At 59.4% G+C, this 56,690-nt stretch carries 53 protein-coding genes (2 of these 53 cut by a window edge); 38 read left to right on the top strand and 15 right to left on the bottom strand.

The window, feature by feature from the left end; all coding sequences use genetic code 11:
- The 6 genes from araG to BK670_RS23035 form a co-directional block, all read left to right on the top strand.
- Positions 1-669, top strand: the 3' portion of a protein-coding gene (araG, locus tag BK670_RS23065) for an L-arabinose ABC transporter ATP-binding protein AraG (protein WP_123453222.1). It extends 876 nt beyond the left edge of the window; only the last 669 of its 1,545 coding nucleotides appear in the window; its start codon lies beyond the left edge, outside the window; it ends in the stop codon at positions 667-669.
- A gap of 12 nt (positions 670-681) precedes the next feature.
- Entirely contained in the window at positions 682-1,650 is a 969-nt protein-coding gene (gene araH, locus BK670_RS23060) for an L-arabinose ABC transporter permease AraH (RefSeq protein ID WP_026000669.1), read from the top strand.
- 189 nt (positions 1,651-1,839) lie between these two features.
- Complete coding sequence (locus tag BK670_RS23050) at positions 1,840-2,553, top strand: GntR family transcriptional regulator (protein ID WP_123453220.1); 714 nt, start codon at positions 1,840-1,842, stop codon at positions 2,551-2,553.
- On the top strand, positions 2,550-3,548 hold the full coding sequence (locus BK670_RS23045; RefSeq protein WP_123453218.1) for an ADP-ribosylglycohydrolase family protein: 999 nt from the start codon (positions 2,550-2,552) through the stop codon (positions 3,546-3,548). Before BK670_RS23050 ends, BK670_RS23045 begins: the two co-directional genes overlap by 4 nt.
- A gap of 203 nt (positions 3,549-3,751) precedes the next feature.
- Positions 3,752-5,218: a purine-cytosine permease family protein gene (locus tag BK670_RS23040; RefSeq protein WP_123453216.1), complete on the top strand. Its 1,467-nt coding sequence runs from the start codon at positions 3,752-3,754 to the stop codon at positions 5,216-5,218.
- Positions 5,211-6,140 (top strand): PfkB family carbohydrate kinase, encoded by a 930-nt coding sequence (locus BK670_RS23035; RefSeq protein ID WP_123453213.1) that lies wholly within the window; start codon positions 5,211-5,213, stop codon positions 6,138-6,140. The genes BK670_RS23040 and BK670_RS23035 overlap by 8 nt, the downstream gene beginning before the upstream one ends.
- Positions 6,141-6,297: 157 nt before the next feature.
- Here BK670_RS23035 and BK670_RS23030 read toward each other — a convergent pair whose 3' ends face one another.
- The 4 genes from BK670_RS23030 to BK670_RS23015 form a co-directional block, all read right to left on the bottom strand.
- Positions 6,298-6,552, bottom strand: coding sequence for a hypothetical protein (locus tag BK670_RS23030; RefSeq protein ID WP_123453211.1), 255 nt, complete (start codon positions 6,550-6,552; stop codon positions 6,298-6,300).
- Positions 6,553-6,596: 44 nt separating this feature from the next.
- Positions 6,597-6,932, bottom strand: coding sequence for a hypothetical protein (locus BK670_RS23025; RefSeq protein ID WP_123453209.1), 336 nt, complete (start codon positions 6,930-6,932; stop codon positions 6,597-6,599).
- An 82-nt stretch (positions 6,933-7,014) separates the two neighbouring features.
- Complete coding sequence (locus BK670_RS23020) at positions 7,015-8,211, bottom strand: MFS transporter (protein ID WP_123453207.1); 1,197 nt, start codon at positions 8,209-8,211, stop codon at positions 7,015-7,017.
- A 112-nt stretch (positions 8,212-8,323) separates the two neighbouring features.
- A complete protein-coding gene (locus tag BK670_RS23015) occupies positions 8,324-8,977 on the bottom strand; it encodes an HD domain-containing protein (protein ID WP_123453204.1) in 654 nt (217 codons plus the stop codon).
- Positions 8,978-9,087: 110 nt separating this feature from the next.
- Here BK670_RS23015 and BK670_RS23010 point away from each other — a divergent pair, with 110 nt between their 5' ends.
- From BK670_RS23010 to BK670_RS22960, 11 genes are all read left to right on the top strand, one after another.
- Positions 9,088-9,567 (top strand): GNAT family N-acetyltransferase, encoded by a 480-nt coding sequence (locus BK670_RS23010; protein WP_123453942.1) that lies wholly within the window; start codon positions 9,088-9,090, stop codon positions 9,565-9,567.
- Between the two features lie 159 nt (positions 9,568-9,726).
- Positions 9,727-10,389: a hypothetical protein gene (locus BK670_RS23005; protein WP_123453202.1), complete on the top strand. Its 663-nt coding sequence runs from the start codon at positions 9,727-9,729 to the stop codon at positions 10,387-10,389.
- Positions 10,386-10,880: a PAAR domain-containing protein gene (locus tag BK670_RS23000; RefSeq protein ID WP_123453200.1), complete on the top strand. Its 495-nt coding sequence runs from the start codon at positions 10,386-10,388 to the stop codon at positions 10,878-10,880. The genes BK670_RS23005 and BK670_RS23000 overlap by 4 nt, the downstream gene beginning before the upstream one ends.
- Positions 10,881-10,885: 5 nt before the next feature.
- Complete coding sequence (locus BK670_RS22995; protein WP_123453198.1) at positions 10,886-11,620, top strand: alpha/beta hydrolase family protein; 735 nt, start codon at positions 10,886-10,888, stop codon at positions 11,618-11,620.
- Positions 11,617-12,144 (top strand): hypothetical protein, encoded by a 528-nt coding sequence (locus tag BK670_RS22990; RefSeq protein ID WP_123453196.1) that lies wholly within the window; start codon positions 11,617-11,619, stop codon positions 12,142-12,144. Before BK670_RS22995 ends, BK670_RS22990 begins: the two co-directional genes overlap by 4 nt.
- The gene (locus tag BK670_RS22985; RefSeq protein WP_123453194.1) at positions 12,144-13,082 is read left to right on the top strand and encodes a hypothetical protein; all 939 of its coding nucleotides are present in this window, start codon (positions 12,144-12,146) and stop codon (positions 13,080-13,082) included. Before BK670_RS22990 ends, BK670_RS22985 begins: the two co-directional genes overlap by 1 nt.
- Before the next feature lie 77 nt (positions 13,083-13,159).
- Positions 13,160-14,149: a 2-dehydro-3-deoxygalactonokinase gene (locus tag BK670_RS22980; RefSeq protein WP_123453192.1), complete on the top strand. Its 990-nt coding sequence runs from the start codon at positions 13,160-13,162 to the stop codon at positions 14,147-14,149.
- Between the two features lie 19 nt (positions 14,150-14,168).
- Positions 14,169-14,789, top strand: a complete 621-nt coding sequence (locus tag BK670_RS22975) for a 2-dehydro-3-deoxy-6-phosphogalactonate aldolase (protein WP_123453190.1) — start codon at positions 14,169-14,171, stop codon at positions 14,787-14,789.
- Positions 14,790-14,836: 47 nt separating this feature from the next.
- Positions 14,837-15,985 carry a galactonate dehydratase gene (gene dgoD / locus BK670_RS22970; protein ID WP_007908327.1) on the top strand — a complete coding sequence of 383 codons (1,149 nt, stop codon included), beginning with the start codon at positions 14,837-14,839 and terminating at the stop codon, positions 15,983-15,985.
- 171 nt (positions 15,986-16,156) lie between these two features.
- The gene (locus tag BK670_RS22965; RefSeq protein WP_123453187.1) at positions 16,157-17,467 is read left to right on the top strand and encodes an MFS transporter; all 1,311 of its coding nucleotides are present in this window, start codon (positions 16,157-16,159) and stop codon (positions 17,465-17,467) included.
- A 60-nt stretch (positions 17,468-17,527) separates the two neighbouring features.
- A complete protein-coding gene (locus BK670_RS22960) occupies positions 17,528-18,331 on the top strand; it encodes an IclR family transcriptional regulator (RefSeq protein WP_123453185.1) in 804 nt (267 codons plus the stop codon).
- Here BK670_RS22960 and BK670_RS22955 read toward each other — a convergent pair.
- Complete coding sequence (locus BK670_RS22955) at positions 18,328-19,380, bottom strand: NAD(P)-dependent alcohol dehydrogenase (RefSeq protein WP_123453183.1); 1,053 nt, start codon at positions 19,378-19,380, stop codon at positions 18,328-18,330. The genes BK670_RS22960 and BK670_RS22955 overlap by 4 nt on opposite strands.
- A gap of 192 nt (positions 19,381-19,572) precedes the next feature.
- Between BK670_RS22955 and BK670_RS22950 the strand changes: the two genes are divergently transcribed.
- Positions 19,573-20,463 (top strand): AraC family transcriptional regulator, encoded by an 891-nt coding sequence (locus tag BK670_RS22950; RefSeq protein WP_123453181.1) that lies wholly within the window; start codon positions 19,573-19,575, stop codon positions 20,461-20,463.
- Between the two features lie 183 nt (positions 20,464-20,646).
- Here BK670_RS22950 and BK670_RS22945 read toward each other — a convergent pair whose 3' ends face one another.
- Positions 20,647-22,311 carry an electron transfer flavoprotein-ubiquinone oxidoreductase gene (locus BK670_RS22945; protein WP_123453179.1) on the bottom strand — a complete coding sequence of 555 codons (1,665 nt, stop codon included), beginning with the start codon at positions 22,309-22,311 and terminating at the stop codon, positions 20,647-20,649.
- A gap of 548 nt (positions 22,312-22,859) precedes the next feature.
- Here BK670_RS22945 and BK670_RS22940 point away from each other — a divergent pair.
- The 10 genes from BK670_RS22940 (at position 22,860) to BK670_RS22895 (ending at position 32,284) form a co-directional block, all read left to right on the top strand.
- Positions 22,860-23,609 carry an electron transfer flavoprotein subunit beta/FixA family protein gene (locus tag BK670_RS22940; protein ID WP_007908338.1) on the top strand — a complete coding sequence of 250 codons (750 nt, stop codon included), beginning with the start codon at positions 22,860-22,862 and terminating at the stop codon, positions 23,607-23,609.
- A 2-nt stretch (positions 23,610-23,611) separates the two neighbouring features.
- On the top strand, positions 23,612-24,541 hold the full coding sequence (locus tag BK670_RS22935) for an electron transfer flavoprotein subunit alpha/FixB family protein (protein ID WP_123453177.1): 930 nt from the start codon (positions 23,612-23,614) through the stop codon (positions 24,539-24,541).
- Between the two features lie 80 nt (positions 24,542-24,621).
- Positions 24,622-25,443, top strand: a complete 822-nt coding sequence (locus tag BK670_RS22930) for a substrate-binding periplasmic protein (protein WP_123453175.1) — start codon at positions 24,622-24,624, stop codon at positions 25,441-25,443.
- Positions 25,444-25,452: 9 nt separating this feature from the next.
- A complete protein-coding gene (locus BK670_RS22925; protein ID WP_123453173.1) occupies positions 25,453-25,809 on the top strand; it encodes a DUF4398 domain-containing protein in 357 nt (118 codons plus the stop codon).
- Positions 25,806-26,618, top strand: coding sequence for an OmpA family protein (locus BK670_RS22920; RefSeq protein WP_123453171.1), 813 nt, complete (start codon positions 25,806-25,808; stop codon positions 26,616-26,618). Before BK670_RS22925 ends, BK670_RS22920 begins: the two co-directional genes overlap by 4 nt.
- Positions 26,619-26,820: 202 nt before the next feature.
- Positions 26,821-28,260, top strand: coding sequence for an aminotransferase-like domain-containing protein (locus BK670_RS22915; protein ID WP_007908347.1), 1,440 nt, complete (start codon positions 26,821-26,823; stop codon positions 28,258-28,260).
- Positions 28,261-28,338: 78 nt separating this feature from the next.
- The gene (locus BK670_RS22910; protein WP_123453169.1) at positions 28,339-28,809 is read left to right on the top strand and encodes a translation initiation factor 2; all 471 of its coding nucleotides are present in this window, start codon (positions 28,339-28,341) and stop codon (positions 28,807-28,809) included.
- Between the two features lie 165 nt (positions 28,810-28,974).
- Entirely contained in the window at positions 28,975-29,229 is a 255-nt protein-coding gene (locus BK670_RS22905) for a YkgJ family cysteine cluster protein (RefSeq protein WP_007908349.1), read from the top strand.
- A gap of 41 nt (positions 29,230-29,270) precedes the next feature.
- Positions 29,271-29,876, top strand: coding sequence for an START domain-containing protein (locus tag BK670_RS22900; protein ID WP_123453167.1), 606 nt, complete (start codon positions 29,271-29,273; stop codon positions 29,874-29,876).
- A 314-nt stretch (positions 29,877-30,190) separates the two neighbouring features.
- Positions 30,191-32,284 (top strand): LTA synthase family protein, encoded by a 2,094-nt coding sequence (locus BK670_RS22895; RefSeq protein ID WP_123453165.1) that lies wholly within the window; start codon positions 30,191-30,193, stop codon positions 32,282-32,284.
- A 74-nt stretch (positions 32,285-32,358) separates the two neighbouring features.
- On the opposite strand, the gene BK670_RS22890 is transcribed toward BK670_RS22895, so the two are convergent.
- On the bottom strand, positions 32,359-32,517 hold the full coding sequence (locus BK670_RS22890; protein ID WP_169432680.1) for a DUF3309 family protein: 159 nt from the start codon (positions 32,515-32,517) through the stop codon (positions 32,359-32,361).
- 323 nt (positions 32,518-32,840) lie between these two features.
- Between BK670_RS22890 and BK670_RS22885 the strand changes: the two genes are divergently transcribed.
- The 3 genes from BK670_RS22885 to csrA all read left to right on the top strand — a co-directional run bounded on the left by BK670_RS22885 (position 32,841) and on the right by csrA (position 34,372).
- On the top strand, positions 32,841-33,656 hold the full coding sequence (locus tag BK670_RS22885) for an SDR family oxidoreductase (RefSeq protein WP_095120542.1): 816 nt from the start codon (positions 32,841-32,843) through the stop codon (positions 33,654-33,656).
- A gap of 63 nt (positions 33,657-33,719) precedes the next feature.
- Complete coding sequence (locus BK670_RS22880) at positions 33,720-34,052, top strand: YnfA family protein (protein ID WP_123453163.1); 333 nt, start codon at positions 33,720-33,722, stop codon at positions 34,050-34,052.
- Positions 34,053-34,186: 134 nt separating this feature from the next.
- Positions 34,187-34,372, top strand: coding sequence for a carbon storage regulator CsrA (gene csrA / locus BK670_RS22875; RefSeq protein ID WP_123453161.1), 186 nt, complete (start codon positions 34,187-34,189; stop codon positions 34,370-34,372).
- Positions 34,373-34,377: 5 nt separating this feature from the next.
- Here csrA and BK670_RS22870 read toward each other — a convergent pair whose 3' ends face one another.
- The 5 genes from BK670_RS22870 to BK670_RS22850 form a co-directional block, all read right to left on the bottom strand.
- Entirely contained in the window at positions 34,378-34,605 is a 228-nt protein-coding gene (locus BK670_RS22870) for a YheU family protein (protein ID WP_003192759.1), read from the bottom strand.
- Between the two features lie 185 nt (positions 34,606-34,790).
- The gene (locus BK670_RS22865) at positions 34,791-35,981 is read right to left on the bottom strand and encodes an osmoprotectant NAGGN system M42 family peptidase (protein WP_077574040.1); all 1,191 of its coding nucleotides are present in this window, start codon (positions 35,979-35,981) and stop codon (positions 34,791-34,793) included.
- A gap of 174 nt (positions 35,982-36,155) precedes the next feature.
- Complete coding sequence (ngg, locus tag BK670_RS22860) at positions 36,156-37,904, bottom strand: N-acetylglutaminylglutamine synthetase (protein ID WP_123453159.1); 1,749 nt, start codon at positions 37,902-37,904, stop codon at positions 36,156-36,158.
- A 3-nt stretch (positions 37,905-37,907) separates the two neighbouring features.
- Positions 37,908-39,680, bottom strand: a complete 1,773-nt coding sequence (locus tag BK670_RS22855) for an N-acetylglutaminylglutamine amidotransferase (RefSeq protein ID WP_123453156.1) — start codon at positions 39,678-39,680, stop codon at positions 37,908-37,910.
- Positions 39,681-39,790: 110 nt separating this feature from the next.
- Positions 39,791-41,335, bottom strand: coding sequence for a dermonecrotic toxin domain-containing protein (locus BK670_RS22850; RefSeq protein ID WP_185036817.1), 1,545 nt, complete (start codon positions 41,333-41,335; stop codon positions 39,791-39,793).
- A 340-nt stretch (positions 41,336-41,675) separates the two neighbouring features.
- Between BK670_RS22850 and BK670_RS22845 the strand changes: the two genes are divergently transcribed.
- Positions 41,676-46,559, top strand: coding sequence for an NEL-type E3 ubiquitin ligase domain-containing protein (locus tag BK670_RS22845; RefSeq protein ID WP_123453155.1), 4,884 nt, complete (start codon positions 41,676-41,678; stop codon positions 46,557-46,559).
- A 4-nt stretch (positions 46,560-46,563) separates the two neighbouring features.
- On the opposite strand, the gene mnmC is transcribed toward BK670_RS22845, so the two are convergent.
- Positions 46,564-48,543: a bifunctional tRNA (5-methylaminomethyl-2-thiouridine)(34)-methyltransferase MnmC2/FAD-dependent 5-carboxymethylaminomethyl-2-thiouridine(34) oxidoreductase MnmC1 gene (gene mnmC, locus BK670_RS22840; RefSeq protein WP_123453153.1), complete on the bottom strand. Its 1,980-nt coding sequence runs from the start codon at positions 48,541-48,543 to the stop codon at positions 46,564-46,566.
- Positions 48,544-48,897: 354 nt separating this feature from the next.
- Here mnmC and pap point away from each other — a divergent pair, with 354 nt between their 5' ends.
- Positions 48,898-50,412 (top strand): polyphosphate:AMP phosphotransferase, encoded by a 1,515-nt coding sequence (gene pap / locus BK670_RS22835; protein WP_123453151.1) that lies wholly within the window; start codon positions 48,898-48,900, stop codon positions 50,410-50,412.
- 102 nt (positions 50,413-50,514) lie between these two features.
- A complete protein-coding gene (locus BK670_RS22830) occupies positions 50,515-51,699 on the top strand; it encodes a thiolase family protein (protein WP_123453149.1) in 1,185 nt (394 codons plus the stop codon).
- Positions 51,700-51,836: 137 nt separating this feature from the next.
- Here the strand turns inward: BK670_RS22830 and BK670_RS22825 are convergent, their stop codons facing one another.
- Positions 51,837-52,031 (bottom strand): DUF6316 family protein, encoded by a 195-nt coding sequence (locus tag BK670_RS22825; protein WP_123453147.1) that lies wholly within the window; start codon positions 52,029-52,031, stop codon positions 51,837-51,839.
- A gap of 208 nt (positions 52,032-52,239) precedes the next feature.
- Between BK670_RS22825 and BK670_RS22820 the strand changes: the two genes are divergently transcribed.
- Complete coding sequence (locus BK670_RS22820) at positions 52,240-53,199, top strand: DMT family transporter (RefSeq protein WP_123453145.1); 960 nt, start codon at positions 52,240-52,242, stop codon at positions 53,197-53,199.
- Between the two features lie 123 nt (positions 53,200-53,322).
- On the opposite strand, the gene BK670_RS22815 is transcribed toward BK670_RS22820, so the two are convergent.
- Positions 53,323-54,717 (bottom strand): class II fumarate hydratase, encoded by a 1,395-nt coding sequence (locus BK670_RS22815; protein ID WP_007908383.1) that lies wholly within the window; start codon positions 54,715-54,717, stop codon positions 53,323-53,325.
- Positions 54,718-54,910: 193 nt separating this feature from the next.
- On the opposite strand from BK670_RS22815, the gene BK670_RS22810 reads away from it, so the two are divergent.
- The 3 genes from BK670_RS22810 to trhO all read left to right on the top strand — a co-directional run.
- The gene (locus tag BK670_RS22810) at positions 54,911-55,432 is read left to right on the top strand and encodes a DUF2059 domain-containing protein (RefSeq protein WP_123453143.1); all 522 of its coding nucleotides are present in this window, start codon (positions 54,911-54,913) and stop codon (positions 55,430-55,432) included.
- 12 nt (positions 55,433-55,444) lie between these two features.
- The gene (locus tag BK670_RS22805; protein WP_007908388.1) at positions 55,445-55,744 is read left to right on the top strand and encodes a BolA family protein; all 300 of its coding nucleotides are present in this window, start codon (positions 55,445-55,447) and stop codon (positions 55,742-55,744) included.
- 239 nt (positions 55,745-55,983) lie between these two features.
- Positions 55,984-56,690, top strand: the 5' portion of a protein-coding gene (gene trhO / locus BK670_RS22800) for an oxygen-dependent tRNA uridine(34) hydroxylase TrhO (protein ID WP_123453140.1). The gene runs 235 nt beyond the window's last position; 707 of the gene's 942 nt are visible here — the first part of the coding sequence; its start codon is at positions 55,984-55,986; the stop codon falls past the right edge of the window.

Here is a 56,690-nt window from a genome sequence, read left to right as displayed (position 1 = left end):
CTCGGACTGTTCGGATTGGTCGGGGCAGGGCGCACCGAGCTGTTTCGCCTGCTTAGCGGCTTGGAGCGCAACACTGCCGGACGCCTTGAACTGCGTGGCCATGAACTGAAATTGCGCTCACCGCGCGACGCGATTGCGGCGGGCATTCTGCTCTGCCCGGAGGATCGCAAGAAGGAAGGCATCATCCCGCTGGCCAGCGTTGCCGAGAACATCAACATCAGTGCGCGCGGCGCTCATTCGGGTCTCGGCTGCCTGATTCGCGGTCTGTGGGAAAAGGGCAACGCTGACAAACAGATCAAAGCGTTGAAAGTGAAAACCCCGCACGCCGGCCAGCAGATCAAATTCCTCTCCGGCGGCAATCAGCAGAAGGCCATTCTCGGCCGCTGGCTGTCGATGCCGATGAAGGTCTTGCTGCTCGACGAACCGACGCGCGGCATCGACATCGGCGCCAAGGCGGAGATCTACCAGATCATTCATAACCTCGCCGCCGAGGGCATTTCGGTGATCGTGGTGTCCAGCGATCTGATGGAAGTGATGGGCATTTCCGACCGCATTCTGGTGCTTTGCGAAGGCGCCCTGCGCGGCGAAATCAGCCGCGACCAGGCCAATGAATCCAACCTGCTGCAACTGGCTTTGCCGCGCCACCGCGCTGACGGCGTGGCGAACTGAGAGGTGACTATGATGACAACCCAAAACGAAACCCTGCCCAAAGAGCGCAAACCGCTGGACATGCGCCGCTTCCTCGACGACTGGGTCATGCTGCTGGCGGCGGTGGGCATTTTTGTCGCCTGCACCTTGCTGATCGACAACTTCCTTTCGCCGCTGAACATGCGCGGATTGGGCCTGGCGATTTCCACCACCGGGATTGCCGCGTGCACGATGTTGTATTGCCTGGCGTCGGGGCATTTCGACTTGTCGGTGGGCTCGGTGATTGCCTGCGCTGGCGTGGTCGCGGCGGTGGTGATGCGTGACACCAACAGCGTGTTTCTCGGTGTCAGTGCGGCGTTGGTCATGGGCCTGATTGTCGGGTTGATCAACGGGATTGTGATTGCCAAGTTGCGCGTCAATGCGTTGATCACCACGTTGGCGACGATGCAGATCGTTCGCGGTCTGGCTTACATCTTTGCCAACGGCAAGGCGGTGGGCGTGTCGCAGGAATCGTTCTTCGTGTTTGGTAACGGCCAATTGTTTGGTGTGCCGGTGCCGATTCTGATCACCATTGTTTGCTTCCTGTTTTTTGGTTGGCTGTTGAATTACACCACCTACGGGCGCAACACCATGGCCATCGGTGGCAACCAGGAAGCGGCACTGCTGGCGGGCGTGAACGTTGATCGGACCAAGATCATCATCTTTGCCGTGCATGGGGTGATTGGTGCGCTGGCCGGGGTGATTCTGGCGTCGCGGATGACCTCCGGGCAGCCGATGATTGGCCAGGGTTTTGAGCTGACGGTGATTTCGGCTTGTGTGCTCGGCGGGGTGTCGCTGAGCGGCGGGATCGGCATGATTCGGCATGTGATTGCCGGGGTGCTGATTTTGGCGATCATCGAGAATGCGATGAACTTGAAGAACATCGACACGTTTTATCAGTATGTGATTCGGGGTTCGATCCTGTTGCTGGCCGTAGTGATTGACCGCCTCAAACAACGCTGACACCCCCTCATCCCTGTGGGAGCGAGCCTGCTCGCGAAAGCGGTGTATCAGTCGCCGAAATTGTTGACTGACACGACCTCTTCGCGAGCAGGCTCGCTCCCACAGGAGACAGCATCAGCTTCCCGCCTTCTGTCACCTTCGCTAAATTTTCCTTGCCCGTTCGCACCGGTTTCGGTTATCAATTTGTACATGATTAGACAGGTACGATTTGACAAGAAACAACGGGTGGTCGACGAACTCGTCCGGCGCATCGAAAGCGGCCTCATGGAGGATGGCTTTCTGTTGCCCGGCGAGCATCAGTTGGCTCAAGAATTCAACGTCAGCCGTGGCACGTTGCGTGAAGCGCTGGCCGAACTGAAACGACGCAACTACATCGCCACGCAAAGCGGCGTCGGTTCGATCGTCACCTTTGACGGTGTCGCGCTTGACCAGCGCAGCGGCTGGGCGCAGGCGCTGGCCGACAGCGGGGCGCTGGTCAACACCGAAGTGCTGCGTCTGGAAGCCGTGACCCGGCCCGATCTGCTCTCGCGGTTCGGCACTGACCAATTCATAACCCTCGACCGCCGTCGGCGCTCCAACGACGGCACGCTGGTGTCCCTCGAACGCTCCTTGATGCCGGCCACCGGCGGCCTGGAAAGCCTGCCGCGCGTCGGTCTGATCGACAACTCCCTGACCATCACCCTGGCCGCCTACGGCTACATCGGCGAGCGCGGTGATCAGTGGATCGGCGCCGAACCGCTGAATGCCGAAGACGCCGCACTGCTCGGGCGCCCGGTCGGCACCGTTTTCCTCAAGGCGTTGCGCACCACCTACGATCGCCAGAACCGTTTCATGGAGCTGGTCGAAAGCCTGCTTGACCCGGTGCATTTCCGTCTGCACCTGCAATTTGGAGAAGTGAAATGACCGCGCTCAACCGTGCTCTCGGCGCTTTCTACGGCCTGGCCCTCGGTGATGCGCTGGGCATGCCGACCCAATCGCTGAACCGCGAAACCATCAAGACCCGCTTCGGCACAATCACCGATTTGCAGGATGCCGGGCCGCTGCAACCGATCGCCGCGAACATGCCCAAAGGTTCGATCACCGACGATACCGAACAGGCGATTCTGCTGGGCGAGCTGCTGGTCGAAGGCAAGGGCCGCATCGAGCCGGCGATCCTTGCGCAACGCTTGATCGAGTGGGAAGCCGCGATGCAGGCCAAGGGCTCGCAGGACTTGCTCGGGCCGTCGACCAAGCGCGCCATCGAAATGATTCTCGCCGGCCATTCGCCGGAAGAAGCCGGGCGCTACGGCACCACCAACGGCGCGGCCATGCGCATTACGCCGGTGGGGATTGCGGCGGATGTTGCCGATCCCGAGCGGTTTATCGCAGCGGTGGTGCAGGCCTGCCAAGTGACGCACAACACCACGTTGGGGATTTCCAGCGCGGCGGCGGTGGCGGCGGTGGTGTCTGCCGGCATCAATGGCATGGACCTGGGCGAGGCGTTGAACCTCGGTCAGCACATCGCTCAGCAAGCCGAGACGCACGGGCACTGGGTAGCGGGCGGGCGCATTGCCTCGCGCATCAGTTGGGCGCGCAGCATCAGCGTCGACAGTGACAAGGCACTGCTGGCGGATTTGCTCTACGACGTGATCGGTACTTCGGTGGCGTCGCAGGAGTCGGTGGTGGTCTCGTTCGCGCTGGCGCAACAAGTGGCCGTCGGCGAGATGAGCGCGTTTGATGCGCTGTGCATGGCCGCCAGTCTTGGGGGTGACACTGACACCATCGCGGCGATTCTCGGTGCCATGCTCGGGGCCTGCCTGGGTCTTGAGAGCTGGCCGGTGCCGATGATCGCCACGGTCAAAGCGGTCAATCACTTGGAGCTTGAGCCGTTAGTGCAGGGGCTGTTGGCCTTGCGCTGATTCATATCTCTGTGGCGAGGGAGCTTGCTCCCGCCGGGCTGCAAAGCGGCCCCAAATCCTGCAGACGCGGTGCGTCAGGCACACCGTATTCACTGGGTTTACGACTGCTGCGCAGCCGAGCGGGAGCAAGCTCCCTCGCCACAGATGTCTTGTCGTTTTGCATCATTGCCACAACCACAAAAAAGGCAAACAGGAGCACCTTCATGAGTTCATCAAACGCCGGGCAAAGCGCCGGGCAACTGGAAACCCGCGGCATCGAACCGGTGCCGGAAGCCGAGTGCAACGGCCATCCGCTGCAACTGTTCTGGGTCTGGTTCGCCGCCAACATTTCCATTCTCGGTCTGCCGCTGGGTGCCACGCTTGTGGCATTTCGCGGCTTGGCCATCTGGCAGGCAATTATCGTCGCGATCATTGGTGCTGCGGGTTCGTTCGCAGTGGTCGGGATCATCTCGATCGCCGGTCGACGCGGCCGCGCACCGAGCCTGACCTTGTCGCGGGCGATCTTCGGCGTGCGCGGCAATATCGGTCCGACGCTGGTCTCGCTGATGTCGCGTCTGGGTTGGGAAACGGTCAACACCACCACCGCTGCATTCGTGCTGTTGTCGCTGTGCTCGATCCTGTTCGGCTCGCCAGTGGAAGCGAAAAGCGCGCCGATACTAACGCTGATCTTCATCGCGATTTTCGTCCTGCTGACCCTGTCGGTGTCAGGCCTTGGCCACGCGACCTTGCTGGTGATCCAGAAGTGGGCGACCTACGTGTTCGGCGCGCTGAACATTCTCGTCGGTGGTTTCCTGTGCGCGACCATCGACTGGAACGCGGTGTTCAACGCTACGCCAGCGCCGCTGAGCGCGATGATCATCGGTATCGGCACCATGGCCGCCGGTACCGGGATTGGCTGGGCGAATGCTGGCGCCGACATGTCGCGCTATCAGCATCGCAGCGTCAAGGCTGTGCGTCTGGTCGCGTCCGCCGCGTTCGGCGCGGGCATTCCGCTGGTGCTGCTGATCACCCTCGGCGGCTTGCTGTCGGTGGGCAACAACGACCTCGCTTCGGCGACTGACCCGATTGTGGCGATCCGCGACATGCTGCCGACGTGGATGGCCGTGCCGTACCTGATCACTGCGTTCGGTGGCTTGCTGCTGTCGAACAACCTGTCGGTGTACTCCGCCGGTCTGACCACGCTGACCCTCGGCCTCAAGGTCAAACGCGTCTACGCGGTGGTGGTCGATATCGTCGCGATTTTCGCCGGCTCGATTTACTTCATGCTAATTGCCGACAGCTTCTACGGCCCGTTCATCACCTTCATTTCCCTGCTGGCGGTGCCGATCACCGCATGGGTCGGGATCTTCGTCGTCGACCTGATTCACCGTCATTACTACAGCCCGAAAGACCTGCTCGACGTCAGCCCGAGCAGTGCCTACTGGTATCACGGCGGTATCGAATGGCGCGCGTTCGGCGCATGGGCGATTGCCATCGTCCTCGGCTTCAGTTTCACCACCATCGGCACCACCGCTGAAAACGTCTGGTTCAAAGGCTTCCTGTCCGACTCATGGCTGGGCCATAACGGCCTCGGCTGGATCGTGACGTTCGTGGTGGCCGGTGGCATTTACTTTGTCCTCGGCGGGGCGAAAGACCGCCGCGCCGCGCAAACCGAGAATGCTCATGCCTAAGATGTTGCACACCGGCCAGGTCATCATCGACCTGGTCATGGCCGTGGATAAACTGCCGCAGGTTGGCGGCGACGTGCTCGCCCAGTCAGCCAGCTTCGAAGCGGGCGGCGGTTTCAACGTGATGGCGGCGGCTGTGCGTAATGGCCTGCCGGTGGTGTACCTCGGCCGGCACGGCAGCGGACGTTTCGGCGATCTGGCGCGTCAGGCGATGAATGACGAAGGCATTCACATCGGCATTCGCCAGCCTGCGCAGCGTGACACGGGGTTGTGCGTGGCGCTGACCGATGCGTCGGCGGAGCGCAGTTTCATTTCCTACATCGGTGCTGAAGGCGAGGTGACTGAAGAGGATCTGAACAGCGTCGCCGCCGAGTCGGGCGATTACGTTTATCTCAGTGGCTACAGCCTGTTGCACGAAGGCAAAGCGCAGGCGTTGCTCGACTGGACGCTGGCGTTGCCGGCCACGATCAACGTGGTGTTCGATCCGGGGCCGCTGGTGGAGTCGCCGGATTCACCGTTGATGCAGGCATTGCTCCCGTGCATCGATGTGTGGACCAGCAACAGTGTCGAGGCGCTGCGCTTTACCGGGGCTGAAAATATTGGCGCGGCGCTGGATCGTCTTGCCGAACATTTACCGAAGGATGTGCTGATGGTCGTCCGCGATGGGCCGCAAGGCTGCTGGATTCATCAGCGTGGCGAGCGTCGGCATGTGCCTGGGTTTACCGTCAAAGCGGTGGACAGCAATGGTGCCGGTGATGCCCATGCAGGAGTGTTTGTCGCCGGGTTGGCGCAGGGATTGACCGCGCATGAAGCAGCGCGGCGGGCGAATGCCGCTGCGGCATTGGCGGTGATGCGGTGGGGGCCGGCCACGTCACCGGGGAGTGCTGAGGTTGATGCGTTGATCAGCGAGACTTTCGGCGACTGAACCGCCGCTTTCGCTGGCAAGCCAGCTCCCACATTGGCGCTGCGCCAAGCACGAACGCGTTTAGGATCTGCCGAAGTCTGCGATCTTTTGATCTTGCTTTCAAAAGTCAAAATCAAAAGATCGCAGCCTTCGGCATCTCCTACAGGCTCAAACGGTGTCAGCTATCGAGCTTGCGCGCCGCTTCAACGCCCGCGGCACTGAGCTTGATCGGCAGGTGCAACGAATGTTCGCCGGCTTCGTTGCAGGTCACATGACCGTGGTGAATCAGTCCGCGCTCCTGCAGAGCAGCGAGGGCGCTGGCCACGACTTTCTCGCCCCGGTAATTGTCCAGCACCTCCTTGCCCAGTCCACTTGGATGGGCGTGCAGCAGGCGGGTGAGGACTTCTTTTTCCAGGTTTTTATCGACGTTCATGGTTACCTCTTCATTGGATTGAATAGGACGCTCGCGTCGGCGAACTACTGACCGGCACCTTCGGAGCCGGAGCCACCGGTGGTGGTTTTCGAGCCAACGCCGGGGCCGGCGTTGTCGGGTGTGGCAGGGGAGTCTGGCGTGTTCATGCCGCCCTGGCGACCGGGATCACTGCCTTGAGTGCGTGGATCGGTGCCAGTGGCTGGCGGCTGGTTGATCAATGGCACGCCAGAGCCATCGGTGTTCATGCCCGGGGCACTGTTGATGGCGGGGGCGCGCGGAGGGGTTGGATCGGTAGGGCCGGTGCCTGCCGCGGTTGCAGCGAAGGCTGCGGGGCAGAGCAGGACGGTGAAGACAAGAGCGGTCAACCTTGACGGAATCATAGGGCTTCTCCAGTGATTGGAATCCTTACCTTTTGTTGGTCTGCCCTGGTTTTGGATTGGTGCCTGATGATCGACGAACGGTCTACATAGCCTGCGCGGTTTTGACATTGATCCGGCGCCAGAGTAATCGGCCGAGGGTGATCACCCAGTTCAGCAGCGCGACCGCCAACACCGTGAGTAGCAGCGTCGCCATGCCGTGTTCAACGATGATTTTCCCGGCCAATAATGGAAAGCCGAAAACGCCGATGAAATAGGAAAGACTGAACAGCAGCAACGCCTGCGAAGTCGTGCCATTCGGTGCTTCGTTGGCGGCCAGTCCGTTGATCACCGAATAAGTAAGTCCGTAACCGACACCCAGCATCACGGCCGCCAGCAGATAAGCGAAACTGCTGTGTACGCCGAACGCAAACAGCACAATCGAGCCGAGCATCAGCCCCGACAGCAGACACGACGCGCGCAGTGGATCACGCTTGACCACGAAGCCTGCGATCAGCATCCGGCTGCTGATCGCCGCGCTCATAAAGCCGAGAAAGAACAGCGAATAATCCAGCGAGCGGGTAGCGGCATAAGTGGTCTGGAAGCTCGACAGGCCACCGAACACGCAACCGCCGAGACCGACCATGATGATCGGGAACAGCGCGCGGGAACCGATCACTTGAGTGGTCGCTCGCCAAGTGATTCTGGCGGAGGAAATGATTTGGGGGCTTTGCAGGCGAGTACCGAGCCGCCAGAACAACAACACGCCGATCAGGCTCGCCAGTGCCGCCAGATAGAACGCCGACGTCACCGGCAAGCCCAGCGCATTGGCCCCCCTTCCGAGCAACGGCCCGCTGCCGATTCCGGTCATCATGCTTCCCGACAGCAAGGCAAAATATTTCGCCCGCTGCGCCGGGGTCACCAGACTGGCGACGATGATCGGCCCCAAGGTGTAAAACACCCCCCAGCCCAGCCCCAGCAACAAACCGAAAAACAGCAACAGATGACCGAACCCCGGCGTCATCGCAAAGCCCAGACTGGCCGCCACCAGCAGCACACCGAACAACGCAATCGAACGCGCCGCGCCGAGCAGATCCGACAGGTGCCCGGACACCAGCACTGCCGCAAACGTGCTGAACATCGCCGCAGAAATCACGCTGCCGGCATCGTGTTCATTGCCGCCGCGCGAGCCGATCAACAGCGACAACAGAAACGTCGAACCGTAGGACAGCGACAGCAAGTAACTGGCGAGGCAGAACAAGCCGAACAGCTTGCCCGACACCTTGGGTGTGGCTTGAGACATTGACGCGGTTCCTTGATCGCAAGCATTGAGCGTTCTCTATCTAACACGCCCGACGCCAAATTTAGGTCTGAGCTTGGTGAAGTCAGGATCGTTGCGAGCCGGAGTAATGCGTTCAGGCGATCCCACTCTCTTCCTTGAACTGCTCCATGAAACTCTTCAGGCGTTGATGACGGATCTGCGCCAGACGCTGGCCGGCGGCGGTCTGGAACCCGTCGGCGAGGTGCAGCAGTTTGGTCTGGAAGTGATCGAGGCAGAACTGTGTGTCGTTGTAATCGCGATGTTTTGCTTCTGGATCCTGTGGGTCATACAAAGCCGAGCCCATGCGCCCGGCAACGTAGAAGGTGCGGGCGACGCCAAGCATGCCAAGGGAATCGAGACGGTCGGCATCCTGGACAATTTTTGCTTCGAGGGTGACTGGCGTGATGTTGGCGGAAAAGCTGTGGGCTTCGATGGCGTGGGCGACGGTGTTGATTTTGTCTTCTGGCCACTTCAAGTCGGTCAGCACTGTCGAAGCTTTTTTCGCTGCCAGACGCGAGGCCTGCGAGCGCAACGGCGAGTTCTTTTCGACGGCGACGCAATCGTGCAGCAGCACCGCCGCCAGCAGGACTTCAAGATCTCCGCCTTCCTCGGCCTGCAACGTGCGCACGTTGTGCCAAACCCGTTGCAGGTGCGCGAGGTCGTGAGCACCGTCGTCTGAGGGTTCGAGGGCGTGGAGCAGGAGATCTTCCGCAAGAGTCATCAGTGGAGTAAAGGCGCTGGCAGACATAAACACTCTTTCAGTTGAGGTGGGTGTTTGTGGCGATGGAGCAAGCGCTCTCGCCACAAAAGCAATGGCGCCTTAGTATGGCGCTTTCCATTTTCCAACAAGGCCCGTCCATGTCGATCGAGATCCGCCCGGCGACTCCCAGCGATGCACCGCAAATCCTCGCGTTCATCACCGAACTGGCAGATTTCGAAAAGGCCCGCCACGAAGTCATCGCCAGCGTTGCCGACATCGAACGCAGCCTCTTCGGCGAAGGCGCCACCGCCCATGGCCTGATTTGCCTGCGCGATGGTCTGCCGATCGGTTTCGCCGTGTTCTTCTTCAGTTATTCGACCTGGCTGGGCAGCAACTGCCTGTACCTCGAAGACCTCTACATCACCCCGGAGCAACGTGGCGGCGGCGCCGGCAAAACCTTGTTGCGGCACTTGGCGAAAATCGCCTGCGACAATGATTGCGGTCGTTTCGAATGGAGCGTGCTGGAGTGGAATACGCCGGCCATCGACTTCTACAAATCCCTCGGCGCGCAACCCCAGGAAGAGTGGGTGCGTTACCGCATGGACGGCCAGGTCCTGCGCGAGTTTGCCGAAGGCTGATCGCAATGATGGCCATCCAATGCTAATTCGATTGTCGCCAACGCTCTAGTCCGGCATTCTACGCGCCATTTTTGCGCGCTCACGGACGACACCTGCAATGCCTTCGGCACTATTTCTCCACGCCCGTGGAGTCTTCGCTGCGTCAACGAGTGACCAGCGATGAGCGGGCTACGGGCGTCAATGCGTCTATACGGCCTGGTGAAAAACTCAGGCTCCACCGACAACCCCCAGCGTCAACCGGTCGACATTCTGTGCATGACAAATCGCACGGGCGGCAGCGCCATTCGTGCGTTCGTGTCACGCCTTGATGCCGAGTTAATGACGCGCAGTGCCGGGCTCGCCGATTACCGCGTGGTACCGCTGCGCACCTTCGATCCGACGGCGTTTATCGACGCTCATCAAGGCTGGCTGATGCTGCACATCTGTTGCGGTTTCGTCGCCCCTGTCGGGCATTCGCTGCTCAAGGATGGCGCGTTGATGCCGATGGGCTGGTACGTCTATTCCGAGATCGGTCAGTGGACAGCCCGGCATCATCTCGACCTCGGTACGCAAATGGCCGAACTGCTGCAATCGACTTACGAGCGTAATCACCTGCGCAACTACAACGCCTGGCTCAACGAACTCGACGACGCCTCGCCGGCCGAACTGGCCTGGCAAACCGACGAAGCCTGGCGACACCTGCAAACCGCCGCATCACCCGACAGCCGTGAGCATTGCCACGCATTGTTCGACCCCGTCGACAACCGCTGGCGCTTCGCCGCGACCGACATCGATATCCATCAGCCGCATCCGGAATCTCTGAAGCAAGGAGCTTTGAATTGAGTGGTAAACCCGCCGCCCGCGTCACCGACCCGACCGCCTGCCCACTGCCGGGCCATGGCACTAACCCGATTGTTTCCGGCTCGCCGAACGTCTTCTTCGACGGCCTCGCCGCCGCGCGCATGACTGATAAATCTGCGTGTGGCAGTCCGATCACCGGCGCTGTCTCCGGCACTGTGTTCATCAACGGCCTGAACGCCGCCACCCTTGATAGCACCGGCGGGCACGGCAATGTCGTGGTTGGTGGTTCGGGGACGGTGATTATCGGCCAGAGTGGCGGCGGGGCGGCGTTTAGTGGGCTGTTGCCGATGCCGGTGCATTTCAATGATCGGATGCAAGTGATAAACGAAGCCACGGGGGAACCTATTCCCGACCACCCTTATGCGATTCAGCGAGGCGATGGGCGTGTTGAGCATGGCATCACCGATGAACAGGGCTTTACCCATATGGTCAGTTCGCATTTGGCCGAAACTATTAAACTGTTTGTAGAGTGATCGAAATGGAAGTCGAAAATCCCGCACTCAACGATTGTAAAACTGAAGTGGCTGGTCATGAGTTGACCTGCAAGACTGATCAGACCGTCAAGCAGGCTGCGGTTAAAGTTAAAAAAGTTGCAGTGTTCTTTATTGGCGGTGCTGGGGATAAGGAAGAATACTATCAAAATGAACCGCCGCATCATAACGTGATGAATGCATGGAAGCAGTTAGAGAAGCGTCTTACTAACGAGCAGAAAATTGAGGTTAATCTGCCGTACATAAGTTATAAAGACGTTCGCGGTGAAAAAGATATTAAAAAGTACGCCGAGCGTCCTTTGAAAGGTGATAAATCGGTCTACATCGTCGTTGTAGGTCATAGTTTGGGTGGTTGGAATGGTGCACATCTGACTTCGATTTTGAAAGAACGCGGTTACACCGTAAAGGTATTAGTAACACTTGATCCTGTTGGCGGTGGTACAGGTGTCTGGATGGTGTCAGATATATACTTTACGACACCTAAGCCCTCGGCAGATTATTGGGTCAATGTATTGGCTTCTCCTACGGTGACGGATTCATCTGATAACGTTGCCAGCATGGGCGAACGTTGGGTTATGACATCTGGGCCAGCTATCAACGAAGCGGTAAACGCCAATCATCGTCAGGCGGGTGTCATGTTTGGCGCTACGCTACAGGGTGGTAAATCGGCATGCGATATTGTGTATGAACGTTTGAGTCAATATTTGGAATCTTCGAAATGAAGTCGTTGTTTGTTTTTCTGACGCTGCTGCTGTGCTGTTCTTGCACTAAGCAACCGGTTCTTCCGGTCATTGATGTTGATTTGATTTCTGTCAGTGGTGGAGATGATCACTCATCTTTAAGTGTTAAGTTTGGTTCGAAAACTGATCTGTTGAATTTTTTTCAGAATGCGACCGGAGAAAGTCAGTTGGGCGAGTCTTTATTCTGCTCTCTGGATAAGGATGTCGAGTTTAAAGATTTTGATAAGTTGGCTCGGTATTTGGTGGGGGATTTTGTTGAGCTTGATAGATCTGGATCTAAAGCGGGGCATGTTTATGTGGCCAGGTTGTCCTCGTTTAAAAAGGAGGATGAGGGTGTATCAAATATTTTTATGCCTGCCAGTGAATTATTACTGGTGTTAAGTCAGCGTAATGTCATCTCTTGTAAGGTGTTCACTTCTGCGTATTCATTCGGTGGGTATTATTCGAATTCAATGCTCATTCCAGCAGCTGACATCGTGCGTGCGATTCAGGGGAAGCGCGATTGATGAAGCTGAGAGGGTTCCGGCTACTACTGATCGCTGGTTTTTTAACGTGTTCATCCTGCCTCCACCTGAACGTTCCACCGGCCAGGCTTGAGTTCGTTTCGCTCGATCACGAAGTTTCCAATTTTTACGACCTGCGCTTCACGTCTGACCGAAACCTCATTGACTTGTACCGGAACCATGGCCGGCAAGGCCAGATTGGCACTTGGATCCATTGCTCTTTGAACGGTGATCCAGACTTTTCCATCGAACATGAAATCGTCCTGGAAGCCTCGGGAATCGTCAGTGGCATGCGCTTGATCGAGGGCGATCGACGCTATGAGATGTTCGCGAATATCCGTGTCGAGAATCACGCCGTCAATGACGGTCGTAACCACATCCGACCGGTTGAGTTGGTGCAGATCCTCAAGCCGCAGGCATACATTCCGTGCAAGGTGGTGATCACCGCGTTCCCGTTCGTGGCGTACTACTCGAAAGTCATGTACATGCCCACATCGCGGTTCATTGCCGCAATAGAAAATCCGCACGTGGCCCCCGCGCGCATTTCGCTCAAACAGTCCGATCAACCGAGGTCGTTGTTGCCTTCTGCCTCAGTCTGCATCGTGCGCTGGCGCTATGACCTGGCGCTGGGATATGACCAGATCGATAGCCTCGGACTTTGTAGCGACGTGCCCTATGTCGGCATGTTGGCCTCATTTGCACCGAACAACACAAAGCTGAAGGTTGTTTCGGGATCAGAGGAAAACCCGGCCCCCTTCGCGGCGTACACCATTATTCGCGGTGACGGACGCCAAGAGCCCGGAATAACGGACGCCAAAGGCCACACGCATGAGGTGGGGGCCAGCGAGTACGAATCGCTGAGGATCCTGATTAACAACGATCTGGACGTTGTTCAGCGTTGGACAAAATGGACTGATTCCGTCCCGGAATATGGGATGTAAAATTACATATTGAGATTTGCCGTCTGAGAGGTCTATAGTCCGTCGCACTCACTGCCAAAAACAAAACAGGTGAAGCGATGCTGGCGCAATTGATCGCGCTCGACTGGGGGACGACCTCATTACGTGCTTACAAACTCGCTGCGGGCGGCGTGGTGCTGGAACAGCGCGCGCTGTCGTCCGGGATCATGCAACCGCCGAAGACCTCGCGAGTCATCAACGGTCGCGAATGCGCCGACGGTTTTGAACTGGCGTTCGACGAGGCGTGTGGCGACTGGCTTGATGCGCAGCCAAATCTGCCGGTGATCGCTTGCGGCATGGTCGGCAGTGCGCAGGGCTGGCGTGAAGCGGCCTACTGCGAAACACCGGCGAACGTCGCCAATCTCGGAAACTCCCTACAAACAGTTATCAGTCTTCGCGGCACGCGAGTGCATATCGTGCCGGGCGTGATTCAGCGTTCGCGTCTTCCGAACGTGATGCGCGGCGAAGAAACCCAAGTGCTCGGCGTGCTGCAGAATCTGCCGGTCGAGGCGGGCAATGATGTGCTGATCGGGCTGCCCGGCAGCCATTCGAAGTGGGTAGAGGTGGTCGATGGCTGCATCACCCATTTCGACACCTTCATGACCGGCGAAGTGTTCGCCGTGCTCAGCGAACACAGCATTCTCGGTCGCACCCAACAGCAAAGTGCAACGTTCGATGGCCAGGCGTTTGACCGGGGCGTGCAGATTGCCCAGTCGGCGGATGGCGAACTTGGCGTGCTCTCGACGCTGTTCAGCGCGCGTACCTTGGGCCTGACCGGCGAACTCAGCCCCACGGCGCAGGCCGATTATCTGTCCGGCCTGATGATTGGGCATGAACTGGCGGCGCTTGCCACGGTTCAGCGACGTCGCCGCAACAACCCGAATCTCCCTTCGATCATCCTCATCGGCAACGCGCAACTCTGTGCGCGCTACCGCCGCGCCCTCGACGCCTGTGGTTTCGCCGACGTGACGCTGGCCGAACAGGCCACCGAGCGTGGCCTGTGGCAACTGGCGCTGGCCGCCGGACTGATCGACACCTCATCCCGTTAACCCTGACTGGAGGCCTGACATGCTCAAGCAAGCATTGGCGCAAAACGGTCTGATCGCGATCCTGCGGGGCCTGCATCCGCAGGAAGCCGCCGCTGTCGGAGAAGTCCTGTATGCGGCCGGATTTCGCGTCATCGAAGTACCGCTCAATTCCCCTTCGCCGTACGAAAGTATCCGCATCTTGCGCAAGACCTTGCCCGCCGATTGCCTGATCGGTGCCGGTACGGTGTTGACGCCGGAACAGGTCGAGCTGGTGAAAGAAGCCGGCGGCCAAGTGATCGTCATGCCGCACAGCGACGCCAAGGTCTTGCGTGCGGCGAAAGCGGCGGGGCTGTTTCTGTCGCCGGGTGTTGCGACGCCGACCGAAGCCTTCGCGGCGCTGGAGGAGGGCGCGGACATTCTCAAGCTGTTTCCGGCCGAGCAGATGGGCCCGGCGGTCGTCAAAGCCTGGCTCGCGGTGTTGCCGTCCGGGACGGTGCTGGCGCCGGTCGGCGGCATCACACCGGACAACATGCAGGCGTTTATCGATGCCGGCGTGAAAGGTTTCGGTCTCGGTTCCGGGTTGTTCAAACCGGGCATGACGCCGGAGCAAGTGGCGCTGAACGCCAAGGCCTACGTGGCCGCCTGGAAAGCGCTTCGCTAAGACTTTTTGGCGCTGCGTGCGCTGCATCTGATAAGAGAGATAAAAAGATGAAAATCACCAAACTCACCACCTTCATCGTCCCGCCGCGCTGGTGCTTCCTCAAGGTCGAAACCGACGAAGGCGTGACCGGTTGGGGCGAACCCGTGGTTGAAGGACGCGCGCACACCGTCGCGGCTGCCGTTGAAGAATTGTCCGACTACCTGATCGGCAAAGACCCACGCAATATCGAAGACATCTGGACCGTGCTCTATCGCGGCGGTTTCTACCGTGGCGGCGCGATTCACATGAGCGCACTGGCCGGTATCGACCAGGCGCTGTGGGACATCAAGGGCAAGGCCCTCGGCGTGTCGGTCAGCGATCTGCTCGGTGGCCAGGTGCGCGACAAAATTCGCGTGTATTCGTGGATCGGCGGCGACCGTCCGGCCGACACCGCGCGTGCGGCGAAAGAGGCGGTGAGCCGTGGTTTTACCGCAGTGAAAATGAACGGCACCGAAGAGCTGCAGTTCCTCGATACCTTCGAGAAAGTTGATCTGGCGCTGGCCAACGTTGCTGCGGTGCGTGATGCGGTCGGGCCGAACGTCGGCATCGGCGTCGACTTCCATGGCCGTGTGCACAAGCCGATGGCCAAGGTGCTGATGAAGGAACTCGATCCCTACAAACTGATGTTTATCGAAGAGCCGGTGCTCAGCGAAAACTATGAAGCGTTGAAAGAGCTGGCGCCGCTGACCAGTACGCCGATTGCTCTCGGTGAGCGGCTGTTCTCGCGTTGGGACTTTAAACGCGTGTTGAGCGAAGGCTACGTCGACATCATCCAGCCGGATGCCTCCCACGCGGGCGGTATCACCGAAACCCGCAAGATCGCCAACATGGCCGAAGCCTACGACGTCGCGCTGGCGCTGCACTGCCCGCTGGGGCCGATTGCGCTGGCCGCGTGTTTGCAATTGGACGCGGCTTGTTACAACGCGTTTATCCAGGAGCAAAGCCTGGGCATCCATTACAACGAGAGCAATGACTTGCTCGACTATGTGAAGGATCCGCGGGTCTTCGATTATGACAAAGGCTTCGTGAAGATCCCCAACGGGCCTGGCCTGGGCATTGAGATCAATGAGGAATACGTGATCGAGCGCGCGGCCGTCGGGCACCGCTGGCGCAACCCGATCTGGCGCCACGCCGATGGCAGCTTTGCCGAGTGGTGAGTACTGCCGGATTCAACACAGTTCAAATGTAGGAGTGAGCCTGCTCGCGATTCGGTGTGTCATCCAGCATTGATGGGACAGACAAGACGCTATCGCGAGCAGGCTCACTCCTACAGGGATTTGTGCAAGGCCTCAGGCCGACCTCAATAAACATAAAAAGAGGCTCTCCCCATGCAACCGCAAACCCTCACCGGGCAGGCGTCTTTAGTCACGCCCAGCCGCAAGCGGTTTTTCATCATGGTGTTGCTGTTTATCACCGTGGTCATCAACTACCTCGACCGCAGCAACCTGTCGATTGCCGCGCCGGCGCTGACCAGCGAGTTGGGCATCGACCCGATTCACGTCGGCCTGATCTTCTCCGCCTTCGGCTGGACCTACGCCGCCATGCAGATCCCCGGCGGCTGGCTGGTCGATCGCGTGCCGCCGCGTATTCTTTACAGCGTCGCGTTGCTGCTGTGGTCGCTGGCCACGGTGATGCTGGGTTTCGCGGCCAGCTTCATTGCGCTGTTCGTACTGCGCATGGCGGTCGGTGCGCTGGAAGCACCGGCTTATCCAATCAACAGCCGTGTGGTGACGACCTGGTTCCCCGAGCGTGAACGCGCTACCGCGATCGGTTTCTACACCTCCGGGCAGTTCGTCGGCCTGGCATTCCTGACCCCGGTGCTGGCCTGGCTACAACACGAATTTGGCTGGCACATGGTGTTCGTCGCCACTGGCGCGGTGGGCATCATCTGGGCAGCAATCTGGTACGCGGTGTATCGCGAGCCGCGGGATTTCAAAGGCGCCAACGATGCGGAAATCGACCTGATCCGCGAGGGCGGTGGTCTGGTCGATATTCAGCAGGAAACGGCCAAGGTCAAAGCCAAATTCAGCTGGACCGATTTGGGCATCGTTCTGACCAAGCGTAAGTTGTGGGGCATCTACCTCGGTCAGTTCTGTCTGAACTCGACGCTGTGGTTTTTCCTCACCTGGTTCCCGACTTATCTGGTGAAGTATCGCGGCATGGACTTCATCAAGTCCGGCCTGCTGGCTTCGCTGCCGTTTCTCGCCGCGTTTATTGGCGTGCTGTGTTCAGGGTTCTTTTCCGATTTCCTGATCCGTCGCGGCTGCACCGTGGGTTTTGCACGCAAGTTGCCGATCATTGGCGGTTTGCTGATTTCCACCTCGATCATCGGTGCCAACTTCGTTGAGTCGACGCCGCTGGTGATCGCCTTTCTGGCGCTGGCATTTTTCGGTAACGGTCTGGCCTCGATCACCTGGTCGCTGGTGTCGACGCTAGCGCCGGCGCGGTTGCTTGGGCTGACCGGCGGGGTGTTCAACTTCATCGGCAACCTGTCGGCGATTGCCACGCCGATCGTGATCGGTTTCCTTGCCAGCGGCGATTCGTTCGCCCCGGCGATCACCTACATCGCGGTTCTCGCCTTGATCGGTGCGTTGTCCTACGTGCTGCTGGTCGGCAAGGTCGAGCGTATCGAGTTGTAGTGGTCTGCGTCGGGCGACCATAATGCCGCCCGTTCCCTCGCTCAACGGTAAAGGCTGGATATGCAGGAAGACGCCCCGGAAAAAACCAAGGACGCCGCGCCCACCGGCACGCAAACGCTGTTGCGCGGTTTGGGTGTGGTGCAAGCTGTCGCCAGTGGCGCTCGCGATCTCAAGGAGATCGCCCGGCTGATCGGCACCACGCGCAGCACCACCCATCGCCTGGCCAGTTGCCTGGTCGACGAGCGCTACCTGCGCGTGGTGCCGCAAATCGGTTACCTGCTCGGGCCGAAGCTGATCGAACTGGGTTTTCAGGCGCGCGAAGAGTTGCCGCTGGTGACCTTGGCCGCGCCCTATCTGGACGAGTTGTCGGCACTGACCGGCGACACTGTGCACTTAGGGATTCGTGAAGGCGATGAAGTGTTGTATCTGCTGAAGAATCCGGGGCGCAATGGCCCGGAAATGCGTTCGCGGGTCGGCCATCGCATGCCGCTGGCCCGCACCGGGATCGGCAAGGCGTTGATGCTCGATGACTCGCCGAAAGATTGGCAACGTCTGTACGACATCAGCCTGCCGGCGGGTGGCAAAAGTCAGTTCTGGCCGCAACATCCCCAGCAGTCGTGGGAACAGCTTGAGCAGCGCATGACCGAGTACGTCGCCGGTGGCTACGCCTTCGATCTGGAGGACAACGAGCCGTCGATCCGCTGCGTGGCGGCGCCGATTCGGGATGCGAGCAAGGGCATCGTGGCGGCGATCAGTATCGCCAGCACCGTGCCGTACATGCCGCTGGAAAAAATGGCCGAGCTGATTCCCCTGATCAAAGGGGTCACAGCCCGGCTCTCGGCGGAACTCGGTCTAAAGATTTAAACCTTGAGCGTCGCCATGTCGATCACGAAACGGTACTTCACGTCACCAGCGATCATGCGCGCGTAAGCCTCGTTGATCTGGCGGATGTCGAGCATTTCGATGTCGCAGGTGATGTTGTGTTCGGCGCAGAAATCCAGCACTTCCTGGGTTTCAGCGATGCCACCGATCAACGAGCCGGCCAGCACGCGACGGCTCATCACCAGTTTGCCGGCGTGTACCGGTGGATCAATCGGCTCGATCAGACCGACCAGAATGTGCACGCCGTCGAACCGCAGGGTGTCCAGGTACGGATTCAGATCGTGCTGCACCGGAATGGTGTCGAGCAGGAAGTCGAAGTAACCGGCAGCGGCTTTCATTTGCTCGGCGTCGGTGGAGACGATCACATGATCGGCGCCCTGACGACGACCTTCTTCCGCTTTACTCGCCGAGCGCGTGAACAATGTCACTTCGGCGCCCATGGCCTTGGCGAACTTGATGCCCATGTGGCCCAAACCGCCCATGCCGAGAATCCCGACCTTGTCGCCGGCCTTGACCCCGTAGTGCTTGAGCGGCGAGTAGGTGGTGATGCCGGCGCAGAGGATTGGCGCAGCGCTTGCCAAGGCCAGTTTCTCCGGGATGCGCACAACGAAGTGTTCGCTGACGACGATGCTGTCCGAATAACCGCCCATGGTGTTGCTGCCGTCGACCCGGTCCGGGGTGGCATAGGTCATGGTCGGACCTTCGAGGCAATATTGCTCAAGGTTCGACTGGCAGGCTTCACAGGTGCGGCACGAGTCGACCATGCAGCCGACGCCGACCAGATCGCCTACTTTGTGTCGGGTGACATTCGCACCGATCGCGGTGACTTTTCCGACAATCTCGTGGCCCGGCATCAATGGGTAAACGGCGATACCCCATTCGTTGCGCGCCTGGTGGATGTCGGAGTGGCAGACGCCGCAATACAGGATCTCGATCGCTACGTCGTCGGCGCGAGGGCTGCGGCGTTCGAATTTCATCGGGGCGAGGGGGGTGGTGGCCGATTGGGCGGCATAACCGATGGCGGTGTACATGTGAAACCTCGCAAAAGCAGGAACAAGTGAGGCGGCGCATTCTGGGCGCCGACTGTCGGTCCGGCCATGACGATTCCTCCGGGTCTCATGCCTAATCCTCCGGCATACGGGTTTGATCGGTCGCATTGGCAAAAGGATCTGCGATGATGCTTTCATCCCTTATTTTCGTGTTTTTTTGTGAAGAGCAATTCGATGCAGTTGACCCGTCATCTTGATGCCAATGCCCGGCTGGTTTCGCTGATCGAACCGCTGGCGCTGCGTGATGGTTATAGCCAGACCGGGTTGCCGGGTGTGCAGGTGTTGCGCGCCAGTTGCGACGTTGCCCGTGGCCCGCACATTTATGAGCCGAGCCTGATGATCATCGCCCAGGGCAGCAAACTGGCGTTTCTCGGGCCGCGCACCATGGAATACGGTGCCGGGCACTATCTGATCCAGGCGCTGCCGGTGCCGTTCGAATGCGAGACGTTTGCCTTGCCGGATGCGCCGTTGCTGGGCGTGTCGGTGGCGATCGATCGGGTCTTGCTCGGTGAGCTGGTGTTGGCCATGGGGCTGGCGCCGGGGCGGCATATCCCGGCGCAGACGCCGGAGTCGATGACCTCGGTGGTGCTCGATGATGCAATGCGCGGCTGTGTCGAGCGCTTGCTCAGTTGCCTGCATGATCCGCTGGAATGTCAGATTCTGGGGCCGGCGCGGGTGCGCGAGTTGTTGTTCGTCGCCTTGCGCGGGCCGCAAGCGGATGTATTGCGCGCGTTGGTGGAGCAGCAAGGACAATTCGCGCGGGTGGCGGCGTCGATCAGTCATCTGCATGCGCATTACACCGAGCCGTTGAATGTCGAGACCCTGGCGAGTTGCGCGAACATGAGCGTGTCGACCTTTCATGAGCATTTCAAACGCAGCACGTTGTTGTCGCCGGTGCAGTATCTGAAGCGTTTACGGTTGTTGAAAGCGCAGACGTTGTTGGTGGCTGAAGGGTTGGGGGTGGCGCAGGTGGCGCATCGGGTGGGGTATCAGAGTACGTCGCAGTTCAGCCGTGAATATAAGCGCTACTTCGAGCGTAGCCCTGGCGAGGAGCGTGCTGCCTGATTCGACGATAATCCCCTGTGGGAGCGAGCCTGCTCGCGAAGGCGGTGTATCAGTCGACATCATTGTTAATGACACACCGCTTTCGCGAGCAGGCTCGCTCCCACAGTTGTTTTGTGGTGTCAGAGGAATTGTGGGCAACAAAAAGGCCCCCGATTCGGGAGCCTTGATGTTCAGCGTTTCGACTTACATATTCGGATAAGTCGGGCCGCCAGCGCCTTCCGGCGTCACCCAGGTGATGTTCTGCGAAGGGTCCTTGATGTCACAGGTCTTGCAGTGCACGCAGTTCTGGGCGTTGATCTGGAAGCGTTTTTCGCCGTCTTCCTTGGTGATCACTTCATACACGCCGGCCGGGCAGTAGCGCTGCGCCGGTTCGTCGTACAGCGGCAGGTTCTTGCTGATCGGGATGCTCGGGTCGGTCAGCTTCAGGTGGCACGGCTGCTCTTCTTCGTGGTTGGTACCGGAGATGAACACCGAGCTGAGTTTGTCGAAGCTGAGTTTGCCGTCCGGCTTTGGATAGTTGATCTTCTTGCAGTCGGCCGCGAGCTTGAGGCAAGCGTAGTCCGGCTTGGTGTCGTGCAGGGTGAACGGCAGTTTGCCGCCGAAGATGTTCTGGTCCAGCCAGTTGAAACCGCCGCCGACGATGGCGCCGAACTTGTGGATCGCCGGGCCGAAGTTGCGGCTGGCGAACAGTTCGTCGTAGAGCCAGCTCTTCTTGAACGCGTCCACATAGGTGGTCAGCTCTTCAGTGCCGTCCTTTTCCGCGAACAGCGCATCAGCCACCGATTCCGCGGCGAGCATGCCGGACTTCATTGCGGTGTGGCTGCCCTTGATCTTGGCGAAGTTCAGGGTGCCGAGGTCGCAACCGATCAGCGCGCCACCCTTGAAGACCATTTTCGGCAGCGAGTTCAGGCCACCTTTGCAGATAGCGCGAGCGCCGTAGCTGACACGCTTGCCGCCTTCCAGATACTGGGCCAGCACCGGGTGATGCTTGAGGCGCTGGAACTCGTCAAACGGCGACAGGTAGGTGTTGCTGTAGGACAGGTCAACGATCAGACCAACCACCACCTGGTTGTTTTCCAGGTGATAAAGGAACGAGCCACCGGTGTTTTCGGTGCCCATGATGTCCAGCGGCCAGCCGGCGGTGTGCACCACCAGGCCCGGTTGATGTTTGGCAGGGTCGATTTCCCAGATTTCTTTCAGGCCGATGCCGTAGTGCTGGGCGTCGGCATCGCTGTCGAGGTTGTAGCGCTTGATCAGTTGCTTGCCGATGTGGCCCCGGCAGCCTTCGGCGAATAGCGTGTATTTGCCACGCAATTCCATGCCCGGGGTGTACAGGCCTTCTTTCGGGTTGCCTTCGCGGTCGACGCCCAGATCACCGGTGATGATCCCGCGCACTACGCCTTGCTCGTCGATCAGTGCTTCCTGAGCGGCGAAGCCCGGATAGATTTCTACGCCGAGGTTCTCGGCCTGCTGAGCGAGCCAGCGGCACAGGTTGCCGAGGGAAATAATGTAGTTGCCTTCGTTGTGCATGGTCTTGGGCACAAAGAAGTCAGGAATTTTCTGCGCGCTGTCGGCGTTTTTCAGCACGAAAATATCGTCGCGGGTGACCGGCGTGTTCAGCGGGGCGCCGAGTTCTTTCCAGTCCGGGAACAGTTCGTTCAGAGCGCGTGGTTCGAACACGGCACCGGAAAGGATGTGTGCGCCGACTTCGGAGCCTTTTTCGACCACGCAGACGCTGATTTCCTTACCGGCTTCGGCGGCCTTCTGCTTCAGACGGCAGGCGGCGGACAGGCCAGCGGGGCCGGCACCGACGATGACCACGTCGAATTCCATGTATTCGCGTTCCACAGGCTATCTCCTACTCAAGGCTCAACAGTTTTTTTTCTAATTTGGAGGTTTGATGTCGCATCCGCTCTTCCTTTACGTTAACGTCAAGGGGAGTATCGGAGTCCGACCTTTCTCTCTAGGCGGCGCATTATATCTACACCACTCCGAGCGTCCAATACAAACGTTTGTTTGAATCGGCTCCAGCCCAGAGAAATCAAAGAAGCGCGGCTTATGAATGGTCATTTTGCTGTATTGACCGGAATAGGCGTTCCGGTCAAGATACGGGCGGTTTTGCGCTCGTCGTAGGCAGACTGGCGGTTTCAAGAGCACCTCTAAAGACAGGGCACAGGCAGTAGAGGGTGATGCGCAGCGCAGGTCCGGCGCGCAGTTTACACCGCGTGAAGATCCATGACTGGTCGGTCACCACTGACGAACGGTCGCAGGCTTTCACACCGTGCAACACCTGACACCCGAGTCGGCGTTTTTAGAGGTGCCCTTTAGCCTGATGAGCATCAACCGCCAGGTTCGCCTAGGCGACTTTCTTTTCACCGGAGAGTAACGAGGAATCCATGAAGGTTCTTGTAGCTGTCAAACGCGTTGTGGATTACAACGTCAAGGTTCGCGTCAAGGCGGACAATTCCGGCGTAGACCTCGCCAACGTCAAGATGTCGATGAACCCGTTCTGCGAAATCGCAGTGGAAGAAGCCGTACGCCTTAAAGAGAAAGGTGTTGCGACTGAAATCGTCGTCGTCTCCATCGGTCCGACCACCGCTCAGGAGCAACTGCGTACCGCACTGGCTCTGGGTGCCGACCGTGCCATCCTCGTCGAATCCGCTGAAGATCTGACCTCGCTCGCCGTGGCCAAGCTGCTCAAGGCTGTGGTCGACAAGGAACAGCCGCAGCTGGTGATCCTTGGCAAACAAGCCATCGACAGCGACAACAACCAGACCGGCCAGATGCTCGCAGCACTGAGCGGCTACGGTCAGGGCACCTTCGCGTCGAAAGTCGAAGTGTCCGGCGACAGCGTTGCCGTGACTCGCGAAATCGACGGCGGCGCGCAGACTGTTTCCCTGAAACTGCCGGCGATCGTCACCACCGACCTGCGTTTGAACGAGCCGCGCTACGCGTCTCTGCCAAACATCATGAAAGCCAAGAAGAAGCCTCTCGAAGTGCTGACTCCGGACGCTTTGGGCGTTTCCACTGCCTCCACCAACAAGACCCTGAAAGTCGAAGCGCCGGCTGCACGCAGCGCAGGTATCAAGGTCAAGTCGGTGGCTGAACTGGTCGAGAAACTGAAAAACGAAGCGAAGGTAATCTAATCATGACTATCTTGGTAATCGCTGAACACGACAACAAAGTGCTGGCCCCGGCCACACTGAACACCGTGGCTGCTGCTGCCAAAATCGGCGGCGACATCCACGTGCTGGTTGCAGGCCAAGGCGCTGGCGCCGTGGCTGAAGCCGCTGCGAAAATCGCTGGCGTGAGCAAAGTCCTGAACGCTGACAACGCCGCTTACGCGCATCAGCTGCCGGAAAACGTTGCGCCATTGGTTGCAGAGCTGGGCGCCGGTTACAGCCACATCCTGGCTGCCGCTACCTCCAACGGTAAAAACATCCTGCCGCGCGTTGCCGCGCAGCTGGACGTTGACCAGATATCCGAGATCATCTCGGTCGAAAGCGCTGACACATTCAAGCGTCCGATCTACGCCGGTAACGCCATCGCTACCGTACAGTCGACCGCTGCGATCAAAGTGATCACCGTGCGTGCCACCGGTTTCGACCCGGTTGCTGCGCAAGGTGGTTCGGCTGCTGTTGAAGCCGTTGCTGCTGCGCACAACGCCGGCACTTCGAGCTTCGTCAGCGAAGAACTGGCCAAGTCCGATCGTCCGGAACTGACCGCTGCCAAGATCGTCGTTTCCGGCGGCCGCGGCATGCAGAACGGCGACAACTTCAAGCACCTGTACGCCCTGGCCGACAAGCTCGGCGCTGCCGTCGGTGCTTCGCGCGCCGCGGTCGACGCAGGTTTCGTACCGAACGACATGCAGGTCGGTCAGACCGGCAAGATCGTTGCGCCACAGCTGTACATCGCCGTCGGTATCTCCGGCGCGATCCAGCACCTGGCCGGTATGAAAGACTCCAAAGTGATCGTTGCGATCAACAAGGACGAAGAAGCGCCGATCTTCCAGGTGGCCGATTACGGTCTCGTGGCGGATCTGTTCGAAGCCGTCCCTGAGCTGGAGAAGCTGGTCTAATCCAGCGGCTTCACTTATAAAGAGCCCGGCCTGATGGTCGGGCTTTTTTTTGTCTCGGATTTGAGTGGGAGCGTGTTGCCATGGATCTGCGCTGCGGATGGTTGTTGGGATTGGTCCTGTTGCCGGGGCTGGCGCTGGCCGCCGGCAAATGCGAGCGCCTCGTCGTCACCGGCAGCCCGGATGCGCCGCCGTACCTGTGGCAAGACCCACAAAACCCCAAGCGACTGATCGGCGCCAGTGCCGATTTGTTGCAACAAGTCGCTAACGATCTCGGTATCAAAGTCGAATTGCTCTACGCCGGCAAACGCTCGCAAGCCCTCGATGAAGTGCGCAGCGGACGCATGGACATGCTCGCCGACGCGCCGCTGACCCTCAATGAGCTGGAAAATCTCGACTACATCCACCCGCCGTTGCTGGAAAACGACTATCTGGTGTGGACGCGCAAAGGCTCGACACTGGTCTACAGCGAGGCCAAAGACCTGCACGGCCACGCCGGGGCGTTGTCGGAAAAGTCTCGTATGACCCAGGCATTCGGCACGTTCGCCGAGCAGAATCTGACCCTGATCCGGACAGCCAGCCTCACCCAGGCGCTACAGAAATTGCTCCTCGGCGAAGTGGAATATGTACTCGCAGGCCGCTATTCGGGCATGGCCGCCGCGCAGGCGTTGGGCATGGCCAATGACCTGCAGGTGTTCGAACAACCGGTCGATCGACCGGGCCTGTTCCTCGCGGTTTCGCATAACTCGGCCTGCAACGATCCGTGGTTGCGCGGACAGTTTGCCAAAAAGATGACAGAATTGCCCGCGTCCGGACTGACGGAAGCCGCGCTGCAACGCAATATCGAGCGCTGGAAGGCGCAGCAGCAACAGCCGCAACCACCTGTCAGTGCCCCAAAACAGTAGGGATTCTTAGTGAGTATTCGACCTCTTTTCGCGGCTGTGGCCGTTCTGGCCCTGGCCGGTTGCGCGACCGATCCGGCACCCAATGAACAAATGCGCCTGACCGAGCAAGCCATCAGCCAGGCCAAGGCTGTTGGCGCCACCGCCGACGAAGTGCCGGAGATGAAACTGGCCGAAACCAAGTACAACCGCGCCAAAGGCAACATGGCTGACGAGTCCTACCGGAATGCGCGCATGCGCGCCGAACAGGCTGAACTGGATGCCCGTCTGGCCGAAGCCAAAGTGCTGACGCAAAAAAGTGAAGAACAGGTGAATTTGTTGAACACCCGCATCGTCCGTCTGCGCAAGCAACTGGGAGATGCCCAATGAGCCTCAAGTCAAAAGTTTTCGGCGGTCTGCTGCTCGCCGGTTGCGCCAGTCTGTACGGGTGCGCCGGTCAACACAGCGAATCGGCTTTGCAAGCAGCCGGCGCCGACTTCCAGAAGGTCAAGGAAGACTCCAACGTGCTGCGCATCGCGCCGAAAGACGTGATCCGTGCCGGTGAATCTTTAGCCCGTGCCGATCGTCTGTCGACCTATTGGGGCAGCGGTTCGGATGTGGTGCATTACGCCTACCTGAGCCAGCGCTACAGCGAAATCGCCCGTGAGCACACCAATCAGGCGCTCAACGAAGAGCGTGCGGCCAAGCTGGAACTGGAGCGTCAGCGCCTGCAACTGGCCTTGCGAGAGTCGAAACTGCTGAGCGTGCAGCAGCAAGGTAAATGGCTCGAAGAGCAGATCGTTGCACTGGCCACCACGCAGACTGACCGTGGTCTGGTGATGACCCTCGGCGATGTGCTGTTCGACACCGGTGAAGCAGAGCTGAAAAACTCGGCCAACCGGGTCGTGCTGAAGATTGTGCAGTTCCTGCAACTGAACCCGAAACGGGTAGTGCGTATCGAGGGCTACACCGACAGCACCGGTGGCAAACAGGAAAACCTTAAACTGTCCCGCGACCGCGCTCAGTCAGTGGCCGACGTGCTGATGGACCTGGGTATTGAGGACAAGCGCATTCAGGTCGAAGGCTACGGCGATGAATACCCTGTGGACGCCAACGCTTCCGAGCGCGGGCGGGCACAGAACCGTCGGGTGGAAATTGTCTTCTCCGACGAAAAAGGCCAGCTCGGCGCCGCCCGCTGAGGGTTGCGTCTCTGGAAAGCCCGGCCTGTCATGCAGTGCCGGGCTTTTTTACGTCCGTCGAGTGGTTCGCAAATCCGTACAGTCGGGGGCAGACACCGCACTGTATGGTCGAGTAATGTGGCAACTGTCCCAGTACACTTCTAAACTGTTCCGGTATTGTTTCACACAAGAATAAAATGCCCGTGAAATCGAGTGCTGCGTCATGACCAATCTCTTGCTCTACCAACGTATTGCTCAGCAACTGGCCGAAGACATCCGCCGTGGGGTCTATCAACCGGGGGAGCGCGTGCCTTCGGTGCGCAAGATGAGTTCGCAGCTCAACGTCAGCCATGCGACAGTGTTGCAGGCTTACGCCAATCTTGAAGATCAGGGGCTGATCCGGGCGCGTCCGCAGTCCGGATATTACGTACACCAAACGCCTGCGCTGACAGCGCCGACACCGGACATTGCCCGGGTTGAGCGTCCTGGTCTGGTCACCCGCAGCAGCATCATTCAACAGGTGCTGGTCGAATCACGCCGCGAAGGCGTGTTTCCGCTCGGCGCCGCCGTGCCCAGTGTCGATTACTTGCCGGTGCGCGCGCTGCATCAGCAACTGGCCAAGGTCACCCGTTTCCATAGCCCGCGCGCCTTCAGCTACATGTTCAGCCCCGGTTTTGAACCGCTGCGCCGGCAAGTGGCGATCCGTATGCGCGACGCCGGTGTGGTGGTCGATCCGTCGGAAGTGGTCATCACCCACGGCTGTGTCGATGCGTTGCAGATGTCTTTGCGCGTGCTGACCCGGCCGGGGGATCTGATTGCTGCTGAGTCTCCGACCTATTACGGTCTGCTGCAGCTTGCCGATCTGCTTGGCTTGAAGGTCATCGAAATCCCCAGCGATCCTGCCACCGGCATGAGCCTTGAAGCCCTGCAACTGGCAGCCAATCAATGGTCGATCAAAGCGCTGGTGCTGACCACGCGCCTGAGCAACCCTTTGGGCGGCACCATGCCCGAAGAGCGGCAGAAACAGTTGCTGCGTCTGGCCTCGGATTTCGATATCCAGATCGTCGAAGACGATATCTATGGCGAATTGATGTTCGAGCAAGGCAAAACCAAAGCGCTCAAGGCCTACGACCGACTGGATCGGGTGATCTACTGTTCGAGTTTCTCCAAAACCTTGTCACCCGGTGTGCGCATCGGCTGGATGATCGCCGGCAAGTATCAGCAGGAAATCCAGCGCTTGCAGACCTTCAGCACGCATTCGGCGTGCAGCGTGACGCAGATGGCGATCGCCGCTTATCTGGAAAACGGCGGTTATGACCGGCATTTACGGTACATCCGCCAGGAATATCGAAAAAACCTCAGCGCCTTCCAGTTGGCGGTGCAGCAGTACTTCCCCGAAGGCACGCAAATGACCCGGCCCACCGGCGGTTTCATCCTCTGGGTGAGCCTGCCGGGAAGGGTAAATACCCAGGAATTGCATGTCCGCGCGTTGCAGCAGGGCATCAGCATTGCGCCGGGGCTGATCTTCAGTAATACCGAGCAGTTCAACCACTGTATCCGCCTGAACTGCGGGATTCCGTGGAACCGCGAGGCGGAGCGGGCGTTGATGACTCTGGGTATGTTGGCGACGCAACTGTGTCAGGAAACCGCTGGCGGATTCTGAACGGGCGGTGGGTGATGCTTGTCTTGTGGCGTTCAACAAGCGAGCATATGGCCCTCTGCCGTTAACGTCGTTGGGTTCATGAAAGCGATTTTTCCTGCTGCTTGGGTGTTGCTGGGTTTGCTGATGATCGGTCATGCGCCTGGCGTCGTGGCCGCTGCGGTTCAGGAAAAACCGGCGACGACGAGTCAGGCGAAAAAAACCACGCCCGCGCAGAAGGCAGCTCCCGCGAAGAAAACTCAGCAAAAAGTCATCAGGAAACGCAAGCCGGTCGCCTCCAAATCGAAACCCGCCAGCGAAGTGGTGAAAACCAGGTTACCGCCGGCCAAACTCGATTTGAGTCTGCCCAAGGAAATGGTTCAGGAACTGAAGCCCGAGGGTGCGGTTGAATTGCCCAAGCGCGAGACGATCCTGCCGCAGATGTTTGGCGAGAAGAACAAAGGCTTCCAGCTCAACGGCCGTTTGCTCAGCAACGAAATGCAGTTGCAGCTGCGTAACGAAGAGCGCCATGAGATCGAAGGCGCAGCGCTGGATTTCGAATTCAAGCAGTAAATCCATCCGCCTGTGACCCGCAGACCAGACGCTTTGTCGGAGACTGGTCAGTCACATTCAGTTATCGGTAAAAACCCCGGTTCAGGGAATTTGAAACAACCGTTTTAGCGGTTACTCTGTTCCGCGTCCCTTTTACACATCGCCCGTCGCGAGGAAACGTTCGTCATGAAATGCCGTGAAGGCTGTGGCGCTTGCTGCATTGCCCCGTCCATCAGTTCGCCGATTCCCGGCATGCCTGATGGCAAACCTGCCGGCGAACGTTGCGTGCAACTCTCGGTCGAAAACCTGTGCAGCATTTTCGGCCGCCCTGAGCGCCCGGCAGTCTGTTCCGGCTTTGCAGCAGATGTCGAAGTCTGTGGCAGCAGCTCGGAGGAAGCGATCAGGCTGATCGGCTGGTGGGAGCAAATGACGGCGGCGTGATGTGTCAAACGAACGGAACTTCAACAATAAGGAATAAGACTATGGGTTCGCTGCATCGTATCGCTGTGTTGTGTGGTTTGACCGCTGTGTTGGCCACCTCCGTTGCTCAGGCTGAGGACTGGAAGGTCGCCAAGGAACAGGATGGCATCAAGGTCTCGCTGGCCGAAGTGCCAGGCTCTGATTACAAGTCTTATCAGGGCGTGACGCTGATGAAGACCACCATTGCCAAACTGCGCGCCTTGCAGGAAGACGTCTCCGGTGCGTGCGCCTGGATCTACGAGTGCAAGTCTCAGAAGTTGCTTAAACACGAGGGCGATCAGAGCTGGACCTACACTCAGTTCAATACGCCGTGGCCAGTGACTTCGCGTGATTCGGTGCTGCACATCACCACCGTTGAAGGCGCCGATGGCAGCCTCACCCGTAACCTTGAAGGTCTGCCGAAGTACATTCCGGAAGAGAAAGGTTTTGTCCGTGTCACTCAGGTCAAAGGCTTCTGGAAATTCGTGCCGAAGGGTGATCAGGTCGAAGTGACCTATCAGGTGCATACCGAGCCAGGCGGCAGCGTGCCGGCGATGGTCGCCAACAAGTTTGTGGTCGACGCGCCGTTCAACACGCTTGAAGCTTTAAAAGAACGCGCCGAGAAGTAATCTCCCGTTTCATCAAAACGCCCCGATCCATTCGGGGCGTTTCGTTTTGTATCTATATTGTGTTTCCAGATATGCGTTGCACGAAATTTTCACAACGTGTTCCTGACAATTCGCCCGCGCTGTTTGCACGCTGTCCCGGATTGCCGCGGCGCTAAATGAAAGTGTCTGGCGGCGGGGCAGTAATCAATGGCAATGGTGCGGGTGATCGTGCAACATTTGCGCACCGCGCAAGCCCCGGGGTCTGGAATGGCCAATAGAGGGCATGGCGCCGCTGTATTTTTGCAACTTCAACTTCCAATGGGTCCTAAAACGACATGGCAAACCCGGACGCCCTGAATCAGCAGCGATCTTCCGCTCGCCTGCTGCAACCGACCGTCAAATCGCATCTGGCCTACACGCTGCTTTGCGCGCTGGTCATGATGGTGATGTTTTCCGTGCTGCGCCTCGCGCTGCTGGTCTACAACCGCGAGATGATCCTCGATACCCCGGCTTCGACTTTCCTCGAAGCCTTCGCCAATGGCCTGCGTTTCGACCTGCGCCTGGTGGTTTACGTGTGCATTCCGCTGGTGCTGGCACTGTTCAGTGCGCGTGCCATGGCCGCACGCGGCTTCTTCCGTCTGTGGCTGACCATCGTCTCGAGCATTGCGCTGTTTCTCGGCCTGATGGAGATGGACTTCTACCGCGAGTTCCACCAGCGCCTCAATGGCCTGGTGTTCCAGTACGTGAAAGAAGACCCGAAAACCGTGATGAGCATGCTCTGGTACGGTTTCCCGGTGGTGCGCTACCTGCTGGCGTGGGTGATCGGCACCGTGATCCTGACTCTGGCCTTCAAAGGCGCCGACCGTGCCACGCGGCCGCGCGGACCGTTCAGCGGCGGCAGCGTTGGTACCCGTCAAGTTGCGCCTTGGTACACCCGTCTGGCGGTGTTCGTGGTCTGCCTGTTGATCTGCGTGGTTGCCGCCCGTGGCACCTTGCGTCAGGGCCCGCCGATGCGCTGGGGTGACGTGTACACCACCGATTCCAACTTCGCCAACCAGCTCGGCCTCAACGCCACGCTGTCGCTGATCGAGGCTGCCAAGTCCCGCATGGGCGAAGATCGCGACAATATCTGGAAAGCGACGTTACCGCAGGAGCAAGCGCAGAAAGTCGTGCGCGATATGCTGCTGATGCCTGACGACAAACTGGTCGATGCCGATATTGCTGCTGTGCGCCGTGATTACACGCCGCCGGCCGACAAGACCCTGCCGATCAAGAACGTTGTGGTGATCCTGATGGAAAGCATGGCCGGTCACTCGGTCGGTGCATTGGGTGCTCCGGGCAACATCACGCCATACCTGGACAAGCTGTCCAAGGAAGGCCTGCTGTTCGACCGCTTCTTCTCCAACGGTACGCACACCCATCAGGGCATGTTCGCGACCATGGCCTGCTTCCCCAACCTGCCAGGTTTCGAATACCTGATGCAGACCCCGGAAGGCAGCCACAAACTGTCCGGCTTGCCGCAGGTGCTCAGCGCCCGCAACTACGACGACGTATACGTCTACAACGGCGACTTCGCCTGGGACAATCAGTCGGGCTTCTTCAGCAACCAGGGCATGACCAACTTCGTCGGCCGTAATGACTTCGTCAATCCGGTGTTCTCTGATCCGACCTGGGGCGTGTCCGACCAGGACATGTTCGACCGTGGCCTGCAGGAGCTCAAGGCGCGGGAAAACGGCAAGCCGTTCTACGCACTGCTGCAAACCCTGTCCAACCACACACCGTACGCCTTGCCGACGCCATTGCCGGTCGAGCGCGTAACCGATCGTGGCAGCCTCAACGAACACTTGACCGCCATGCGCTACTCCGACTGGGCGTTGGGTCAGTTCTTCGAGAAGGCCCGCAAAGAGCCGTATTTCAAGGAAACCTTGTTCGTCATTGTTGGCGACCACGGTTTCGGCAACGAGCGCCAGATCACCGAGATGGACCTGGGCCGCTTCAACGTGCCGATGCTGATGATTGCACCGGGCATTCAAGAGAAGTTCGGCACACGTGACCACACCGTGGGTACGCAGATCGATATCGTGCCGACCATCATGGGCCGCCTCGGTGGCGAAGTGCGCCATCAGTGCTGGGGCCGCGACCTGCTCAACCTGCCGGAAGGCGACACCGGTTTCGGTGTGATCAAACCATCGGGCAGCGAGCAGACCACCGCCATCGTCACCGCCGACCAGATCCTGGTGCTGCCGAGAGACAAGGACATGGGGCCGAAGATGTGGCAGTACCAGTTGGGTGCCAATCCACACGCCGAGGTCGTTCCGAATGCACCGCGCACTGCCGAGTTGAAACTCAAACTCGAAGCGTTCCTGCAAACGGCGACTAAAAGCCTTATGGATAACACCGCAGGTGTGATTCACGGCAAACCGGATTGATCGCTCGCCGACAGTAAAATCCGCGCAATAAAAAAGAGGCCCTGAACAGGGCCTCTTTTTTTGCGCTTGAATCGTTATATCCGACCGAGTAACAGCAGCACCAACAGCACTACCAATACCACGCCGATAATGCCCGATGGACCATAGCCCCAACTTCTGGAGTGCGGGAAGACCGGCAGACCACCGATCAGCAACAGGATCAGGATAATGATTAGAATTGTGCCCATGTCGATTTCCTTGTTGATAGTGTTCGAGAAGTCTTGGTATTCAAGGGCGTCTGGAAACTAAGTAATTCCAGACGGCTTACAAATTCCGACCGGTGCGCATGAAAGAAAATTCAATGTTTTTTTAATGTATTTGGATCGCTCGCTTATTTCCTTTGCAGCGAAAAGATCGCAGCCTCGTTTCACTCGATAGCTCCTACACGAATCCAAGTAGGAGCTGCCGAAGGCTGCGATCTTTTGATCTTGCATTCAGCAACTTGATGGAGCGTGGGCGCGCGCCGATCCTTCGCTACACTCGGCGCATCTTCCCCGGAACAACAAGGCTGTGTGCTATGCAAAATCGCATGATGATCACTGGTGCGGGCTCGGGCCTGGGTCGCGAAATCGCGCTGCGCTGGGCGCGTGAAGGCTGGCAACTGGCCTTGTCCGATGTCAGCGAACCCGGCCTGCAGGAAACCCTGAAAATGGTTCGCGAGGCCGGTGGCGACGGTTTTACCCAGCGCTGCGATGTGCGTGATTACAGCCAGCTCACCGCGTTCGCTCAGGCCTGTGAAGAAAAACTCGGTGGCATCGATATCATCGTCAACAACGCCGGCGTGGCCTCGGGTGGCTTCTTCAGCGAACTGTCGCTGGAAGACTGGGACTGGCAGATCGCGATCAACCTGATGGGCGTGGTCAAGGGCTGCAAGGCGTTCTTGCCGCTGCTTGAGCAAAGCAAAGGCAAAATCATCAACATCGCCTCCATGGCGGCACTGATGCAAGGCCCGGCGATGAGTAACTACAACGTGGCCAAGGCCGGCGTGGTAGCACTTTCGGAGAGCCTGCTGATTGAACTGGCGCAGCAGGAAGTCGGCGTGCATGTAGTGTGCCCGTCGTTCTTCCAGACCAACTTGCTCGACTCATTCCGTGGCCCGACGCCGGCGATGAAAGCGCAGGTCGGCAAGTTGCTGGAAAGTTCGCCGATTACCGCGGCGGACATCGCCGACTACATCTATCAGCAAGTCGCCGCTGGCGAGTTCATGATCCTGCCCCACGAACAAGGGCGCATGGCCTGGGCAATCAAGCAGAAGAACCCGCAACTGCTCTACAACGAAATGACCTCAATGGCGGAAAAAATGCGCGCCAAAGCCAAACAGAACAACGGCTGACCTTGCCCGTTGCTGACGGCGTCGTTAGGGTGGCCGCAATGGTCACCCTGTCGAGACGCATCAATGCTCAATTACGTGTGGTTCTTCCTCGCGGCGCTGTTTGAAATCGCCGGTTGTTTCGCCTTCTTCATGTGGCTGCGCCAAGGCAAAAGTGCGTTGTGGGTAATCCCGGCGTTGCTTAGCCTGACCCTGTTCGCACTGTTGCTGACCCGCGTCGAAGCCAACTATGCCGGGCGTGCCTATGCCGCGTATGGCGGGATCTACATCGTCGCGTCGATTGGCTGGCTGATGGTGGTCGAGCGGGTTCGTCCATTGAGTTCGGACTGGATCGGCGTGGCATTGTGCGTGATTGGCGCCAGTGTGATTCTGTTCGGGCCACGCTTTTCCGCTGTCTGATGGTTTTTGTGGGAAGCGTCCGACAGCTAGATACGAGCAAGGATGTAAGGCAAAACTGATTTGCTCGCCGCGCATTGTAGAGCCGCCGCAAGCCGCGCATCTTCAGGGTTTGCTAACCCTGAAGGACGAATCTCATGCTTGTACTCAGCCGTGTCGTCGGTGAGTTGATCTCAATTGGTGATGACATCACTCTGCGCGTTTTGTCCGTGAATGGTTCCAGCGTGCGCTTTGGCGTCGAGGCGCCACAGAAGGTCAATGTGCATCGCGCGGAGGTGTACGACAGGATCAAGCGCAAGCAGGCAACGCAGAAAGTTCGCTGAGGATTTCAGTCGAACAAGTGCTTAGGCACGTCGTGCTTGAGCATCAACTGACATTGCTCGCTTTCCGGGTCGAAAACGATCAGCGCCTGACCTTTGGTCAATGCCTGACGCACGCGCAGCACGCGGGTTTCCAGGGGCGTGTCATCACCGTTGTCGGTACCGTCGCGGGTGACGAAATCCTCGATCAGGCGGGTGAGGGTGTCGACTTCAAGCGCGTCGTAGGGAATGAGCATGGGCACCTCGGTCAAATCAATGTCGGGATGCTACGGCGATTGCGGGTTGCCTGCCAGTTTTGTGTTGCCGGATCTGGCCTCTTCGCGAGCAGGTCGAATCGTCGCACCATCGCTTCCACAAGGGATTGCATTCCAAATGCGGGAGCGAGCCTGCTCGCGAAGGCGATGGTTCTGCCAACAAAGAGTTAACTGTCGGAACGCTGCCCCACCAGACTGTCCACCGACGGCACCCGCGTATCGCTCTCCATCTGCGTGTCATGTTCAATCTGATGACTGAAGCGATCCAGCGAGGCATTGGCCGGCGCTGCATCGCTGGCGAACACTGGCGGGCTCAGAATATAGGCACCAAGCAAACGACTGAGCGCTGCGAGGCTGTCGATGTGCGTGCGCTCGTAACCATGAGTCGCATCGCAACCAAAGGCGAGCAGGGCGGTGCGGATATCGTGGCCGGCGGTCACCGCCGAATGCGCATCGCTGAAGTAATAGCGGAACAGGTCGCGGCGCACCGGCAGTTCGTTTTCACCGGCCAGGCGCAGCAAATGCCGCGACAGGTGATAGTCGTAAGGGCCGCCGGAATCTTGCATCGCCACACTCACCGCGTGTTCACTGGAGTGCTGCCCTGGCGCAACGGGGGCGATGTCGATGCCGACGAATTCGCTGACGTCCCACGGCAATGCTGCCGCTGCGCCGCTGCCGGTTTCTTCGGTGATGGTGAACAGCGGATGGCAGTCGATCATCAGTTCCTGGCCGCTGTCGACGATGGCTTTGAGTGCTGCGAGCAGCGCCGCAACCCCAGCCTTGTCATCGAGGTGACGGGCGCTGATGTGACCGCTTTCGGTAAATTCCGGCAGCGGATCGAATGCAACCACGTCGCCGATGCTGATGCCCAGCGAGTCGCAGTCAGCCTTGGTCGCACAGTAGGCGTCCAGACGCAGTTCAACGTGATCCCAACTGATCGGCATCTCATCCACGGCGGTGTTGAACGCGTGCCCGGAGGCCATCAGCGGTAGCACGCTGCCGCGAATCACGCCGTTGTCGGTGAACAGGCTGACGCGGCTGCCCTCGGCAAAACGGCTCGACCAGCAGCCGACCGGGGCGAGGGTCAGGCGGCCGTTGTCTTTGATCGCGCGGACCGCCGCGCCGATGGTGTCGAGGTGGGCCGAGACTGCGCGGTCGGGGCTGTTCTTCTTGCCTTTGAGCGTGGCGCGAATGGTGCCGCGCCGGGTCATTTCAAAGGGGATACCGAGTTCTTCCAGACGCTCGGCGACGTAACGCACGATGGTGTCGGTGAACCCGGTGGGGCTGGGAATGGCGAGCATTTCCAGGAGGACTTTTTGCAGGTAGTTGAGATCCGGTTCGGGGATTTGCGTGGTCATGGAAACTCCTGATGGGTTAAGCACATCGATGGTTTCGATGAGGGGGATTTGGGGTGAATTTAAGGGCCCCTTCGCGAGCAGGTCGAATCGTCGCACCGTCGCTCCCACAGGGGAATGAATTCCAAATGTGGGAGCGAGCCTGCTCGCGAAGGCGTCAGCCCGTACAAAGCAGATTCAAGAGACAACCGGCTGACTGTGCGGAAACAACAAATCGACAAACCGCTCCGCCGTCGGCTGCGGCTCATGGTTGGCCAGACCGGCGCGTTCGTTGGCCTCGATAAACACGTACTCGGGCTGATCCGCCGCCGGCACCATCAAGTCGAGGCCGACCATCGGAATGTCCAGCGCCCGGGCTGCCCGCACCGCCGCATCGACCAGCGTCGGATGCAGAATCGCGGTGACATCTTCCAGCGTGCCGCCGGTGTGCAGATTCGCCGTACGGCGGACAAACAGATGCTCGCCGGCCGGCAAAATGCTGCTGCAGTCATAACCCGCCGCATGCAGGGTGCGTTGGGTTTCGTGATCCAGCGGGATCTTGCTTTCGCCGCTGGTGGCCGCTTGCCGACGCCGACTCTGTGCCTCGATCAACGCGCCCACCGAATGCTGGCCATCGCCGACCACTTCCGCCGGTTTGCGAATTGCCGCGGCGACCACTTCAAAGCCAATCACCAGAATCCGCAGATCAAGCCCTTCGTGGAAGCTTTCCAGCAGCACGCGGCTATCAAATTGCTTCGCCGTTTCGATGGCTTGCTGCACCTCTTCGATGCTCTGTAAATCCACCGCCACGCCTTGGCCTTGTTCACCGTCGAGCGGCTTGACCACCACCCGTTGATGTTCATCGAGGAAGGCCAGGTTGTCGTCGGCGTTGCCCGCCAGTTGCTGCGAGGGCAGGTTTAACCCCGCGCCTTTCAGCACTTTGTGCGTCAGGCTTTTGTCCTGGCAAAGGCTCATGCTGATTGCACTGGTCAGGTCGCTTAGCGATTCGCGGCAACGCACCCGGCGCCCGCCATGGCTGAGGGTGAATAGCCCGGCATCGGCGTCATCCACCTGCACGTCGATGCCGCGTCGATGGGCTTCTTCAACGATGATTCGCGCATAGGGATTGAACTGCGCTTCTGGCCCCGGGCCGAGAAACAGCGGCTGATTGATGCCGTTCTTGCGCTTGATGGCAAAGGTCGACAGATTGCGAAAGCCGAGCTTGGCGTAGAGGTTTTTCGCTTGACGGTTGTCGTGCAACACCGACAGGTCGAGATAGCTCAGACCACGGCTCATGAAGTGTTCGATCAGGTGCCGCACCAGTACTTCACCGACACCCGGGCGCGAGCATTGCGGATCAACCGCCAGGCACCACAAACTGCTGCCGTTTTCCGGGTCATTGAAGGCCTTCTGATGGTTCAGGCCCATGACGCTGCCGATCACCGCGCCGCTGTCTTCATCCTCGGCCAGCCAGTACACCGGGCCGCCCTGATGGTGCGGGGTCAGCCGCGTGGCATCGATCGGCAGCATGCCGCGTGCCTGGTACAACTGATTGATCGCCTGCCAGTCCGCCTCGCTCTGTGCGCGGCGGATACGAAAGCCGCGAAACACGCGGGTGGCCTGCCGGTAATCGCTGAACCACAGGCGCAACGTGTCGGATGGGTCGAGAAACAGTTGCGTCGGTTCCAGCCCGAGAATCTGCTGCGGCGCAGCGACATACAACGCGATGTCGCGCTCGCCGGGCTGCTCTTTGAGCAGTTCCTGCGCCAGCGATGCCGGATCGGGAAAGGTGTGGCCGATCAGCAACCGGCCCCAGCCGCAATGTACGGCAATCGGGTCGGCCGCCAGCGTGCTGCCGTCTTCGGCCAGACGTGCCTGCAAGCGTTCATAGGACGGTGTCTGACCGCGTAGCAGGCGTTGGTTGATGGCCGTGGCGTGGGGTTTCATCGATCAGATTCCTTGTTCACTGAGCCACAGGTTCAGGGCCGCCAGTTGCCACAACTTCGAACCGCGCAACGGCGTCAGTTGGCCCTGCGGATCGGTCAGCAATTTGTCGAGCATGGCCGGGTTGAACAGGCCGCGATCCTGACTTGGATCGAGCAGCAGTTCACGTACCCAGTTCAGGGTGTCGCCCTGCAAGTGTTTGAGACCGGGCACCGGGAAGTAGCCCTTTTTACGGTCGATCACTTCACTCGGGATGACCCGCCGCGCAGCTTCTTTCAGCACTTGTTTGCCGCCATCGGGCAGCTTGAATTTGCCAGGCACTCGGGCCGAGAGTTCGACCAGTCGGTAGTCGAGAAACGGCGTACGCGCCTCCAGGCCCCAAGCCATGGTCATGTTGTCGACGCGTTTGACCGGGTCATCGACCAGCATCACCGTGCTGTCCAGACGCAAGGCTTTGTCCACCGCCGCATCGGCGCCAGGCTGGGCGAAATGTTCCTTCACGAAATCGCCGGCTGCATCGTTTGCGGTCAGCCATTTGGGCTGCACGGTGGCGGCGTAGTCGTCGTAGCTGCGGTCGAAAAACGCGTTGCGATACGCCGCATACGGATCGGCCGCGCCATCGACTTGCGGGTACCAGTGATAACCGGCGAACAATTCGTCAGCACCCTGACCGCTCTGCACAACCTTGCAGTGCTTGGCCACTTCGCGCGACAGCAGATAGAACGCGATGCAGTCATGGCTGACCATCGGCTCGCTCATTGCACGGAACGCGGCGGGCAATTGCTCGATGATTTCTTTCTCGTCGATGCGCAGTTGATGATGCTGAGTGCCGTAGTGTTTGGCGATCAGATCCGAGTACTGGAACTCGTCACCGCGTTCGCCGCCAGCATCCTGGAAACCGATGGAAAAGGTCGAAAGGTTGTCGACACCGACTTCACGCAACAGGCCGACGAGCATGCTCGAGTCGACACCGCCGGAGAGCAGCACACCGACATCCACCGCCGCACGTTGACGAATCGCCACCGCTTCGCGGGTGCTGTCGAGGACGCGGTCGACCCAGTCTTCCAGCGTCAGGTTTTTCTCGTCGTCGTGTGGGCCGTAGGGCAGGGTCCACCAGGTTTTCTGCTCGGTGCTGCCATCGGCTTCAACGCGCATCCAGGTCGCCGGTGGCAGTTTTTCGATGCCGGCCAGCAGAGTGCGCGGCGCGGGGACCACGGCATGGAAATTCAGGTAGTGATTGAGCGCCACCGGATCGAGGATCGGGTTGATGTCGCCGCCCTTGAGCAGCGCCGGCAACGCCGAGGCAAAGCGCAGGCGCTGGCCGGTGCGCGACAGGTACAGCGGTTTCACGCCGAGACGGTCGCGGGCGATGAACAGGCGTTTGGCGTCGCGTTCCCAAATGGCAAACGCGAACATGCCGTTAAGCTTCGGCAGCAGGTCTTCGCCCCAGGCGTGGTAGCCCTTGAGCAGCACTTCGGTGTCGCCTCCGGAGTAGAAGGCGTAACCCAGCGCTTCGAGTTCGGCACGCAGTTCCGGGAAGTTGTAGATCGCGCCGTTGAAGGCCAGCGACAAGCCCAGTTGGCTGTCGATCATCGGCTGCGCCGAGCCGTCCGACAGGTCCATGATTTTCAGGCGACGGTGGCCCAGGGCGATCGGCCCTTGGGCATGGAAGCCCCACGCGTCAGGGCCGCGAGGGGCCAGGTGATGGGTGATTCTCTCGATCGCTGCAAGGTCTGCAGGTTGTTGATCAAAACGTAACTCGCCAGCTAATCCGCACATAAAGTCCTTACCGGTTTTTCCGTTGGGGAGGGGGTCAAGGCATACCTCGCCAGTAGGGCGGGTACTCAGAAACTGACCCGTCCCGGTAAGTGGAGTTTTAGAACGATAAGTTATAAGCCGTTAGCCGTATCCGTCACCGATGCTGCACGAACGGGCGTTGAAGCTTCGCGGGCTTCTGCTGACAGAGCAGGTTTCACCAGTCGATTAGCGGATTGCCCGCCGGGATGTTCCTTCACCTCGAATTGCTTGAAATAAGACTCGGCCCTTGCGGCACCCCCCTGCGGACTGTCGCGTTCGGGATCAGCCAAGGACAATCGCTTTTTCAGATCCAGCAGCCATGAAAGGGCAGTGTGTTTTTCGAGGGCGGTCCAGTCGTCGAGGTTGGCGAACACCATTGCCAGCCATTGATCGGTGGCATGGCCCCGCAAGCGGATGTTGAAATGATGGGCCAAGGCGTCGGAACGCTGAGTGTTTTTGCGCACGGCCTGATCTGTGCGCCGGTTGGCGTACGCCGGCTCGTTCACATGAGCAACCGGCACAGCGACATCCCTGGCATCTGCCGCCAGCTTATCCAGGCAACGCTGGAAGAGGTGTTTGCACAGTCCTGTCTTCAGCGGGATAAACGTGATGTCATCGACGAACGAAATGCTGCTGAGATCTTTTGTCTTGATTGCAATTTGTTCGCGCTGGGAGAGTTGGGAAATGAGCAATTCTCGTAGTTCGCTTCTGGCGAGGAAGTTGACAGCCAATCGATATTTGCACTGATCTTCGTCATCGTCTTTATAAATGCCTTCACCTGGATCATTGGGGATGTAAACAATACAACTGTCTTTGGTGGAATGGTCAGTCTGACGACACGTGATCAGAATTGCGTCGGTGGTGTATTGGCCGAATAGTTGTATTGAGTGCAATTTTATTCTGGCGTTGTTAAACCTGTCGCCAGGAAAAATATCCCGCTTGCCGCTTGTCAGATTCAATAGAACGAAGAGTCTGCGCAGAGGGAAATCCACTTGGTTGAAGTACTTTTCATAAGCCCCGAGTTTTATGTTGAATTTATGCAGGCACATGCCGATTAATTCGATGGATGACGCGTTGAAGGTACGGGAAATATGCCGCTGGTATTGGTGGCCGAGATCAAGTCTTCGACTCAGCGAAACAAACGTCTGGGCGCTCATCTTGCCTGGCGCCGGGCCGTCGGCCGATGTGCGTTGAGTGCTGTGCAGGGTCTCGCTGTCGCTGGAGAAATAGCCGGGTGTTGCTTCTTTATCTGTAAAGTTCAGCATCGCCGCTTGCAGCAGAGTGTAAGTGTAAGGCGCTTCCTCCACAGCGGTGGCGGGCTTGAGCCTGATGACGTCGTTGGTGCTGAATTGGGTGCCGTGGCTTTGCTGCAGTTCACGAAGAAGTTGGCGTCGGCAGAAATTTTCCGGGGTTTCCAGTTTGCACAGCAGTTCATCGAAGTAATTTTGGTAGGGAAGCGCTTCGTCGAGCGTGGAGCGCAGGCCTGCCAGCCTCACGAGGTCGGTTTTTTGCCCCGGGGGACTGACGAAGCGCTGTACCGCAGTGGCCTTGTCCTGGTCCTTGATTTCCTTGAGTAACAGATTGAGTGTCGCCTCGTTTGCCGAGGTGGTCGTTTGTAATTCCGTTGGTGCGTTCATGGGCAAAGTCTCGTGTTAAGTAAGAAACTCCATGCTAGTTCGAGTGGTCACCAAAGAATAACGGTATTAGTTGATCGGTTTTATCCCCGGGGGAACAGGTTTTTGGTCGTGTCGTATATATATGTACCACCACATTGCTGGCGGACTCTGCATCGGTTTGCGGCGGGAGATGTGGTTAGGTTTTTGTGTCTGCGCTTTTCGTGCTCGGGTGTTAGATAGTTGTTTTGTTGTTGATAAATGCTGATGGATCTGTATCAAATTTCAGGGTTTTTTAGATTGTTAATTATTTTTCGGAGTCGGTAAGGTCAATGTTCTAACCCGCAATAAAGGACTATTGCAGATGGCAACCGAAAAAAAGCACCAAGAGCTGACCCACGGGACGACCCTGAGCACACTACTCGACGCTACAGGCGACCTTGACACTGCCGAGGCCTTGCAAAAAAGTCTGCCGGCTTACTTGCTCAAAGCCTCTCCCGCTACCCTGGCCGTGCTCGATCAGGTTTCACGTGACCTGATCACGTTGCAAGAGACTGTCGAGAAGAGCCTGGCCGCGCTGAAGCCCCTACCGGCTTTTTGCATCGACACACTCACTGAGGCCCTGAGCCGCAAATGGCCGGCAGTGTTCGATGTCGAGCAGGATTTGCTGAGTGTCCCGGGTAGCGATTGCGGCTGCGAACCGACGTCTGTCAATCAAGACGGTATCGAAACCGTAGAACACGCCACGCAAACCCTGCTGCAGGCGGCGATGCAGAATTTCAGCGAGGACGAGGAAAAGGCTGACGCGTTCCCCGACGGCAGTCGGGTACGCATCAAGAGTGCTCCGGCCGGTGTCGGTGGATTGACCCCGGTGGCGTTCGCGCAGTTCTGTCGCGAACTGGATCTGGGCAAACAGTATCAGGCGCACTTTCAGGAGGTCTTCGGTCTCAGGCAAAACGACGTTGAAGTCGTCACTGCCAGCAATGTCACGCGGGACATCGCCCGAATGAAAAAGCAACTTTTGCAATTCGACGCGCAACTGGCGGTGCTCAAGGAACATATCACTCCAGCCGGTTTGCAAACGGTGCAGGGCCTGATCGACGCCGACGGTGCGGTATCAGTGAAAACCCTGCAATACAGGAAGCAAGCCCTGATCATGCAGGGCATTGAAGTACTCGACAGTTGTGTCTGGGGCGTGGTGGTATTTTCCGCGCGATCGGTGGAGTTGTATCCGGATGAGTGGTGCATGGTTTACATGCCCGGCGAGCCCGAGCGTCCGCTGTTCGAATATTCGAGTTTCACTGCCTTCCAGCAATACCTGACGCAGCAATTGCAGGTGAAGAGCTACCAGAGTTACTTCGCCAACAGTATTGATGAAGACGACAAGGCAGACTTCTTCAAGACTTTGGCCGATAACGCTGATCTGGGGCATATCAGACAATGGCCGATCAGCGTGGCGCTGTTCGAGTTCATGGTGCAAAGCCATGTCGGCAAGCTGCAACTCGACGCGCGCAAACTGGCAGTACCGACCGAAGATATCGATGAAGAGGTGCGCCGCAAGCGACTGCTGAATTTGCTTGAGCTGGGTGTGACCGTTACTTCGGTGGCAGGGCTGGTCGTGCCAGTGCTCGGGCAACTGATGATGGGTGTTGCCGTAGGGCAGCTGCTCGGCGAGGTCTATGAAGGTGTCGAGGATTGGCGCCGTGGCGATCATCAGCAAGCGCTGTCGCATCTGTTCAGCTTGGTGGAAAACATTGCGCTGATGGCGGCATTTGCCGGGGGACAAAAGGTGCTGGGTGCGCTCGGCAAAAAGCTGCTGCGTGCACACCCGGCGTTTTTTCAGCAGTTCACCACCATCCTCAGCCGGTCGGGCCAACCGCGACTGTGGAAACCCGATCTGGGCCCCTATGAGCATCGCCTCCCCGCAGGCTTGACCCTGGCGGAAGGGGCCACTGAGCTTTATCAGGTCGGTGACAAGCGTATCGGCCGTGTCGACCACAGGATCCTCTTCGGTCAATACGATAACGCCGCCACTGGCTGGCGCCTTGAGCATCCCGGGCGGCCGCAAGCGTATACCCCCACCCTGGAACGGCACGTCGAGGGTGGCTGGCGAATGCCGATCGAAGACGCCGACGCATGGGGCAGCATGGGCTATACCCTCAAACGCATGGATCCGCTGTTGAGTGAGTTCGGTGATTCGGAACTGGACACCTTTCGCCAGCTCAGCGGTACGTCTCACGAAGAGATCCATCGCGCTTTTGCCGACAACCTGCCGCTGCCTGTCCGCTTGCGCGACGTCATCGAGCGCGCCCGGCTTGAGCGACAGTTACGTGGCGTGATCACCGAACTTGAAAACGGCGAGACACCTGCCGGCCAGCCTGTCGAAGAGCAGTTAAGGGGCTTGTCGACATTACCCGGCTGGCCGACGGATCGTTACATCGAAGTTACCGACGGCGAGGGCGCGATCAGCGCGACCTACCCCGCCAGCCGGACGCCGGATGAAACCCTGAGCGTGGCGGTCACCTCTGACCATCTGGTCAAAGGGCAACTGCTGCAAACAGTGATCGATGGCCTGTATCAGCGCGAAGTCAACGCATTGCTGGGGGGCAAGACCTTGCCCCATCTCGAACGACCCACCCTGGCGAAAAAACTCGGCGCTGCGCTCAAGGCGGACTATCGCGCAGCGTTCGAACGCATGTATCGGCGTTATGACCAGAACGACCTCGACGATGTGGTGAAATTGCGCCGGGTCTATCCGGGCCTACCAGCACGTCTGGGCCAAACCCTGGTCGACCAAGCGCCGAGTGTCGAGCGCGTACAGTTGCGCACCACCGGGCGAGTGCCGTTGGGTCTCGCGCAAAAGGTCGGCCAAGCCTCGGGCAACCTGCGTCTGGATCGTGCGCTGACCGGGTTTCACTTGCCGTCGATCGCCAACGCCGATACCGAAAAGCTGGCGATTCAGCTGCTGCCTCGCTTGAGTGGTTGGGATGCGCGCATACGGCTGACCGTGCGTGAAAAGTCGCTCACCGGGCCGATACTGGAAGCCATCGGCGATGAAACCGCGGCCCCGTTGCATACCGGCACGCTGGTCAAGTCGAGCACTGGCTATGAAGTGTTTGACGGTGACGGTAAATCGCTTGGCCGGGTGGCCGCAGGGCCAGACAGCCTTTATCAAGCAGTGGTCAAAGCGCTGCCAGCGCGCCAGCGGATCGCAGTTGGTTTTTCTGAGCCGGTGGACGCCGACGCAGCACGCTTACGCAAAAAACTGCTCGACACGGCAGTGCAGGCACGTGAGGAGAGTGGGCGAATTCTCACCGGCCGTAAGCCGCAGGCCATTGAAACGGCCTGTGTCCAGGGCGATCAGGCGTCGGCCACCGCCCATCCGCGGGCCTTGCTGCGCAAGGTGAAAAAACTCTATCCAGGTTTGAGCCAGGCACAGGCCGTTGAGCTGATCGATCAGTTGGGCAATGACCCGCTGACTCGCGCGACCCGGGTGAAAACGTTGCGCCAGGATCTGGAAAACCTGCGCGAGGCGCTGCGCACCTGGAGTGAGGATGAAACCGCCATGAAGGCGGTGGCTGACAAACTGGCCGAAGTAGACCCGGCGCGCGCCGGCGATAGAGTCGCGAGGGAGGCCGCGCATAAAGAACTGCAGGCAGTGCGCTCCAGCCGCAAAGCCGTGGCTGAACAAATCGAGGATGGGTTTCGACGGCTTTTCTGGCACAAGAGCGCTGGCGGCAAAGTGATCTACGCACTGAACCTGGACGGCATGCGCGTCGGCCAACTGCCAACGCTGCCGCCGGGGCTGAGCTTCGATCACATCCACGAAGTATCGATGAAGAACATGCAGCAACGTGACGACGTGGTTTATTTCCTCAAGTCGTTCAAACAGCTCAAGACACTGGAATTGGGCCGCAACAGCATGACCCGCCTCCCAGAGTTGCTGTCGCATATGCCTAACCTGACCCGGCTGAGCCTGGCCGGTAATCAGATCCGCTTGACCGAGGCGACGCTGGCGAAGCTGAACGGTTTGCGCACGTTGAAATACCTGGACCTGAACGGCAACCCGCTGGGGGCCACGCCGCACGTTGGCAAGATGTTCGACCTGAAGCGCCTGCAATTGGCCGAAACCGGCCTCACGGAGTTGCCCGACGGGCTCGCGTATCCGGTGAATCTGGAGTGGGTGGATTTGCGCAATAACCAGATCAGGGATCTGCCGCAGTGGCTGTTCAAGACAACGCGGCGTTTCAGCCAGGCGCTTAACTTGCGTGGCAATCCACTGGCGCCGGCCAGTCAGACGCATCTGGAAAACTACCGGGACAATGTCGGTATCGGCATGGGCTTTCTGGCCGACGATCATGCGCGTCTGGACGAGCAATCGGCACGCGAGCTCTGGTTCAAGGCGGGCGCCGGAGCGGACTGGGAGAGACGCCAGCGGATCTGGACGGCGTTCAAGGAGGAACCACGCGCGGAGGGGTTGTTTCGCCTGCTGGCGGAGTTGGGCAATACCGCGGACTCGGAAAAAATCAACGCCGACATGCAGCGCCGGGTCTGGTCGGTGCTGGAGGCGGCCCATGGCGATGCGAATCTGTGTGACCAGCTTTTGGATCTGTCCGCCAATCCAATCAATTGCACAGACAACGCAGCGGTCAATTTCAGTCATCTTGAAGTGGCCGTGGAAGTCGACAAAGTGACCAGCCTCGCCGGTGGAAAGATCATCACTGCCAAACCGTTGCTCGACCTGGGGCGTGGTCTGTTTCGCCTCGAACAATTGAACCGGATTGCCCGGGAATATGCAGCCAGGGATCTGAAGACCGATCCGCTGGAGGTCAGCCTCGCTTTTCGCATTGGACTGGCCGACGCCCTGGAACTGCCGGGCCAGCCGCGCAACATGCATTTCGGATCGTTGGCGGGGGTGACCGAGGCAGACCTGAACGTTGCCAGGAGCCAGGTATCAGCGGCTGAGTTGTCGTCTGCATGGCTTGAGTTCATGCAGCGTCAGTCCTTCTGGAGCGATTATCTGAAGCGTACGTTTGACCACCAGTTCGCCACGGTTGACGCAATATATTCGCCACAGTTCAGTGCGGTATTCGAAGAGGCGAGCACGCTCAGTTCGGCCGACTACCGGAGCCAGATGGACGCCATCAAGTTCGAAAGGGAAAAAGCGGAGGAGGCGATAATCCGGCGTTTGACCAACGATGCCCTTCGCCAGGTGGATCTGGGCATCTGTGTGATGCCCCAGGTGTGAGCGATTACTTGCCGCGAATCAGTCGACGTAATGCAAAACGATTGGGGTGACAGGCTTCGGCGACGCTGCGTGGCAGCGGCAGCGGTTCGTTGTCCAGCCACGCAGCCACCAGCTCGCCGGATAATGGTGCGGTGATCAAACCTCGTGAGCCGTGGCCGCTGTTGACGTACAAACCGTCCAGCCAAGGGCAGGCAATGTCCGGCACTTGGCGGGCGTCTTTGCTCAGTACGGCATAAGCGCTGAGGAATGCTTCGCGGTCGGCGAGGGGGCCGACAATCGGCAAATAGTCAGGGCTGGTGCAGCGAAAGGCGGCGCGGCCCTGCAGGGTGTCGACGGCTTGTTCGCGGATATGCAGGCGCGCGACCAGATCAGTTGAGATTTCTTCGAGCATCGCCAGATTGCCAGCGTGTTCGGCGGTGGTCGGCGTCAGGTCATCGCTGTTGAAGTCGAAACTGGCGCCGAGGGTGTGTTCACCCAGACGGGCAGGGGCGACGTAGCCTTCGGCGCAGACCACAGTAGCCAGTGTCTGGCTCTCTGCGGTTTCGCCGAGACGAGTGATCTGCCCGCGAATGCGCTTGAGCGGCAACTCGGCGCTCTGCGCAAAACATTTAATGTCGGCGGCACCGGCCAGCACCACGACCGGCGCGCTGGCGAGCAAGCGCTCATCGGCGAAGGCTTGCCACTGGTCATCGACCTTGCGCAGTTGCAGCGCCTGGCAATGGTTGAGCAGTTCGATGTTGGCCTGCGCCGCTTGCGCCTGACACAGTGCCGGCGGATGCACCCAACCGCCTTCGGGATAGAACAAACCGCCATGGGCCACACCGACCCCGGCGCGGGCCTGTGCCTCGGGCTGATCAAGCCACTGCAACAGGTCTTCCGGGAAGGCCTCGGCCAACTGCGCGTGACGCTCCGCTTCCTTGGCATTGAACGCCAGTTGCAGCACGCCGCAAGCGTCCCAGTCAGTGCCGCGTTGCAGGGTTTCCAGCAGGCGCCGGGTGTAACCGAAACCGCTGACAATCAGCTGCGACAGCGCCGTGCCGTGGGCGGACAATTTCAGGTACAGCACGCCCTGCGGATTGCCCGAGGCTTCCTGCGCCACGGCTGCATGTCGTTCGAGCAACGTCACCTGCCAGCCGCGTGCGGCCAGGCTGGATGCCGTGGCACAGCCGGCGAGACCGGCGCCAATCACCAGCGCTCGACGTTCAGCCGCGATCGGTGCAGGACGAGCGAACCACGGCTTTTCCGGTGCCGGCGGCGTCACCTCCGCCGGCCAGCCGAGGAATTCGCCACGGAGGATTTCCCACTTGTGGCCGATGCCCGGCGTGCGCTTCATTTTGAACCCGGCGGCGTTGAGCAAACGGCGTACCCAACCGGTGCTGGTAAAGGTGCTGATGGTCGAGCCGGGCGCTGCCAGTCGCGCCAGTTCGACGAACAGTTCAGCGGTCCACATGTCGGGGTTTTTTGCCGGAGCGAAACCGTCGAGAAACCACGCGTCAATCTGCGCGTCGAGCTGCGGCAGTTGTTCCAGTGCATCGCCGATCAACAGCGTCAGCGTTACGCGGCCGTTGGCCAGGGTAATGCGCTGAAAACCTGCGTGGATCGCTACGTAATGCGTCAGCAACTGATCGGCCAGTGGCTTGAGTTCCGGCCACAGGGCCAAGGCACGTTTCAGGTCGGCGGGGCTCAGCGGGTATTTTTCGACGCTGACGAAATGCAGTCGCGCACCCGCCACGGCGTGTTGCTCGAACAACTGCCAGGCGCAGAGAAAATTCAGCCCGGTGCCAAAACCGGTTTCGCCGATGACCAGTCGCCCACCCGCTGGCAGCGCGGCAAAACGCTCGGCCAGGCGGTTCTGTTCGAGGAACACGTAACGGGTTTCTTCCAGCCCCGACTGGTCGGAAAAATACACGTCATCGAACACCCGCGAACGCGGGCGTCCGTGGTCATCCCAGTCGAGTTGGGCGTGGGGCAATACAGGTTTCATGGCAGGCTCGGCAACGACAAGGCCGCCATTCTAGCCGATCGCGCAGGGGCTGCTTGATCCATGGCAAGGCTTGCAGTTGTTGGTTCGCGGACAATCCATTGTTTGACGTTGCAGAGGACTGCTTTTGTGGCGAGGGAGCTTGCTCCCGCTGGGTTGCGCAGCAGCCCCAAATCAGCCTGACCAGGTTCAACTTGCCCACCGCGCAGGCTGGATTGACGACTGCTGCGCAGCCGAGCGGGAGCAAGCTCCCTCGCCACAGGGATTTCATCCCGGCAGCTTGCTGGGGTGGGGAATTTCTGCCCTGCACCCGTGCCCAATCCGCTAGTCTTGCTGAATCCTGGAAGGAGCCGTCCCATGTTTGAATCCGCTGAAATCGGTCACGCCATCGACAAAGACACCTTTGATGCGGCCGTCCCGGCATTGCGTGAAGCCTTGCTTGAAGCTCAGTTCGAATTGCAGCAGCAGAAGCGTTTCCCGGTGATCATCCTGATCAACGGCATAGAAGGCGCGGGCAAGGGCGAGACGGTCAAATTGCTCAACGAATGGATGGACCCGCGCCTGATCGAGGTGCGCACCTTCGATCAGCAGACCGATGAAGAGTTGTCGCGGCCACCGGCCTGGCGTTACTGGCGGATGCTCCCGGCCAAGGGGCGGATGGGCATCTTCTTCGGCAACTGGTACAGCCAGATGCTGCAGGGGCGGGTGCATGGCTTGTTCAAGGATCCGCGTCTGGATCAGGCGATTGCCGGCGCCGAGCGTCTGGAGAAGATGCTTTGCGATGAAGGCGCGCTGATCTTCAAGTTCTGGTTTCACCTGTCCAAGAAACAGATGAAAGCGCGGCTCAAGGCGTTGGCCGATGACCCGCTGCACAGCTGGCGCATCAGCCCGCTGGACTGGCAGCAATCGCAGACCTACGACAAGTTCGTCAAATATGGCGAACGCGTGCTGCGCCGTACCAGCCGTGACTACGCGCCATGGCATGTGATCGAAGGCGCGGACGCCAACTACCGCAGCCTGGCGGTCGGCAAGATTCTCCTCGAGGGTTTGCAAAATGCGCTGAAGCGTCCAGACGTTCATCCGCACGATGTCAGCGCCGCGCCGTTGGGCACGCCGGTCGATCAGTTGAACCTGCTCGACAGCCTCGACCTGAGCCAGCGTCTGGAAAAGAAAGACTACGAAGAGCAGCTGATCACCGAGCAGGCGCGCCTCTCCGGGCTGATGCGCGATAAACGCATGCGCCGCCACGCGTTGATAGCGGTGTTCGAAGGTAACGATGCCGCCGGCAAGGGCGGGGCGATCCGTCGTGTTGCGGCGGCGCTCGATCCACGCCAATACAACATCGTGCCGATCGCCGCACCGACTGAGGAGGAGCGCGCGCAGCCATACTTGTGGCGCTTCTGGCGACACATTCCGGCGCGCGGCAAGTTCACCGTGTTCGACCGTTCCTGGTACGGCCGGGTGCTGGTCGAGCGGATTGAGGGTTTCTGCACGCCGGCCGACTGGCTGCGCGCCTATGGCGAGATCAATGATTTCGAAGAGCAACTGGCTGACGCCGGGGTGATCGTCGTGAAGTTCTGGCTGGCCATTGATAAAGACACGCAGATGGAGCGTTTCCAGGCGCGCGAAGCGATCCCTTTCAAGCGCTTCAAGATCACCGAGGACGACTGGCGTAACCGCGACAAGTGGAATGCCTATCGCGCCGCCGTGGGCGATATGGTCGACCGCACCAGCTCGGAAATCTCGACGTGGACGCTGGTCGAGGCCAATGACAAGCGCTGGGCGCGGGTCAAGGTATTGCGCACGATCAACCGCGCCCTTGAAGAGGCCTTCGAAAAATCCGACAAGCACGCCAAGAAACACAAGGACTGAACCGATGGACACGCATACGCGGGGTGAATGATTGTCGCGGTGGTTGATGCGGTGGACTTATGCTCGGTTCACTCTCAACTGACCACAACAATGAGGTATGCCATGCGTGAAGTGGTGATCGTCGACAGCGTCCGGACTGGCCTGGCCAAATCCTTTCGCGGCAAGTTCAACCAGACCCGTCCCGATGACATGGCGGCCCATTGCGTCAACGCGCTGCTCGAGCGAAATGACATCGACCCGGCCAGCGTCGAGGACTGCATCGTCGGCGCCGGCTCCAACGAAGGCGCGCAGGGCTACAACATCGGCCGTAACGTTGCGGTGCTCTCGCGTCTGGGCACCGGCACCGCCGGCATGACCCTCAACCGTTTCTGCTCGTCGGGCTTGCAGGCAATCGCCATTGCCGCCAACCAGATCGCCTCGGGTTGCAGTGACATCATCGTTGCCGGTGGCGTCGAGTCGATCAGCCTGACGATGAAAAGCGTCAACACCGATCACCTGATCAACCCGCTGCTGAAACAGCAGACGCCGGGCATCTATTACACGATGGGCCAGACCGCCGAAGTGGTCGCGCGGCGTTATGGCGTCAGCCGTGAAGCGCAGGATCGCTATTCGCTGCAAAGTCAGATCCGCACCGCGCAAGCTCAGGCGGCGGGGCTGTTCAACGATGAAATCGTGCCGATGACGGTGAAGTATCGCGTCGAGGACAAAAACACCGGTGCAGTGCAGATTCTCGACGGTGTGGTTGATCGCGACGACTGCAACCGCCCGGACACCACCTATGAAAGCCTTGCCGGGTTGAAACCGGTGTTCGCCGAGGATGGTTCGGTGACGGCGGGCAACTCGTCGCAGCTGTCGGACGGTGCCTCGATGACGCTGGTGATGAGCCTGGAGAAGGCGTTGCAACTGGGCCTCAAGCCGAAAGCATTTTTCCGCGGTTTCACCGTGGCCGGATGCGAGCCGGACGAAATGGGCATCGGCCCGGTGTTCTCGGTGCCGAAACTGCTCAAGGCCAAGGGTTTGCAGGTGGCGGATATTGATTTGTGGGAGCTGAACGAGGCGTTCGCTTCGCAGTGCCTGTACAGCCGTGACCGGCTGGAGATCGATAACGAGAAATACAACGTCAATGGCGGCTCGATTTCCATTGGTCACCCGTTCGGCATGACCGGATCGCGGCAGGTCGGGCATCTGGTGCGTGAGTTGCAGCGGCGTAATTTGCGCTACGGCATCGTCACCATGTGTGTGGGCGGGGGGATGGGCGCGACGGGGTTGTTTGAAGCGGTGCGCTAAACGCTGAAAAAAATGTGTTGATTGATCTACCGCTTTCGCGAGCAGGCTCGCTCCCACATGGGTTTAGGGTGCAGATATTTTCCATGTTCCCCCAAATACTGTGGGAGCGAGCCTGCTCGCGAAGGGATCGACCGGGTCTACCGGTTGGAATCCTGTAGCTGCATCCGCGCGATGTAAGCTTTTATTTCCTGCTCAGCTTTCTCGGCATTCTCAAACGGCCCTTCAAGGGTATTTTCCCGAGTGCTGAAAAACAGTTGGCCATTGACCCGGCACACTCGGTCGCTGCGAAAGCGCGTGGCGGGGGCGCTGTCCTGGGCGCGCATTGCTAACATGATGGGTCTCCTTGGCTAATCCTGGAAGGGATCCAATGAGCTTATGCCTGAAGCACTTGGCGCGCCTGCCCGGCCGATCAACGGCGCGGTGTCAATTTAATGCTGCGACCTGCACAGTTTCATTCGCGGCCTGGCCCTAACTGTCCCTGTGTTGCGCCCGGCGGCGCGCCTAGAATGAGCGCTCTTGTCAGCAGGCTTTGGGGTTTCCATGCACATTTCATCCGGTCGCTGGGTCTACGGTCTGTTCCTCGCGCTGCTGACTGCTTTTCTCTGGGGCATCCTGCCGATCAAGCTCAAACAAGTGTTGCTGGTGATGGACCCGGTCACCGTGACCTGGTTTCGTCTGCTGGTTTCCGGCGGCTGTCTGTTCATCTATCTGGCGGCAGTAAAGCGCCTGCCCAGCCGCAAAGTACTGGGTCCCAAGGGCGGTTGGCTGGTGTTGATGGCGGTACTTGGGCTGGTCGGCAACTATGTTTTGTACCTGATGGGGCTCAATCTGCTCAGCCCCGGCACGGCGCAATTGGTGGTGCAGATGGGCCCGATCATGTTGCTGATCGCCAGTCTGTTCGTGTTCAAGGAGCGCTTCAGTATTGGTCAGGGGATTGGGCTGGCGGTGTTGTTGATCGGCTTTGTGCTGTTCTTCAATCAGCGACTGGCAGAGTTGCTGACGTCATTGTCGGATTACACCGCCGGCGTATTGCTGGTGCTGTTGGCGTCAACGGTGTGGACCTTCTATGCGTTGGGCCAGAAGCAGTTGCTGACGGTGTGGAATTCGTTGCAGGTGATGATGGTGATCTATCTGTTCTGCGCACTGTTGCTGACGCCGTGGGTGCATCCGCTCGAAGCGCTGGATCTGAGTCCGTTGCAGGGTTGGCTATTGTTGGCGTGCTGCATGAACACGCTGATTGCCTATGGCGCGTTCGCTGAAGCGCTGGCGCATTGGGAGGCGTCGCGGGTCAGTGCGACTTTGGCGATAACGCCGTTGGTGACGTTTGCTGCGGTGGCGATTGCGGCGCGGATCTGGCCTGAGTACGTGCACGCCGAGCAAATCAACGGGTTGGGTTATGGCGGGGCGGTGCTGGTGGTGCTGGGGTCGGCGCTGGTGGCGTTGGGGCCGTCGTTGATTGCCGGGCTCAAGGCGCGGCGGATGAAGATGGCCGAAAGTTAAACTGCGTTGGCCCCATTCGCGAGCAGGCTCGCTCCCACATTTGAACGCATTTCCAACATGAGAATGCGGTCCACTGTGGGAGCGAGCCTGCTCGCGAAGACTGACCTCCAGACGCTGCAAATCTTAACCCTTGGCGCCAGCCTCGATCATGTTCTCCGGCCGCACCCACGCATCAAACTCTTCATCGGTCAGATAGCCCAGCGCCAACGCCGCCTCACGCAACGTCAGCCCTTCGCTGTAAGCCTTCTTGGCGATCTCCGCCGACTTGTCATAACCGATGTGCGGGTTTAGCGCTGTCACCAGCATCAGCCCGCGTTCCAGATGTCGGGCCATGACCTCGGCGTCCGGCTCCAGCCCGGCGATGCAGTGCTGCTGGAAGTTGCTGCAGCCGTCGGCAAGCAGGCGGATCGATTGCAGCAGGTTGTGGATGATCACTGGTTTGAACACGTTCAACTGCAAGTGGCCCTGACTGGCGGCGATGCCGATGGTCACGTCGTTGCCCAGTACCTGACAGGCGAGCATCGACAGCGCTTCGCACTGGGTCGGGTTGACCTTGCCCGGCATGATCGAGCTGCCCGGCTCATTCGCCGGCAGCCGCACTTCGGCAAACCCTGCGCGTGGGCCGGAGCCGAGCAGACGCAGATCGTTGGCGATTTTCATCAGTGCCACGGCGAGGGTTTTCAACGCGCCGGACAGGCTGGTCAACGGTTCGTGGCCGGCGAGGGCAGCAAACTTGTTCGGTGCGGTGACGAAAGGCAGGCCGGACAACGCCGCCAGTTCGGCGGCAATCGCCTCGCCAAAACCGTGCGGCGAATTCAACCCGGTGCCGACTGCGGTACCGCCCTGGGCCAGTTCACACACGGCTGGCAGCGCGGCGCGGATTGCGCGCTCGGCGTAATCCAGCTGCGCGATAAAACCCGACAGCTCCTGGCCAAAGGTGATCGGTGTCGCATCCATCATGTGCGTACGACCGGTCTTCACCAGTTTCATGTGCCGCGCCGCCAGTTCGGCGAGACCACCGGACAGCTCGGCAATCGCCGGCAGCAGTTGTTCCTGCACGGCCTGGGCGGTGGCAATGCTCATGGCGGTCGGGAAGCAGTCGTTGGAACTTTGCGAGCGGTTGACGTGATCGTTCGGGTGCACCGGCGTCTTGCCACCGCGCGGGTTGCCGGCCAGTTCGTTGGCGCGACCGGCGATCACCTCGTTGACGTTCATGTTGCTCTGGGTGCCGCTGCCGGTCTGCCAGACCACCAGCGGAAACTGGTCGTCGTGCTGGCCGTCGAGGACTTCGTCGGCCGCCTGTTCGATCAGGCGGGCAATGTCGGCGGGCAGATCGCCGTTGCGGTCGTTGACGCGGGCGGCGGCTTTCTTGATCAGGGCCAGAGCATGCAGGACCGGCAGCGGCATGCGTTCCTGACCAATGGCGAAGTTGATCAGCGAGCGTTGCGTCTGAGCACCCCAGTAGGCGTCGTCCGGGACTTCGATCTGGCCCAGGCTGTCGGTTTCGATACGGCTCATCGTGCACACTCCTGTTGGTCTGTTTGCGCAGTTTAGGCCCGGTCAGGCCCAGGTGGTTCCATCGATCCGATTGTTGACTGGTAAAACCCCGCCAATCAAGCACGGCAAGGCTCGGGGGTTGAGCCACGAGGTTTTTTAGGCGCAGAATGGTCGCCCTTGGGGTTTTACCTCGCCTAGCTGAAAAGGAAACTCGATGACTCGTCTTCGTGCCATCTGCACCGCGGTTGCACTGGTTTGCGCCAGCGGCCAGGTGCTTGCCGATACCGCCAGCCACAACGCCAGTGCTGAAGCTTTCCTGACCCTGGCGCACGCTGACAAGCTGGGCACTCCGGTGTACATGCAAGTGCAGCAAATGTTCGCTCAGCGTTTTGAACAGACCAAAGCCCCGGAAGCCAAGAAAGCCGTACTGGAAACCTACCAGGCCAAGGCCAACGCCGCACTGGATCAGGCCATCGGCTGGAACAAGCTCAAGCCTGACATGGTCAAGCTCTACACCAGCAACTTCAGCGAATCCGAGCTGAAAGACCTTGTTGCGTTCTACCAGTCGCCACTGGGCAAGAAAGTCCTCGAGAAAATGCCGCAGCTGACCCAGCAATCGGCCCAGATGACCCAAGCCAAACTGGAAAGCGCCGTACCAGTAGTCAACAAGCTGCTGGAAGACATGACCAACGAGTTGGCACCGAAAGGCGCTGCCCCGGCCAAGAAAAAGCCGTAAGCGGAGTTCGTGATGACCATGCAACAACGCATCGAATCGACGCTGGCCCTGCTTCAGCCTGAGCACCTGCAAGTGCTGGACGAAAGCCACATGCACAGTCGCGGGTTACAGACGCACTTCAAGGCAGTGGTGGTCAGCGCGCAGTTCGACGGCCTGAACCGGGTCAAGCGCCACCAGAAAGTCTACGGCACGCTCGGTGAGCTGATGGGCGAGTTCCATGCGTTGGCGCTGCACACCTACACCCCGCAGGAATGGGCAGAGATTGGCGCCGCCCCGGCATCGCCGACCTGTGCCGGCGGTAGCAAACACTGAGGATTGCGAGGGCTGCTGTGGCGAGGGAGCTTGCTCCCGCTGGAGTGCGCAGCACTCCCAAGATGCGAGTTTTGCGACTGCTTCGCAGCCGAGCGGGAGCAAGCTCCCTCGCCACAGGGTTTCGACAGATCCTAAAACCGCTGTGTTTTTGCTAGAATCCGCAACGCGCCGCTCACCCGGCGCGTTTTTTTTTGAATCCGGTTCACCCTTTGCGAGGGTAGCCACCTGGAGAAATACCCATGACACAACCGATTGTCGTGGCGGCACTGTATAAGTTCGTCACCCTCGAAGATTACGTTGACCTGCGCGAGCCGCTGCTGCAAGCGATGGTCGACAATCAGATCAAAGGCACCCTGCTGATTGCCGAAGAAGGCATCAACGGCACGGTGTCCGGCACCCGCGAAGGCATCGACGGCCTGCTCGCGTGGCTCAAGAACGATCCGCGCATGGTCGACATCGACCACAAGGAATCGTATTGCGACGAGCAGCCGTTCTATCGCACCAAAGTCAAACTGAAAAAAGAGATCGTCACCCTCGGTGTCGAAGGCGTCGACCCGAACAAAAAGGTCGGCACCTATGTTGATCCGCAAGACTGGAACGCGTTGATCAGCGACCCGGAAGTGCTGTTGATCGACACGCGCAACGATTACGAAGTGTCGATCGGCACCTTCGAAGGCGCCATTGATCCGAAAACCACCAGTTTTCGCGAGTTTCCCGACTACATCAAAGAACACTTCGATCCGGCCGTGCACAAGAAGGTCGCGATGTTCTGCACCGGTGGCATTCGTTGCGAGAAAGCCTCGAGCTACATGCTCGGCGAAGGGTTCGAAGAGGTCTACCACCTTAAGGGTGGCATTCTGAAGTACCTCGAAGAGGTGCCGCAGGAAGAAACCAAGTGGCAGGGCGACTGCTTCGTGTTCGACAACCGCGTGACCGTGCGTCACGA

Source organism: Pseudomonas fluorescens, assembly GCF_003732425.1.
Classification (GTDB): domain Bacteria; phylum Pseudomonadota; class Gammaproteobacteria; order Pseudomonadales; family Pseudomonadaceae; genus Aquipseudomonas; species Aquipseudomonas fluorescens_BE.
This window is presented reverse-complemented; position numbering and strand designations above follow the sequence as displayed.

Excerpts from the sequence above, each read along its gene's own strand:
- BK670_RS22985 (WP_123453194.1), top strand. The coding sequence starts at position 12,144 with ATGAAGCTGAGAGGGTTCCGGCTACTACTGATCGCTGGTTTTTTAACG.
- BK670_RS22820 (WP_123453145.1), top strand. The coding sequence starts at position 52,240 with ATGCACATTTCATCCGGTCGCTGGGTCTACGGTCTGTTCCTCGCGCTG.
- BK670_RS22810 (WP_123453143.1), top strand. The coding sequence starts at position 54,911 with ATGACTCGTCTTCGTGCCATCTGCACCGCGGTTGCACTGGTTTGCGCC.
- BK670_RS22950 (WP_123453181.1), top strand. The coding sequence starts at position 19,573 with ATGCAGTTGACCCGTCATCTTGATGCCAATGCCCGGCTGGTTTCGCTG.
- mnmC (WP_123453153.1), bottom strand. The coding sequence starts at position 48,543 with ATGAAACCTGTATTGCCCCACGCCCAACTCGACTGGGATGACCACGGA.
- BK670_RS23010 (WP_123453942.1), top strand. The coding sequence starts at position 9,088 with ATGTCGATCGAGATCCGCCCGGCGACTCCCAGCGATGCACCGCAAATC.
- BK670_RS22845 (WP_123453155.1), top strand. The coding sequence starts at position 41,676 with ATGGCAACCGAAAAAAAGCACCAAGAGCTGACCCACGGGACGACCCTG.
- BK670_RS22870 (WP_003192759.1), bottom strand. The coding sequence starts at position 34,605 with ATGCTCATTCCCTACGACGCGCTTGAAGTCGACACCCTCACCCGCCTG.
- BK670_RS23045 (WP_123453218.1), top strand. The coding sequence starts at position 2,550 with ATGACCGCGCTCAACCGTGCTCTCGGCGCTTTCTACGGCCTGGCCCTC.
- BK670_RS23050 (WP_123453220.1), top strand. The coding sequence starts at position 1,840 with ATGATTAGACAGGTACGATTTGACAAGAAACAACGGGTGGTCGACGAA.
- BK670_RS23005 (WP_123453202.1), top strand. The coding sequence starts at position 9,727 with ATGAGCGGGCTACGGGCGTCAATGCGTCTATACGGCCTGGTGAAAAAC.
- BK670_RS22920 (WP_123453171.1), top strand. The coding sequence starts at position 25,806 with ATGAGCCTCAAGTCAAAAGTTTTCGGCGGTCTGCTGCTCGCCGGTTGC.
- BK670_RS22850 (WP_185036817.1), bottom strand. The coding sequence starts at position 41,335 with ATGAACGCACCAACGGAATTACAAACGACCACCTCGGCAAACGAGGCG.
- BK670_RS22975 (WP_123453190.1), top strand. The coding sequence starts at position 14,169 with ATGCTCAAGCAAGCATTGGCGCAAAACGGTCTGATCGCGATCCTGCGG.
- BK670_RS22995 (WP_123453198.1), top strand. The coding sequence starts at position 10,886 with ATGGAAGTCGAAAATCCCGCACTCAACGATTGTAAAACTGAAGTGGCT.
- BK670_RS22865 (WP_077574040.1), bottom strand. The coding sequence starts at position 35,981 with ATGACCACGCAAATCCCCGAACCGGATCTCAACTACCTGCAAAAAGTC.
- BK670_RS23025 (WP_123453209.1), bottom strand. The coding sequence starts at position 6,932 with ATGATTCCGTCAAGGTTGACCGCTCTTGTCTTCACCGTCCTGCTCTGC.
- BK670_RS22805 (WP_007908388.1), top strand. The coding sequence starts at position 55,445 with ATGACCATGCAACAACGCATCGAATCGACGCTGGCCCTGCTTCAGCCT.
- BK670_RS22910 (WP_123453169.1), top strand. The coding sequence starts at position 28,339 with ATGAAAGCGATTTTTCCTGCTGCTTGGGTGTTGCTGGGTTTGCTGATG.
- BK670_RS23015 (WP_123453204.1), bottom strand. The coding sequence starts at position 8,977 with ATGTCTGCCAGCGCCTTTACTCCACTGATGACTCTTGCGGAAGATCTC.
- BK670_RS23040 (WP_123453216.1), top strand. The coding sequence starts at position 3,752 with ATGAGTTCATCAAACGCCGGGCAAAGCGCCGGGCAACTGGAAACCCGC.
- BK670_RS22905 (WP_007908349.1), top strand. The coding sequence starts at position 28,975 with ATGAAATGCCGTGAAGGCTGTGGCGCTTGCTGCATTGCCCCGTCCATC.
- BK670_RS22940 (WP_007908338.1), top strand. The coding sequence starts at position 22,860 with ATGAAGGTTCTTGTAGCTGTCAAACGCGTTGTGGATTACAACGTCAAG.
- BK670_RS22815 (WP_007908383.1), bottom strand. The coding sequence starts at position 54,717 with ATGAGCCGTATCGAAACCGACAGCCTGGGCCAGATCGAAGTCCCGGAC.
- BK670_RS22895 (WP_123453165.1), top strand. The coding sequence starts at position 30,191 with ATGGCAAACCCGGACGCCCTGAATCAGCAGCGATCTTCCGCTCGCCTG.
- BK670_RS22830 (WP_123453149.1), top strand. The coding sequence starts at position 50,515 with ATGCGTGAAGTGGTGATCGTCGACAGCGTCCGGACTGGCCTGGCCAAA.
- ngg (WP_123453159.1), bottom strand. The coding sequence starts at position 37,904 with ATGAAACCCCACGCCACGGCCATCAACCAACGCCTGCTACGCGGTCAG.
- pap (WP_123453151.1), top strand. The coding sequence starts at position 48,898 with ATGTTTGAATCCGCTGAAATCGGTCACGCCATCGACAAAGACACCTTT.
- araH (WP_026000669.1), top strand. The coding sequence starts at position 682 with ATGACAACCCAAAACGAAACCCTGCCCAAAGAGCGCAAACCGCTGGAC.
- BK670_RS22915 (WP_007908347.1), top strand. The coding sequence starts at position 26,821 with ATGACCAATCTCTTGCTCTACCAACGTATTGCTCAGCAACTGGCCGAA.
- BK670_RS22990 (WP_123453196.1), top strand. The coding sequence starts at position 11,617 with ATGAAGTCGTTGTTTGTTTTTCTGACGCTGCTGCTGTGCTGTTCTTGC.
- BK670_RS22935 (WP_123453177.1), top strand. The coding sequence starts at position 23,612 with ATGACTATCTTGGTAATCGCTGAACACGACAACAAAGTGCTGGCCCCG.
- BK670_RS22980 (WP_123453192.1), top strand. The coding sequence starts at position 13,160 with ATGCTGGCGCAATTGATCGCGCTCGACTGGGGGACGACCTCATTACGT.
- BK670_RS22960 (WP_123453185.1), top strand. The coding sequence starts at position 17,528 with ATGCAGGAAGACGCCCCGGAAAAAACCAAGGACGCCGCGCCCACCGGC.
- BK670_RS23030 (WP_123453211.1), bottom strand. The coding sequence starts at position 6,552 with ATGAACGTCGATAAAAACCTGGAAAAAGAAGTCCTCACCCGCCTGCTG.
- BK670_RS22900 (WP_123453167.1), top strand. The coding sequence starts at position 29,271 with ATGGGTTCGCTGCATCGTATCGCTGTGTTGTGTGGTTTGACCGCTGTG.
- BK670_RS22825 (WP_123453147.1), bottom strand. The coding sequence starts at position 52,031 with ATGTTAGCAATGCGCGCCCAGGACAGCGCCCCCGCCACGCGCTTTCGC.
- BK670_RS23020 (WP_123453207.1), bottom strand. The coding sequence starts at position 8,211 with ATGTCTCAAGCCACACCCAAGGTGTCGGGCAAGCTGTTCGGCTTGTTC.
- BK670_RS23035 (WP_123453213.1), top strand. The coding sequence starts at position 5,211 with ATGCCTAAGATGTTGCACACCGGCCAGGTCATCATCGACCTGGTCATG.
- BK670_RS22955 (WP_123453183.1), bottom strand. The coding sequence starts at position 19,380 with ATGTACACCGCCATCGGTTATGCCGCCCAATCGGCCACCACCCCCCTC.
- BK670_RS22880 (WP_123453163.1), top strand. The coding sequence starts at position 33,720 with ATGCTCAATTACGTGTGGTTCTTCCTCGCGGCGCTGTTTGAAATCGCC.
- BK670_RS22855 (WP_123453156.1), bottom strand. The coding sequence starts at position 39,680 with ATGTGCGGATTAGCTGGCGAGTTACGTTTTGATCAACAACCTGCAGAC.
- BK670_RS22885 (WP_095120542.1), top strand. The coding sequence starts at position 32,841 with ATGCAAAATCGCATGATGATCACTGGTGCGGGCTCGGGCCTGGGTCGC.
- csrA (WP_123453161.1), top strand. The coding sequence starts at position 34,187 with ATGCTTGTACTCAGCCGTGTCGTCGGTGAGTTGATCTCAATTGGTGAT.
- dgoD (WP_007908327.1), top strand. The coding sequence starts at position 14,837 with ATGAAAATCACCAAACTCACCACCTTCATCGTCCCGCCGCGCTGGTGC.
- BK670_RS22965 (WP_123453187.1), top strand. The coding sequence starts at position 16,157 with ATGCAACCGCAAACCCTCACCGGGCAGGCGTCTTTAGTCACGCCCAGC.
- BK670_RS22930 (WP_123453175.1), top strand. The coding sequence starts at position 24,622 with ATGGATCTGCGCTGCGGATGGTTGTTGGGATTGGTCCTGTTGCCGGGG.